Annotated in this window: 56 protein-coding genes and 1 riboswitch (2 of these 57 only partly in view); of the genes, 21 read left to right on the top strand and 35 right to left on the bottom strand. The window is 62.8% G+C overall.

Going from position 1 to position 55,632, the window contains the following annotated elements; translation table 11 throughout:
• From KTN04_RS08455 to KTN04_RS08445, 3 genes are all read right to left on the bottom strand, one after another.
• Positions 1–621 carry the 5' portion of a slipin family protein gene (locus tag KTN04_RS08455; protein ID WP_217334784.1) on the bottom strand. Its footprint begins 180 nt before the window's first position, so only the first 621 of its 801 coding nucleotides appear in the window; its start codon is at positions 619–621; its stop codon lies beyond the left edge, outside the window.
• 1 nt (position 622) lies between these two features.
• Positions 623–1,975, bottom strand: coding sequence for an NfeD family protein (locus tag KTN04_RS08450; RefSeq protein ID WP_217334783.1), 1,353 nt, complete (start codon positions 1,973–1,975; stop codon positions 623–625).
• A gap of 63 nt (positions 1,976–2,038) precedes the next feature.
• A complete protein-coding gene (locus KTN04_RS08445) occupies positions 2,039–2,953 on the bottom strand; it encodes a LysR substrate-binding domain-containing protein (RefSeq protein WP_217334782.1) in 915 nt (304 codons plus the stop codon).
• 420 nt (positions 2,954–3,373) lie between these two features.
• Between KTN04_RS08445 and KTN04_RS08440 the strand changes: the two genes are divergently transcribed.
• Complete coding sequence (locus KTN04_RS08440; RefSeq protein WP_217334781.1) at positions 3,374–4,987, top strand: BCCT family transporter; 1,614 nt, start codon at positions 3,374–3,376, stop codon at positions 4,985–4,987.
• Positions 4,988–5,017: 30 nt separating this feature from the next.
• Here the strand turns inward: KTN04_RS08440 and KTN04_RS08435 are convergent, their stop codons facing one another.
• From KTN04_RS08435 to btuB, 20 genes are all read right to left on the bottom strand, one after another.
• Positions 5,018–6,970, bottom strand: coding sequence for a sensor domain-containing diguanylate cyclase (locus KTN04_RS08435; RefSeq protein ID WP_217334780.1), 1,953 nt, complete (start codon positions 6,968–6,970; stop codon positions 5,018–5,020).
• A gap of 59 nt (positions 6,971–7,029) precedes the next feature.
• Complete coding sequence (gene cobS, locus KTN04_RS08430) at positions 7,030–7,764, bottom strand: adenosylcobinamide-GDP ribazoletransferase (RefSeq protein ID WP_217334779.1); 735 nt, start codon at positions 7,762–7,764, stop codon at positions 7,030–7,032.
• Positions 7,764–8,318: a histidine phosphatase family protein gene (locus KTN04_RS08425; protein WP_217334778.1), complete on the bottom strand. Its 555-nt coding sequence runs from the start codon at positions 8,316–8,318 to the stop codon at positions 7,764–7,766. Before KTN04_RS08425 ends, cobS begins: the two co-directional genes overlap by 1 nt.
• A complete protein-coding gene (gene cobT / locus KTN04_RS08420) occupies positions 8,315–9,352 on the bottom strand; it encodes a nicotinate-nucleotide--dimethylbenzimidazole phosphoribosyltransferase (RefSeq protein ID WP_217334777.1) in 1,038 nt (345 codons plus the stop codon). The genes KTN04_RS08425 and cobT overlap by 4 nt, the downstream gene beginning before the upstream one ends.
• Positions 9,349–9,876: a bifunctional adenosylcobinamide kinase/adenosylcobinamide-phosphate guanylyltransferase gene (cobU, locus tag KTN04_RS08415; protein ID WP_217334776.1), complete on the bottom strand. Its 528-nt coding sequence runs from the start codon at positions 9,874–9,876 to the stop codon at positions 9,349–9,351. Before cobU ends, cobT begins: the two co-directional genes overlap by 4 nt.
• Before the next feature lie 92 nt (positions 9,877–9,968).
• Entirely contained in the window at positions 9,969–13,151 is a 3,183-nt protein-coding gene (locus tag KTN04_RS08410) for a PAS domain-containing protein (RefSeq protein ID WP_217334775.1), read from the bottom strand.
• A gap of 8 nt (positions 13,152–13,159) precedes the next feature.
• Positions 13,160–14,740, bottom strand: coding sequence for a methyl-accepting chemotaxis protein (locus tag KTN04_RS08405; RefSeq protein ID WP_217334774.1), 1,581 nt, complete (start codon positions 14,738–14,740; stop codon positions 13,160–13,162).
• 121 nt (positions 14,741–14,861) lie between these two features.
• Positions 14,862–15,560 carry a response regulator transcription factor gene (locus KTN04_RS08400; protein ID WP_217334773.1) on the bottom strand — a complete coding sequence of 233 codons (699 nt, stop codon included), beginning with the start codon at positions 15,558–15,560 and terminating at the stop codon, positions 14,862–14,864.
• Positions 15,561–15,696: 136 nt separating this feature from the next.
• On the bottom strand, positions 15,697–16,260 hold the full coding sequence (locus tag KTN04_RS08395; protein WP_217334772.1) for an LOG family protein: 564 nt from the start codon (positions 16,258–16,260) through the stop codon (positions 15,697–15,699).
• A 13-nt stretch (positions 16,261–16,273) separates the two neighbouring features.
• Positions 16,274–16,933, bottom strand: coding sequence for a 5,6-dimethylbenzimidazole synthase (gene bluB, locus KTN04_RS08390; protein ID WP_217334771.1), 660 nt, complete (start codon positions 16,931–16,933; stop codon positions 16,274–16,276).
• Between the two features lie 55 nt (positions 16,934–16,988).
• Positions 16,989–17,720, bottom strand: a complete 732-nt coding sequence (locus KTN04_RS08385; RefSeq protein WP_217334770.1) for an ABC transporter ATP-binding protein — start codon at positions 17,718–17,720, stop codon at positions 16,989–16,991.
• Complete coding sequence (locus tag KTN04_RS08380; protein WP_217334769.1) at positions 17,711–18,685, bottom strand: FecCD family ABC transporter permease; 975 nt, start codon at positions 18,683–18,685, stop codon at positions 17,711–17,713. The genes KTN04_RS08385 and KTN04_RS08380 overlap by 10 nt, the downstream gene beginning before the upstream one ends.
• Entirely contained in the window at positions 18,682–19,611 is a 930-nt protein-coding gene (locus tag KTN04_RS08375) for a substrate-binding domain-containing protein (protein ID WP_217334768.1), read from the bottom strand. Before KTN04_RS08375 ends, KTN04_RS08380 begins: the two co-directional genes overlap by 4 nt.
• Positions 19,608–21,110, bottom strand: coding sequence for a cobyric acid synthase (locus KTN04_RS08370; RefSeq protein WP_217334767.1), 1,503 nt, complete (start codon positions 21,108–21,110; stop codon positions 19,608–19,610). The genes KTN04_RS08375 and KTN04_RS08370 overlap by 4 nt, the downstream gene beginning before the upstream one ends.
• On the bottom strand, positions 21,103–22,212 hold the full coding sequence (gene cobD, locus KTN04_RS08365) for a threonine-phosphate decarboxylase CobD (protein WP_254262450.1): 1,110 nt from the start codon (positions 22,210–22,212) through the stop codon (positions 21,103–21,105). The genes KTN04_RS08370 and cobD overlap by 8 nt, the downstream gene beginning before the upstream one ends.
• Positions 22,209–23,108: an adenosylcobinamide-phosphate synthase CbiB gene (gene cbiB / locus KTN04_RS08360; RefSeq protein ID WP_217334766.1), complete on the bottom strand. Its 900-nt coding sequence runs from the start codon at positions 23,106–23,108 to the stop codon at positions 22,209–22,211. The genes cobD and cbiB overlap by 4 nt, the downstream gene beginning before the upstream one ends.
• Before the next feature lie 7 nt (positions 23,109–23,115).
• Entirely contained in the window at positions 23,116–24,432 is a 1,317-nt protein-coding gene (locus KTN04_RS08355) for a cobyrinate a,c-diamide synthase (protein ID WP_328515975.1), read from the bottom strand.
• Positions 24,429–25,049: a cob(I)yrinic acid a,c-diamide adenosyltransferase gene (gene cobO, locus KTN04_RS08350; RefSeq protein WP_217334765.1), complete on the bottom strand. Its 621-nt coding sequence runs from the start codon at positions 25,047–25,049 to the stop codon at positions 24,429–24,431. Before cobO ends, KTN04_RS08355 begins: the two co-directional genes overlap by 4 nt.
• Complete coding sequence (locus tag KTN04_RS08345; protein WP_217334764.1) at positions 25,046–25,618, bottom strand: hypothetical protein; 573 nt, start codon at positions 25,616–25,618, stop codon at positions 25,046–25,048. Before KTN04_RS08345 ends, cobO begins: the two co-directional genes overlap by 4 nt.
• Positions 25,619–25,646: 28 nt before the next feature.
• A complete protein-coding gene (gene btuB, locus KTN04_RS08340) occupies positions 25,647–27,446 on the bottom strand; it encodes a TonB-dependent vitamin B12 receptor (RefSeq protein WP_217334763.1) in 1,800 nt (599 codons plus the stop codon).
• 131 nt (positions 27,447–27,577) lie between these two features.
• A riboswitch (cobalamin riboswitch) is annotated at positions 27,578–27,807 on the bottom strand.
• Between the two features lie 333 nt (positions 27,808–28,140).
• On the opposite strand from btuB, the gene bfr (KTN04_RS08335) reads away from it, so the two are divergent.
• Complete coding sequence (gene bfr, locus KTN04_RS08335) at positions 28,141–28,614, top strand: bacterioferritin (protein WP_217334762.1); 474 nt, start codon at positions 28,141–28,143, stop codon at positions 28,612–28,614.
• 3 nt (positions 28,615–28,617) lie between these two features.
• Entirely contained in the window at positions 28,618–29,085 is a 468-nt protein-coding gene (gene bfr / locus KTN04_RS08330) for a bacterioferritin (RefSeq protein WP_217334761.1), read from the top strand.
• A 44-nt stretch (positions 29,086–29,129) separates the two neighbouring features.
• Here bfr (KTN04_RS08330) and KTN04_RS08325 read toward each other — a convergent pair whose 3' ends face one another.
• Entirely contained in the window at positions 29,130–29,543 is a 414-nt protein-coding gene (locus KTN04_RS08325; protein WP_217334760.1) for a hypothetical protein, read from the bottom strand.
• Between the two features lie 104 nt (positions 29,544–29,647).
• Between KTN04_RS08325 and KTN04_RS08320 the strand changes: the two genes are divergently transcribed.
• A complete protein-coding gene (locus KTN04_RS08320) occupies positions 29,648–30,382 on the top strand; it encodes an SIR2 family NAD-dependent protein deacylase (RefSeq protein ID WP_217334759.1) in 735 nt (244 codons plus the stop codon).
• A 21-nt stretch (positions 30,383–30,403) separates the two neighbouring features.
• On the opposite strand, the gene KTN04_RS08315 is transcribed toward KTN04_RS08320, so the two are convergent.
• On the bottom strand, positions 30,404–31,207 hold the full coding sequence (locus KTN04_RS08315; RefSeq protein ID WP_217334758.1) for a DODA-type extradiol aromatic ring-opening family dioxygenase: 804 nt from the start codon (positions 31,205–31,207) through the stop codon (positions 30,404–30,406).
• A gap of 190 nt (positions 31,208–31,397) precedes the next feature.
• Between KTN04_RS08315 and KTN04_RS08310 the strand changes: the two genes are divergently transcribed.
• From KTN04_RS08310 to KTN04_RS08290, 5 genes are all read left to right on the top strand, one after another.
• Entirely contained in the window at positions 31,398–31,910 is a 513-nt protein-coding gene (locus KTN04_RS08310) for a lipocalin family protein (protein ID WP_217334757.1), read from the top strand.
• 181 nt (positions 31,911–32,091) lie between these two features.
• Entirely contained in the window at positions 32,092–33,417 is a 1,326-nt protein-coding gene (locus KTN04_RS08305) for an NAD(P)/FAD-dependent oxidoreductase (protein WP_217334756.1), read from the top strand.
• A 12-nt stretch (positions 33,418–33,429) separates the two neighbouring features.
• Positions 33,430–33,741 (top strand): hypothetical protein, encoded by a 312-nt coding sequence (locus tag KTN04_RS08300; protein WP_217334755.1) that lies wholly within the window; start codon positions 33,430–33,432, stop codon positions 33,739–33,741.
• A gap of 103 nt (positions 33,742–33,844) precedes the next feature.
• The gene (locus KTN04_RS08295) at positions 33,845–34,765 is read left to right on the top strand and encodes a LysR family transcriptional regulator (protein ID WP_217334754.1); all 921 of its coding nucleotides are present in this window, start codon (positions 33,845–33,847) and stop codon (positions 34,763–34,765) included.
• Complete coding sequence (locus tag KTN04_RS08290; RefSeq protein ID WP_217334753.1) at positions 34,752–35,582, top strand: NAD-dependent protein deacetylase; 831 nt, start codon at positions 34,752–34,754, stop codon at positions 35,580–35,582. Before KTN04_RS08295 ends, KTN04_RS08290 begins: the two co-directional genes overlap by 14 nt.
• Before the next feature lie 7 nt (positions 35,583–35,589).
• On the opposite strand, the gene KTN04_RS08285 is transcribed toward KTN04_RS08290, so the two are convergent.
• Complete coding sequence (locus KTN04_RS08285) at positions 35,590–35,727, bottom strand: hypothetical protein (protein WP_217334752.1); 138 nt, start codon at positions 35,725–35,727, stop codon at positions 35,590–35,592.
• 155 nt (positions 35,728–35,882) lie between these two features.
• Here KTN04_RS08285 and KTN04_RS08280 point away from each other — a divergent pair, with 155 nt between their 5' ends.
• Positions 35,883–36,452, top strand: coding sequence for a lysozyme family protein (locus tag KTN04_RS08280; RefSeq protein ID WP_217334751.1), 570 nt, complete (start codon positions 35,883–35,885; stop codon positions 36,450–36,452).
• A gap of 376 nt (positions 36,453–36,828) precedes the next feature.
• A complete protein-coding gene (locus tag KTN04_RS08275; RefSeq protein WP_217334750.1) occupies positions 36,829–37,599 on the top strand; it encodes an HNH endonuclease in 771 nt (256 codons plus the stop codon).
• A 63-nt stretch (positions 37,600–37,662) separates the two neighbouring features.
• Here KTN04_RS08275 and KTN04_RS08270 read toward each other — a convergent pair whose 3' ends face one another.
• Both KTN04_RS08270 and KTN04_RS08265 read right to left on the bottom strand, forming a co-directional pair.
• Positions 37,663–40,977: a DUF3427 domain-containing protein gene (locus KTN04_RS08270; protein ID WP_217334749.1), complete on the bottom strand. Its 3,315-nt coding sequence runs from the start codon at positions 40,975–40,977 to the stop codon at positions 37,663–37,665.
• Positions 40,974–41,591, bottom strand: coding sequence for a class I SAM-dependent methyltransferase (locus KTN04_RS08265; RefSeq protein ID WP_217334748.1), 618 nt, complete (start codon positions 41,589–41,591; stop codon positions 40,974–40,976). Before KTN04_RS08265 ends, KTN04_RS08270 begins: the two co-directional genes overlap by 4 nt.
• A gap of 250 nt (positions 41,592–41,841) precedes the next feature.
• On the opposite strand from KTN04_RS08265, the gene ahpC reads away from it, so the two are divergent.
• From ahpC to ahpF, 3 genes are all read left to right on the top strand, one after another.
• A complete protein-coding gene (ahpC, locus tag KTN04_RS08260) occupies positions 41,842–42,399 on the top strand; it encodes an alkyl hydroperoxide reductase subunit C (protein ID WP_456085649.1) in 558 nt (185 codons plus the stop codon).
• Between the two features lie 226 nt (positions 42,400–42,625).
• A complete protein-coding gene (locus tag KTN04_RS08255; protein ID WP_328515974.1) occupies positions 42,626–42,868 on the top strand; it encodes a DUF2798 domain-containing protein in 243 nt (80 codons plus the stop codon).
• Between the two features lie 168 nt (positions 42,869–43,036).
• Complete coding sequence (gene ahpF / locus KTN04_RS08250) at positions 43,037–44,575, top strand: alkyl hydroperoxide reductase subunit F (protein WP_217334746.1); 1,539 nt, start codon at positions 43,037–43,039, stop codon at positions 44,573–44,575.
• Positions 44,576–44,647: 72 nt separating this feature from the next.
• On the opposite strand, the gene KTN04_RS08245 is transcribed toward ahpF, so the two are convergent.
• Positions 44,648–45,547, bottom strand: a complete 900-nt coding sequence (locus tag KTN04_RS08245; protein WP_217334745.1) for a LysR family transcriptional regulator — start codon at positions 45,545–45,547, stop codon at positions 44,648–44,650.
• 136 nt (positions 45,548–45,683) lie between these two features.
• On the opposite strand from KTN04_RS08245, the gene KTN04_RS08240 reads away from it, so the two are divergent.
• Both KTN04_RS08240 and fghA read left to right on the top strand, forming a co-directional pair.
• Entirely contained in the window at positions 45,684–46,799 is a 1,116-nt protein-coding gene (locus tag KTN04_RS08240; protein ID WP_217334744.1) for an S-(hydroxymethyl)glutathione dehydrogenase/class III alcohol dehydrogenase, read from the top strand.
• A 444-nt stretch (positions 46,800–47,243) separates the two neighbouring features.
• On the top strand, positions 47,244–48,092 hold the full coding sequence (gene fghA / locus KTN04_RS08235) for an S-formylglutathione hydrolase (RefSeq protein ID WP_217334743.1): 849 nt from the start codon (positions 47,244–47,246) through the stop codon (positions 48,090–48,092).
• A gap of 69 nt (positions 48,093–48,161) precedes the next feature.
• Here the strand turns inward: fghA and KTN04_RS08230 are convergent, their stop codons facing one another.
• On the bottom strand, positions 48,162–48,638 hold the full coding sequence (locus KTN04_RS08230; protein ID WP_217334742.1) for a peroxiredoxin: 477 nt from the start codon (positions 48,636–48,638) through the stop codon (positions 48,162–48,164).
• 187 nt (positions 48,639–48,825) lie between these two features.
• Positions 48,826–49,176, bottom strand: coding sequence for a YacL family protein (locus tag KTN04_RS08225; protein ID WP_217334741.1), 351 nt, complete (start codon positions 49,174–49,176; stop codon positions 48,826–48,828).
• Between the two features lie 97 nt (positions 49,177–49,273).
• Between KTN04_RS08225 and KTN04_RS08220 the strand changes: the two genes are divergently transcribed.
• Positions 49,274–50,617, top strand: coding sequence for an ABC1 kinase family protein (locus KTN04_RS08220; RefSeq protein WP_217334740.1), 1,344 nt, complete (start codon positions 49,274–49,276; stop codon positions 50,615–50,617).
• A complete protein-coding gene (locus tag KTN04_RS08215) occupies positions 50,614–51,375 on the top strand; it encodes an SDR family NAD(P)-dependent oxidoreductase (RefSeq protein ID WP_217334739.1) in 762 nt (253 codons plus the stop codon). The genes KTN04_RS08220 and KTN04_RS08215 overlap by 4 nt, the downstream gene beginning before the upstream one ends.
• Here the strand turns inward: KTN04_RS08215 and KTN04_RS08210 are convergent, their stop codons facing one another.
• On the bottom strand, positions 51,376–51,780 hold the full coding sequence (locus KTN04_RS08210; RefSeq protein ID WP_254262449.1) for a 3D domain-containing protein: 405 nt from the start codon (positions 51,778–51,780) through the stop codon (positions 51,376–51,378).
• An 83-nt stretch (positions 51,781–51,863) separates the two neighbouring features.
• Between KTN04_RS08210 and KTN04_RS08205 the strand changes: the two genes are divergently transcribed.
• Complete coding sequence (locus KTN04_RS08205; RefSeq protein ID WP_217334738.1) at positions 51,864–52,526, top strand: 2OG-Fe(II) oxygenase; 663 nt, start codon at positions 51,864–51,866, stop codon at positions 52,524–52,526.
• A gap of 6 nt (positions 52,527–52,532) precedes the next feature.
• Here the strand turns inward: KTN04_RS08205 and KTN04_RS08200 are convergent, their stop codons facing one another.
• Positions 52,533–53,525, bottom strand: coding sequence for a serine/threonine protein kinase (locus KTN04_RS08200; RefSeq protein WP_217334737.1), 993 nt, complete (start codon positions 53,523–53,525; stop codon positions 52,533–52,535).
• Positions 53,526–53,659: 134 nt separating this feature from the next.
• On the opposite strand from KTN04_RS08200, the gene KTN04_RS08195 reads away from it, so the two are divergent.
• Positions 53,660–54,157, top strand: coding sequence for a YbjN domain-containing protein (locus tag KTN04_RS08195; RefSeq protein ID WP_217334736.1), 498 nt, complete (start codon positions 53,660–53,662; stop codon positions 54,155–54,157).
• A gap of 22 nt (positions 54,158–54,179) precedes the next feature.
• On the opposite strand, the gene gcvA is transcribed toward KTN04_RS08195, so the two are convergent.
• Positions 54,180–55,133 (bottom strand): transcriptional regulator GcvA, encoded by a 954-nt coding sequence (gcvA, locus tag KTN04_RS08190; RefSeq protein WP_254262448.1) that lies wholly within the window; start codon positions 55,131–55,133, stop codon positions 54,180–54,182.
• Positions 55,134–55,228: 95 nt separating this feature from the next.
• Here gcvA and KTN04_RS08185 point away from each other — a divergent pair, with 95 nt between their 5' ends.
• Positions 55,229–55,414 (top strand): RSP_7527 family protein, encoded by a 186-nt coding sequence (locus tag KTN04_RS08185; protein ID WP_217334735.1) that lies wholly within the window; start codon positions 55,229–55,231, stop codon positions 55,412–55,414.
• A 45-nt stretch (positions 55,415–55,459) separates the two neighbouring features.
• On the opposite strand, the gene KTN04_RS08180 is transcribed toward KTN04_RS08185, so the two are convergent.
• Positions 55,460–55,632, bottom strand: partial view of an HD-GYP domain-containing protein gene (locus tag KTN04_RS08180; protein WP_217334734.1) — the 3' end only. The gene runs 1,219 nt beyond the window's last position; the window shows 173 of its 1,392 coding nt (coding positions 1,220–1,392); its start codon lies off the right edge, out of view; it ends in the stop codon at positions 55,460–55,462.

Here is a 55,632-nt window from a genome sequence, read left to right as displayed (position 1 = left end):
AGTTTGTGCCGCTTTCAGCAACTGCTCTGAGGCTTCCTGCTCGCCCAGCGCATGAATCACCTTGGCACGGCGGGCACGCTCGGCCTCGGCCTGGCGGGCGATGGCGCGGATCATGCTTTCGTCCAGATCCACGTGCTTGATCTCCACGTTGGCCACCTTGATGCCCCAGGCGTCGGTCTGCTTGTCGAGGATTTTCTGGATATCCACGTTGAGCTGGTCACGCTCGGACAGCATCTCGTCCAGCTCGTGCTGGCCCAGCACCGAACGCAGGGTCGTTTGCGACAGCTGACTGGTGGCTTCCAGGTAGTTTTCCACATGAATCACCGCCCGTTCGGGATCGACCACGCGGAAGTAGATCACCGCGTTGACCCGCACCGAGACGTTGTCGCGCGAGATCACGTCCTGGGTCGGCACGTCCATCACCAGGGTACGCAGATCCACCCGCACCATCTGCTGGATCAGCGGTACGATGATGATCAGGCCAGGCCCTTTCACCTTGTAAAAGCGCCCCAGCAGAAACACCACGCCGCGCTCGTATTCGCGCAGAATGCGGAACATGGAGATCAGCAGCAGCACCACCAGTATCACGACGGTGGTCATGAAGTAGGGAAATCCGAACATGTTATGACTCCTCTTTGTCCACCAGCAGATGCAGGCCGGCACTGCCGGTGACCCGCACCCGATCACCGGGCTGCAGCGCCTGCGCGCAGCGTACCGGCCAGAGTTCGCTCTCGAAGCGCACCATCGCCTCGCCGTCTTGCAACGCGGCCACGGCCAGCGTCTGTCCCCTGGCCGCATCGACTCCGATGCTCTGCGGTCGGCTGCGCGCCCGCAGTGCCATGGAAACCACGCCGAAGACCACCATTACCGTGGTCAGGCCAACGGCGGCCACCACCGGCCAGGCCAGCTGATACGCGGGTAGCTCGGTATCCATCAGCATGATCGAGCCGACAATGAAAGCGATGGCGCCGCCCACGCCGAGAATACCGAAACTGGGGGCATAAGCCTCGGCGATAATCAGACCGATGCCCAGCAGCATCAGGCCCAGGCCGGCATAGCTGATCGGCAACACCTGGAAGGCGTACAGCGCCACCATCAGGCTAATCAGGCCCAGCACGCCGGGCACGCCGAAACCGGGGTTGGAAAATTCGAAGATCAGGCCATAGATGCCGATCAGCATCAGCAGGTAGGCCACATTGGGGTTGGTGATCACGGCCAGAAAATCGGTGCGCCAGTCGGGCTGGAATTCCACCCGCGGGGCGTTGCTCAGCTGCAGGCTCAGAGTGCGGCCATCCAGTTCAACATCGCGGCCCTCCAGCGCCGCCAGCAGCTGCTCCAGGTCGGGGGCGATCAGGTCAATCACCTGCTGCTCCAGCGCCTGCTCGGCACTGAGGCTACTGCCCTCGCGCACCGCCTGTTCGGCCCAGTCGGCGTTGCGGCCGCGCAACTCGGCCAGGCTGCGAATGTAGGCCACGGCATCATTGACAATCTTGCGCTCCAGGGCGCTGCCGCTGCGTTGGGGCGTGACCGGATCGTCATCGGGTTCAGGGTCAAAACTGGGCGTGCCGCCGCCCAGTGAAACCGGCGTGGCCGCGCCCAGATTGGTCGCCGGGGCCATGGCCGCTACATGGCAGCTGTAGAGCAGATAGGTCCCGGCACTGGCCGCACGGGCGCCACCGGGGGCAACGTAGCCGATCACGGGTACCGGCGAGGCCAGCACCGCCGAGATCATACTGCGCATGGACAGATCCAGCCCACCGGGTGTGTCGATGCGCAGAACGACCGCTCGGGCGTTGGCCCGGGCCGCCTGTTCCAGTCCCCGGACCAGATAGTCGCTGCTGGCCGGCCCGACAGCTCCCTTGAGGTTCAGAATCCAGACCGCGTCGGCCGGCGGTGGCGCGCTGTCGGCTGCCGCAACCGGTGCCAGCAGCAGACACAGCACCAGACTCGCCAGCCAGCGGGTTATGAATGGCATGAGATACCCCCGTTGCTGATCCCAGTATAGAAGAGGAATCCGGGGGCGGCGCCCGGCGTCGATTCAGGCCGAGGTGAAGCGGCGCAGGTACTGATAGAGTTCGAGCATGGTACGGGTCAGTGGCCGCGACTGGTTGAGGGCGATCCAGTAGTGGCGTCCGGACACCATGACAGTATCGCCTACCGGCACCAGTTCCCCCGTGGCCAGCTTGTCATCGAGCAGGTTGCGCGCGCCCAGCGCGATGCCCTGCCCGCGCTTGGCCGCATCGATCAGCATGATGTAGTTGTTGAACAGCCCCGCGACCTCGAGCCCGGCGCCATTCTCGCCCTGTGCCTGCAGCCAGGTGTCCCAGTCGATCCAGCTGGGCTCGATGCGCTCCACATCGAGCAGCTTGTGCGCTTTCAGATCCGCCACCGTCGCGCAGGCCTGCGGATGCGCCTCAAGATAGGCCGGGCTGGCCACCGGAATTAGCTCCTCAGCAAACAATTGCTCCATCTCCCAGCCGGCACGCGGCCCCGGCTCATAGGTAATGACAATGTGCACATCATCCGTGAACAGATCTTCGGTGGTGTCGGAAGTAATCACCCGGGTATTGAGCTCGCGGGCCGGGTGCGCCTGCCGGTACAGGCTCAAGACCCGGCCCAGCCAGTAGTGCGAGACGGCGGTATTGGCGGCAATGGTCACCGTATTCTGCTGCCGCGCGTCGCTCAACTCTTCCACCGCACCGGCCAGGTAGTTGAACGATGCGCTGACTTTCTGGTGTAACTGCCGCCCGGCAGCACTGAGCACCACCCGACGTCCGTGACGCTCAAAAAGCTCACACTGCAGGTAGTCTTCCAGGTACTTCATCTGCTTGCTGACCGCCGCCTGGGTGACATGCAGTTCACGGGCCGCCTGAGTGAAATTCAGCGTGCGGCCGGCGGCTTCAAACACCAGCAGACTGTAGGGGGTCGGCAGACGGTGGCGTAAACTCTTCATAACTTTAAGTTATCTAGTCTGATGAAAATTCAATGCATGTCGCAATATATCGCATCGCTATATAATTTTGTTCATTTTTTATCAGCTGCTGATTAGTGCAGTTCACCTACAGGGCCTGCGCACGTGCACCTGTGCTGCCCAGATTTCACACGGATACCGGCATTTGTCGATAACGCCCCGCTTTAAAGGGAGCAAGACCGGAGTCAGACCCGAAACCGGCCCCCTGCGGTGGCATGAGCGACAGGCGCCAGCCGAACATGATCGTTAGCGAGCCTGCCCCGCTAATTATTCGTCATGTCGTGGTATCCGAACCGATTAACCCGATAAAAAGGAGGCCGTTATTTTTAGTTTCGGTACAAAACCTCACCCCCTCTTTACAACCTGCATTCATGTTAGTTATCACATATCCGGAGGCCGGGCATGAGCTATTCCAACAGCATGCAGATTGACCTGTCCGAGAACGGCTTCTACGCCGGACTCAACCCCTTTGTCACGCTGTTCAGCAAGGCGATCATTGCACTGATCGTGGTCTATGCGGTTGTGTTTCCAGAAGCGGCCGTGACCACCCTCAGCGCCATCAACGGGCTGCTGCTGAAAACATTCAACAGCTACTACATCTACACCGCCAGCCTGTTCATGCTGTTCTGTCTCGCCCTGGCCCTGAGTCGCTTCGGCCGCATTCGCCTGGGTCGAGAAGACGAGCAGCCCGAGTTCGGCGTATTCTCCTGGTTTGCGATGATGTTCAGCGCCGGCATGGGCATCGGCTTGATGTTCTACTCCATCGGCGAGCCGCTGTATCACTTCCAGTCCAACCCGGCGCTGATGCAAAGTGCAGCCGAAGGCGGCACCGGCGCCGCCGTGCCCAGCGCCATGCGCTACAGCTTCCTTCACTGGGGCCTGCATGCCTGGGGCATCTATGTGTCGGCCGGCCTGTGCATGGCTTACTTTGCCTTCCGTAAGGGGCTGCCACTGACCATCCGTTCCACCCTGTATCCGCTGCTGGGCAACGCGCTGAACGGGCCGCTGGGGCACGCCATCGATGTGCTCGCCGTGGTGGCCACCAGCCTGGGCGTGGCCACCACCATGGGCACCGGGGTGACCCAGCTGGTGGCCGGTCTTGAATTCATCACCGGCACCGGATTGCTGATCAATACCCAGGGCGAACCGACCCTGTTGGCCCTGATCGTGACGCTGGTACTGATCATGCTGCTGTCCACCGTGTCGGCCCTGACCGGGGTCACCCGTGGCGTCAAATGGCTCAGCCAGGTGAACATCTACCTGTCCATCGGCCTGCTGGCGTTCTTCATGCTGCTGGGGTCCAGCCTGTACAGTTTGGCGCTGTTCGGTAGCAGCCTGGTGGATTACGCCACCAACCTGATGCCGATGTCCTTTGCCGTGGCCGAAACCAACACTGAGATCGGCGGCTGGCAGACCGGATGGACCATCTTCTACTGGGCCTGGTGGATCGCCTTTGCCCCCTTCGTCGGGCTGTTCCTGGCACGCATTTCCCGCGGCCGCACCATCCGCCAGTTCGTGGTCGGCTGCATGCTGGTGCCCAGCCTGATCTGCTTTGCCTGGATGACCTTCATGGGCGGGACCGGGCTGGATCTGGAGCTGAACGGGGCCGCCAACGGCGCCATCGCCCAGGCCGCCAGCGACAATATCGCCTCGGTGCTGTTCGTCACCATCGATCTGATCGATACCGGTCTGCTGGCAGAAATCGTGAAGATCGGCTCCATCGTGCTGATCGTCACCTATCTGGTGACCTCGGCCGATTCCGGGGTGCTGGTGCTGAACACCATCATGGCCGGTGGCAACAGCGAACCGCTGCGTCGTCACCGTCTGGTCTGGGGCATCATTCTGACGCTGGTGGTCGGCTCGCTGCTGATGGCCGGTGGCCTGGGGGCCATCAAGACCGCCATGATCATCGGCGCGCTGCCGTTCTCGCTGGTGATGGTGCTGATGTGTGTCTCGATGGTGAAGTCGCTGCTGCAGACCGAACCGCGCCACCATAGCGCCGTGCGGGCCGACTGACCCCGTCCGTCCCCGAAGCCTTGCCTGCCGTCAGTCGATGGCCGACAGGGCCGGGGCGTTGTCGGCGGCGACCACCCGGTTGCGGCCGCTGTCCTTGGCCCAGTACAGCGCTCTGTCGGCCCGTGCCAGCAACGCGCTGGTCGACTCGCCCGGCTGATGCATGGCCGTCCCAAAACTGGCGGTTACATGCAACCGTTGCGTGGATTCTGGCCCATCGATCGGACAGCAGCGGGTATCAAAGCGGTGGCGGATGCGCTCGGCCAGCTGCAGCAGGTCATCCGCCTGCAGGTGCTCGACCAGCACCAGAAACTCCTCACCGCCGATACGGCCGAAGGTATCCTGGCTGCGCAGCAGCTCACGCACTTCCTGGGTGTAGAAGGCCAGCACCCGATCGCCCACCGGATGGCCGTATTCATCGTTGATCTGCTTGAAGTAATCCAGGTCGATCATGATCACGCCAAAGGCCGTGCCGGTGTCGATCGACCGCTCCAGCTGCTGCAGGGTGGCACGCCGATTGAGACAGCCGGTCAGTTCATCCGTGGTAGCCTGACGTCGCAAATGATTTTCGGCCGCCAGGTGGTCTGTGTCATCACCGAAACTGATAACGGCGCCGCCGGTGTACGGCCCCTTGGGCATGGGGGTCACTGTGGCATGCACTGGCAGAATGTGGCCACCACGGGTGCGGAAGAAGTCGCGCTGGCCCTGCTGGCGCTGGCCGGTGCGCAGTGCCCGGTGTGTCGGGCATTCGTCCGGGTGCAGTACCTGGCCGTCCGGGCCGATGTGGATCATCTCGTGCAGGTTCTCACCCAGTAGCTCGGCTTCGCGCCAGCCCAGCAGGCGTTCGGCCTCGGGGTTTAGCCAGCGGGTATGACCATGGGCATCCACCATGATCAGGCCGTTACCGGCTTCATGCGTGATCAGACGCAACTGCTGTTCACTGTCGGCAATCTGCCGGTGCAACTTAAGCTGCCGTCGGCGCACCAGATGACGCGCCCCCAGCAGGGCCAGCCCCGCCAGTCCACCGGCCAGCAGGGTCCGATCGGTACGCATCTGATATTCGCGCTCCAGAGCATCACAGGTTTGACCGGGTTCGCGCAGGCCCAGCAGCCAGCGCGGTGCCTGTACCGGGCCCTCGCCGAAGCGGGTCCAGGCATACACCAGACAGTCGGTACCGGCACTCAGGTTGCCGCTGTCCGTAGCCTGCATCTGTGCCCACTGCTGCGGCAGTTCCACCGCCAGACCGGTGCGGTCGGTAAACATGAACTGCCAGTCCCGGTCCTGCCCGCCCAGCAGCCAGTGCCCCTGGTCGTTCAACAGCAGCGGAGAGAAGGGGGCCGGCAGCGCCTGCGCCAGGTTCTGCAGCAGCTCGGCCCCACGATAATTGATCACTATCAGGCCGCGCAGCTGCGCGGCCTGATACACCGGCATGACCATGCGCAGCATTGGCTTATAGGGAGTTTCAATTTGGCCCCGCTCGATGTTCAGATCCAGCGGTGACAGATAGCGGGTGCCAGCCGGCAACGCCAGGCCGGCCACGACATAGTAGCGATCGGCCTTATTCTGCAGCTGCGCCTCAGGCACGACATGACTGGTGCCGGAAGCCAGCTGATTGATACGAATGCGTTCTTGCCCCTGCGCATCCAGCAGGCGAATCTGGTCATAGGAGGGCCGCAGGCGTGCCAGTGCCAGATAACTCTGTTCCAGCAGCTCCAGCGTATCCGCGTCCTGACGACGCAGGTACCGCTGCAGCAGGGGCGAGGTCGCCAGGCGGCTGACATCGAGCTGTACCGCTGCCAGCGTGTGCTGCAGCTGCTGCTCCAGCCGGGACAGGTAATAGTCATGCTGCTGCAGACGCAGTTGTCGGGCCTGCTGCCAGGAACGCTCCAGTCCCAGTTCCGCCAACAGCAGCAACAGGGCCAACACCAGCAGACCGCTCAACCAGAACAGCACGCCCCCCCAGCGGGGCGAAAGGTCAATTTTCATGGGCATCCTGCCTGATTCGGACCCAACATTTGTTTATCATATTAATGATATGCCGAACCTTACATGACCACCATCAAGGCAGCCAGCAGAAACAGGCTTTCGATCAGCTCTATCAAGGCCCCGGCGGTATCACCGGTATAGCCCTGCAGGCGGCGCAGCATCAGCCACCGCAGCGCCCAGCCCCCCGCCGCCAGTACCAGCGGCAGCAACGGCTGTTGCCAGGCCAGCAACAGGGCCAGTGTGGCCGCCGTCAGGTGCACCGGCAGCGCCGGCGGCGAGGCCACGCCACTGGCAAGGCCGCCCGGCCGCGCGTAGGGCGTCAGCAGCAGCAAATACTGTGCGGCACAGCGTCCCGCCACGGGGGCCAGCAGCAGCGGCCAGAACGCATCCAGCGCCAGCAGCGCCTGCAGCAGGCTCCACTTGAGCAGCAGCTGCAGCATCAGCGCCAGCGCCCCGCTGGCGCCGACATGCGGGTCCTTCATGATCGCCAGCGTACGCTCACGATCCCCCAAGCCGCCCATCCAGCCATCGGCGCTGTCCGCCAGCCCGTCCAGATGTAGCCCGCCGGTCAGTGCACACCAGAGCACCAACACCAGCGCCGCCTGCACCGCAACCGCCAGTCCCGGTGTCAGCAGCACCGGCACCAGCAGCACCAGACCCAGCAACAACCCGACCAGCGGGTAGTACAGCAACGTCCGCTGCTGCGTGGGGGCATCCAGCATGCCCGGCAGGCGCACCGGAATCAGGGTCAGAAACTGCAGAGCGCCGAGAAAGGCCAGCCAGTGCGTGCGCATCAGCGTTGGTCCCGAAAGTGGTGCAGGCTGCCGTGGGTCGCCGCATAATTGAACATTTCGCTCACCGGCAGGCCGTGCAGAATGCAGTGCAGCGCCCGGATGACACCGCCGTGACAGATCAGCAGCACCCTGCCCCGGTGATGCTGCTGCAGGCTGTCGATGCAGGCCTCCAGACGGGCGAAGAAGTCCGGCAGCGCTTCGCCACCCGGCGGGCAGTGATGCCAGGGGTCCTGCCAGAAGCGCCCCAGGCCTTCCGGGTCTTGGACGTGCACGTCGGCGGCCGTCAGGCCGTCCCAGTCGCCGAAATCGTATTCGCGCAACCGCGCATCCAGCTGGACAGTGGTGGCCGCGCCGGCCCAGTGGCGGGCAAAGGCAGCACAGCGCTGCAGCGGCGATGCGTAGATGGCGTCATAGTCCTCGGGCTTCAGCCCGGCCAGCCCCTGCTGCATCTGCTGCCAGCCCTCAGCGGTCAGCGCCGCATCGGTGCGCCCCAAAAAGCAGCTGCCACGCTCAGTGATACCGTGCCGCAAGAGATCGATGGTCAGTGTTGTCATGTGCTTGACTCCGAGACCCGGGCTTCGGCAAAGGTCGCCATTTCGGCGTGCAATGCGCAGGCCATGCGCAACAGGGGCACAGCCACGGCCGCGCCGCTGCCTTCGCCCAGCCGCAGCCCCAGGTCCAGCAGCGGCGCGGACGGCAGCGCCGCACGCACCAGACGATAGCCGGGTTCGGCCGAGTGGTGTGCGAACAGCAGCCAATCGGCCACTCCCGGCTGCAGACGACAGGCCAGCAGGGCCGCCAGGGTACAGATGAAGCCGTCCACCAGCGCCGGAATCCCCAGCTGGGCACAGCTCAGGTAGGCGCCGGTCAGGGCGGCTATCTCGAAGCCGCCCAGTGACGCCAGCAGCGCCAGCGGCTCGCGCGCATCGCCGTGCCGGGCCAGCGCCTGCTCGATCACCCGACACTTGTGCGCCACGCCGTCGGCATCCAGCCCGGTGCCCGGGCCGACCAGCGCCGACACCGGCTGTTGCAGCAGGGCCGCGGCCAGCGCCGTGGCCGGCGTGGTGTTGCCGATGCCCATTTCACCGCCGATGAACAGCTCGGCCGGGGCCTGCAGCACCGCCTCGCGGCCGGTATCCAGCGCCTGCTGCAGCTGTTCTGCGGTCATCGCCGGCTGCCGCGCCAGATTGGCACTCTGCGGGGCGATGATCCGGCTGTGTACCCCCGGCAGGGGCTCCAACGCCACCACGGTGCCCAGATTCCAGACGCTCAACTCGGCATCCAGCTGGCGCGCCGCCACGCTGATGGCCGCGCCGCCACGGGCAAAGTTGCGGATCATCTCGGCGGTCACGGCCTGCGGATACGCGGAGACACCTTCAGCGGCCACTCCCTGGTCGGCGGCAAAGATGGCGATGCGCACCCGTTCCAGCCGCGGACATTCACGTCCCTGCATGCCCGCCAGCCGAATGGCCAGGGATTCCAGCGTCCCCAGTGCCCCGGCCGGTTTGGTCAGCTGCTGCTGACGCGCGCGTGCCGCCGCTTCCGCCGCCAGATCCAGCGACTTGACCGCCTGTTGCCACCCGCTCATACGCCCGGCTCCAGCGGCGGCCCCTTGATCACCAGAGGGATGCCGGCCACGGTCAGCACCACCTGATCGGCCAGCGCCGCCACGGCCTGATTGAGCCAGCCGGCTTCATCACTGAAGCGACGGCTCAGTTCGCCCATGGGGACCACGCCCATGCCGGTCTCATTGCTGACCAGCAGGATTTCGCCCCGGGCATTCTGCAGCGCGGCACAAAGCGCCTCGCGCTCGGCAGCCATATCGGCGCCCGCCAGCAGCTGATTGGTGGTCCACAGCGTCAGGCAATCGATCAGCAGGCAGTGCTCGGGCGCCTGCCGTGCCAGAAGCGTGGCCGCCAGCGCCAGGGGTTCTTCCAGGGTCTGCCAGTGTGCCGGTCGCTCGTCGCGATGGCGCTGGATACGGGCCTGCATTTCGTCATCATGGGCCTGGGCAGTGGCGATATAGGTAACCTCACGCCCGGACGCGCGCGCCAGCTGTTCCGCCAGGCGGCTTTTGCCGGAACGGGCACCGCCGAGTATCAATCGAATCACGGGAACCTCGACCTTTGAGTGTGCGGATTGGGGATCATGACCGCATTGTACCCGGATTGAATGCCCCGGTCGTGGCACCGGGGCATGTCGGGCTAGAGCGCCAGCCGCTGCTGCAGCATGGTCATGAAGGCGGGTATATCCAGCGGCTTGGTCAGGTAATCGCTGAAGCCGGCCCGACGACCGTGCTCGACATCACGCGGCATGGCATTGGCGGTCAGCGCCACCACCGGCGTGTCGGCAAAGGCCGGGTTGCGGCGGATGATCTCCAGTACCTGGTAGCCGTTCAGCCCTGGCATGTTGATATCCAGCAGGATCAGGTCCGGCAGGTGGCGCTTGGCCAGCTCCAGACCGAGTTCCGGGGTATGGGCATCCAGCAGGCGCACTCCGGGCAGCCGCGCAATCAGATTGCGCACCAGCTTGAGATTGGCCGGGTTGTCGTCGATATACAGCACCTGCTTGTGGCCCTGTTCCGGTTCGGACATGTCCCAGGCTGCGGCCTGCGCCGACGGCTCAACCGCACCGGTATCCAGCGTGTCCGACGGCAGTTCGATCCAGAAGGTGCTGCCCACGCCCGGCTGGCTGTGGACACCGATGTCGCCCTCCATCAGGTGGATCATCTTCTGCGTCAGGGTCAAACCAATCCCGGTACCCTCGATGCAGGTCTGATCCGCATCCAAACGGTTGAACGGCTGGAACAGCTGCTCCAGCCCCGCCGGCGAAATGCCCACGCCGGTATCGGCAAAGGCCAGCCGGATCCGCTCCGGCTGCGGCGCCGACAAGCTGATGTGCAGCCGTCCCTGCGGCCGGTTGTACTTCACGCCGTTCGACATCAGGTTGATGATGACCTGCTTCAGGCGAGTGCGATCGGCCCGTGCGCTGATGCCGGCCAGGTCGTCATACTGCAGGCTCACCTGAACCTTGGCAGCCAAGGGGGCGATCAGGCTGACACATTCGGCCATCAGACTGCCCAGATCCACCGGTTCCAGTGACAGCTCCATCTTGCCCGATTCGACCCGTGCCAGATCAAGTACATCGTTGATCAGATCCAGCAGGTGACGGCCGGCCTTGAGAATCTCATGCACGCTTTCCTGGTGCTCGCGCGGCAGCTGGCTGTCGAACTCCATCAGCTGGCCAAAGCCGAGAATGGCGTTCATCGGCGTGCGCAGCTCGTGGCTCATGCCGGACAGAAATTCCGACTTGGCCCGGCTGGCACGTTCAGCCTCGTTGCGGGCACCGATCAACGCCTCTTCCGTCGCCTTGGTGCGGCTGATATCGCTGTTGATACCGATCATGCGCAGCGGCGCACCGCTGTCGTCACGCTCCACCACCTGTCCCCGGCACAGCACCCACTTCCAGCTGTTGTCCCGACAGCGCAGCCGCATCTGTACCTCGTAACGGTCGGTCTTGCCTTCAAGGTAACGGGTCACCCGGGCCCGGGCCGGGCGCAGGTCATCCGGGTGGATGTTGTCCGACCAGTGGTCCATGTACGCGGCCCGATCCTCGGCACGAAAGCCCAGCATCTCCATGTACAGCGGCGAACAGCTGACCTCGCCCGAGCGCAGGTCCCAGTCCCAGACGCCATCACCGGCGCCCTCGACGGCAAAGGCAAAGCGCTCTTCGGTTTCCCGCAGCCGCGCATAGGCCTCGACGCGGTCGGTGATGTCCTGCACCGTACCGGCCATGCCGATCAGCTGCCCCTGCTCGTCCAGCACCGGCTCGCCCAGTTCATGCACATGGCGAACGCTGCCGTCCGGACGCCGAATGCGGTGAATCAGATCGTAACGCCCGACCGCCGCTGACGCCTGCTCACGGGCCAGCAGACCCTCCAGATCCTCCGTGTGCACCTGGGCACGAAAGGCCTCCAGCGACGGCGCAAAGGTGTCCGGGCTGTGCCCGAAGATGCGATACACCTCCGCCGACCAGTTCAGCGCGCCGCTGCGATAATCCACGCTCCAGTTGCCGATATGCGCCAGCTGCTGCGCCTGGCGCAGCTCCCGCTCGCTCTGCTCCAGGCGGATGCGCGCCTTCTTCTTTTCGTCGATGTCCTGGACCACCCCGATCATGCGCTGTGCCATGCCGCGTTCGTTGCGCACCACGGCCCCCCGCTCCAGCAGCCAGCGCTCGCGGCCATCCGGCAGCAGCACCCGGTGCTCGATCTCATAGGGTTCGTCCGTGGTCAGGCTGTCCCGTATCGCAGCCTCGACATGCGGCACATCCTCGGGATGTACCCGGTCGATAAAGGCCTGGTAGCTGGCGCTGATGGCCTGCCCTTCCGGATAGCCGAACAGGGTGACCACCTTTTCCGACCAGTACACCTCGTCGGTCATCAGGTTCCACTCCCAGGTGCCGATATTGGCGTACATCTGGCCACAGCGCAGGCGCTCCTTGAACCTCACCAGCTCGCGATGCACCGCCGAGCGGCGCAGCACGTTGGACAGCATGTCGGCAAACAGGTCCAGCAATCCCTGCAACTCCTGCCAGCGCGCCTGGACGGCGGGCAACACCAGCACCAGGCTCAGCGGGGCATTGCCCTCCAGCTGCACCTCGGAGGCCAGCAGACGGCACTGCTCGCCCAGGTGATGCTGCAGCCGCTCCAGGCTCAACGCCAGAGTATGGGCACTGCAGTGCTGCAGCACCTCGGTGTCGCACCCGGGTCTGATCAGGCCCGGTGGCTCATGCTGCCAGTGGGCATGACACTCAAGCCCGCTCACAGGTTCAAACCCCATCACCGCACAGCTTTGCGCCTCGAATGCCGGACCAATACAGGCCAGGGCCTGTTCGATCGCGCCCCAGATACCTTCTTCCTGCACCGCCAGCAGTACCCGGGCCTGCTCCGCCAGGCAGGCCTGCAGCCGCGACTGCTGCTCGATCCACTGCTGTGCGGCCCGCAGGTGGGTGATGTCCGTGCGGATGGACACGAACTGGTAGGGCCGGCCATCGGGGTCCATGAAGGGGGTGATGGTCGATTCCACCCAGTACAGACTGCCGTCCTTGCGCCGGTTGCACACCACCCCCTTCCAGACGTCACCGGCAAGGATCGTGCGCCACATGTCACGGAAGAACGCGGGCGGGTGCTGGTCCGATTTCACCACGCGGTGGTTCTGACCCAGCAGCTCCTCGCGGCTATAGCCGCTGATGTCGCAGAAGCGGTCATTAATGTAAATGATGTCGCCATCGGCGTCGGCAACGCTGACGATGGCGTGATGATTGAGCGCCGTAAACTGGCGCTCCCATTCATAGGCGATACGATCGCTGGTCGTGTTTACGGGGGACATCGGCGCCCTCAAGCCTCAATACGCTGGCGTGCCCAAAACTGGGCCGTCAGGCTACTGAATCCGGTTGCCACCTGGTGCAACTGGTCACTGTCGTTGGCCGTCATGGTCGCGGCGGCCAGGTTCTGTTCGGACATGTCGCGGATGGTCACCACGCTGCGGCTGATCTCTTCGGCCACATCGCTTTGCTGATCGACGGCCATGGCGATCTGCGCGCTCATGTCGTTGATCTGCTCGATCGCATGCCAGATCTGCTCCAGTGAGGTGCTGGCACTGTCGCCCTGCGCCACGCAGCGGGCCGTTTGCGCCTGACCGGCCTGCATCGCCGCCACGGCCTGGGTTGAACTGTCCAGCAGCGTGGTGATCATGCTGCGAATCTCGTCCGTCGACGCGGCCGTACGGGTCGCCAGCGAACGCACTTCGTCCGCCACCACGGCAAAACCGCGCCCGGCCTCACCGGCCCGGGCGGCTTCGATGGCGGCATTGAGGGCCAACAGGTTGGTCTGCTCAGCAATGGCATTGATCACGTCCAGGACGCCGGAGATGCGTTCACTGCTCGCGTTGACCTGTCCGATCACGGCGGCGGCCCGGCTGATCTCCTGCTCCAGTGCCTCGATGGTGGCAACCGTGTCGCTGACGATCTGCTTGCCCTGATCCACCTCGCGCTTGCCGGCTTCAGCCGCCGCTGAGGTGCTCATGGCGTTACCGGCCACATCCTGAATGCTGGCCGACATCTGGTTCACGGCGGCGGCCACCTGGTCGGTTTCGGCAAACTGCTGCTCGACACCGCTACGTGACTGCTCGACCGCCGCCCCCAGCGAGTGGCTGCTGGCCGTCATGGCATGAGTCGAGTCGGAAACACGCCCGATCAGGCCGGCGGTCTCCGCTTCCAGCGCCTTGAAGGCCAGCAGCACATCGCCCACCTCGTCGCGGCGCCCGGTATACACGTGCCGCGCCAGCGGGTCGTTCACCACCGCACGGGCACGTCCTGTCAGCAGTTTCAGCGGCTGCAGCCACCACCATTGCAGACCGGCCCCCAGCCCCAGAGCCGCCAGCAGCAGTCCCCACTGCAACGGCCCCGACGCCAGCTGCAGCCCAACCACCAGCGCCAACACCGGCAGCAGCCAACACACCAGCAGACGCAGGCTCAACGGCAGTCGATTTCTCAGTTCGGGCAACGACTTGCCGGCCTGGATGCGGGCATACAGCCGCTCGGCCCGGTCCACGGTACGCCGCTCCGGCTTTCGCCGTACCGACTGGTATTCACGCGTTGCTCCATCCTCGGTGATCGGGGTCGCATAGGCATCCACCCAGTAATGGTTGCCGTTCTTGCAGCGATTCTTGACGATGCCCATCCACGACTGCCCGGCCTTGAGCGTGTCCCACAGCTGGGCAAAGGCCTCTTCCGGCATGTCCGGGTGACGAATCATGTTGTGATTCTGGCCCAGCAGTTCCTCGCGGCTGTAGCCACTGACCTGAATAAAATCCTGGTTAATGTAGCGAATGGACCCCTTGAGGTCGGTGGTCGACAGGATATTGGCAGAGGCCGGGAAGGACTCCTCCACCTGGGTTACGGGCAGATTTTTGCGCATCTAGATCCCCCTCCGTATGCAGCAACCGGCAAACATGTGTATGGCCGGGATTATACGGCGGGGCGTTACGCGAGCAGATGTAATCTGTATCAGGACTGTATCATTTTACGAACAGCAGGTTTCAGTGCCAGTTGAAGCGCTCGCGCATGCGCACCAGACTTTCCAGCACATAGCCCTGTCCGTAGCGACTGGACAGACGAAAGGGCAAGGGCTGTAGGGCTTCGAACTTGCGCCGCAGGCGGCTGATTTTTAGATCCAGTGCCCGCCCTTCGCTGCGGCTTTCATCCCCCCAAAGGCTATCCGCCAGTTCTGCCCGACTCAACAGCGCGCCGCGGTTCTGTAGCAGCAGTCCCAGCAGGCGGCTTTCATCCGCCGTCAGGCTGACCACCTGATCTGCCACTCGAAGGATGCCGTCCCGGTAGCTGAACACCAGCTCGGGCAGGGGCTCGTGGCGGGCACTGCGGCGTCGCATGACGGCTTCGATGCGGGCCTGCAGGATCGCCTCGCGCGCCGGCTTGATGATGTAGTCGTCGGCGCCGGCATTCAATGCATCGACCTGACAGGCCTCTTCATCATGGGAGGTCAGCAGAATGCAGGCCAGTGGCGCCTCCTGCCCGGACAGCCGCTGTACCAGTTCAATGCCGCTGATGCCGGGCAGTTCCCAGTCAATCAGCAGCAGATCGAACCCGGCCTCCGGCCAGCCCTCAAGCAGGTGCTCGGCGCTGACATACAACACCGGCTGATACCCGGCCCCCTGCAGCCAATGCGCCAGTAGGCGCGCCTGTATCAGTTCATCTTCAACGACAGCAATACGGTACATCCAACATCATCCCATCTGTCTGCGTATACTTCTCACGACAAACGACGAGGGTGCGGGATTGGGCGCACAAATGCCAGTGACCAATATCAAGGGCCGGTCGGTTAGAACAGCGGCATCGGTGCTCCCCCTGTCCGCATCAGGATGACCACTTCAGGGCGGGTGCCCGGTAGTTCTGCACCGCCTGCAGCAAGGCCTGAGGGGTTGTTACCACCTGCAGCATTTCGACATGCTCCGGCTTGAGGAAGCCCTGGGTTTTCATCTGCTGCACAAAGGTCAGCAGCGCATCGTAGAAGCCATCGACGTTATACAAAACCACTGGCTTGGCATGGTGGCCCAGCTGGCCCCAGGTCCAGACCTCGAACAGCTCTTCCAGGGTGCCGATCCCGCCAGGCAGGGCGACGAAGGCATCGGCCAGCTCGGCCATCCGCGCCTTGCGCGCATGCATGTCCGGCACCACTTCCAGCGCCGTCAGCCCCGAATGCGCCAGCTCCTTCAACTGCAGGTACTCCGGGATCACGCCATGGGCACGGCCACCGGCCTCCAGCACCGCATCGGCGATGGTGCCCATCAGGCCCACATGCCCGCCGCCAAACACCAGCTCGATCTCCTGCTCGGCAAAAAACCGCCCCAGTTCGATGGCGGCCTGTTGATAGATTGGATCGGCGCCGTTGCGGGCACCGCAGAAAACGGTGATTTTCATCCAGATACTCCTCTCAGCTATCCTGTTGCGGCCAGCAATTTTCCGCCAGCAGCGCTTCCAGTGGCTGGGCCTCGGCCCAGCCTTCCTGTTCCAGCATGGGGCGCGCGTAAAACCGGTCCACCGGGCCGATACAGAGCACGGCAATCGCCTTGCTGCCCTGGGGCATCTGCAGCAGGTCGCCCAGCGCCTCGGGGTCGAACAGGGAGACCCAGCCGACGCCGACGCCTTCGGCGCGGGCGGCGAGCCAGAGATTCTGGATAGCGCAGGACACCGAGGCCAGGTCCATCTCCGGCAGGGTACGGCGGCCGAAGATGTGCTTTTCGCGCTGGTCCATCAGCGCCACCACCAGCACCTCGGCACACTTGTCCATGCCTTCCACCTTGAGGCGCAGGAACTCGGCTTCGCGTTCGCTCAGGGCATCAGCGGTGGCCTGACGCTCCTGTTCCACCAGGCCGCGAATGCGGTCGCGCAGATCGGCATCGGTGATGCGGATAAAGCGCCAGGGCTGCATCAGGCCCACGCTGGGTGCCTGATGGGCGGCCTGTAGCAGGCGCCTGAGTACCTCGGGATCCAGCGGCTCGCCACTGAAATGGCGCATGTCGCGGCGTTCGCGGATGGCCCGGTAGACGGCCTCGCGGTCGGATTCACTGAACTGCCAGGGGTTTTGACTCATAAGCATTCTCCTGTTGGCACCGGTCCGGGCACGATTCCCTGCGGCGGATCCCTGCCTACCTTAACACCCGGATCAGCGGCCGCTCACCACTGAAATCGACTTCGGCTTCAACCTGATAGACCTGACGAATCGCCTCCGGTGTCAGCACCTCCTGCGGCGTGCCCAGGGCATGCACGCGGCCGCTGTCGAGCAGCAGCAGGCGGTCGCACCAGCCGGCGGCCAGGTTCAGATCATGGATCGACAGGATAACACTGCGCGGCCCCTGCGCATGCTGGCGCAGCAACTCCAGCACCCGTTGCTGATAGTGCAGATCAAGGCTGGCCAGGGGCTCATCCGCGAGGATGATCTCGGGCTCGCCGGCCAGCACCCGCGCCAGCCAGACCCGCGCCTGTTCGCCACCGGAAAGATGATCCACGCGCGCCTCCAGCCATTCGGCCACGCCGGTCTGCCGCGCCGCCCGGTCAATCACCGCCGCGTCCTCATCACCCCAGGGCAGGCGTCCCAACGCGATCACGTCAGCGACTTTCAAGGCCCAGGCACTCTGGCAGCGCTGCGGCAACAGCGCGATGCGCCGTGCCCGCTTGAGGCCCTGCAGTCGGGCGATATCCTCACCGTCCAGAGCAATGCGGCCGCCGTAGGCCTGCAACCCGGCGAGGCACTCCAGCAGCGACGACTTGCCCGCGCCGTTGGGACCGATCACGCCGAGCAGCTCGCCCGGTTGCAGGGTCAGATTGATGCCCGCCAGACGGCTGTCCAGCTGCAGCTGTTCGATCGCGATCAGAGCCATTTCTTGCGCTCCTGCCAGACCAGCCAGATGAACAGGGGCGCGCCGATCAGCGAGGTCAGCACCCCCAGCTTGAGTTCACGCCCCGGCGGCAACCCGCGCACGACGATATCCGCCAGGCACACCAGAATCGCCCCGGCCAGGGCCGCCGGGATCAGCAGCCGATCCGGGCGGTTGCGCACCAGCGGCCGCACCAGATGGGGCACCAGCAAACCGACGAAGCCGATGGCGCCAGCCACCGCCACCGAGGCACCGACCAGCAGCGCGGCACCGAAAATGATCAGCCGACTGCCCCGGGTGTAGGACAGCCCCATGCTTTGCGCCACCTGCTCGCCCAGGCTCAGACCCAGCAGCAGCCGGCGCTGGCTCCAGATCAGTCCACCGCCGATCAGCAGCGCTGGCAGCAGAATACCGAGATGGTCCAGCCCCCGTTCGGACACCGAACCGAGCAGCCAGAACACCAGCTCCGACAACGCAAAGGGGTTGGGGGCAAAGTTGAGCACCGCCGCCAGCAGCGAACCGGTCAGGGTGGAGATCGCCAGCCCGGCCATGATCACCATCGCCTGGCGTGAAGGCCCGGCCAGCAGCAGCATCAGCGACATGGCGATTCCGGCACCGATCAGTCCGGCCAAGGCTGGTGCCGCCGCGCCCGCCGCCGGGAAGAGGCCGAAATAGAACACGCTGGCCGCGCCCAGCGCCGCGCCCTGGCTGGCCCCGGTCAGACCCGGGTCCGCCAGCGGGTTGCGCAACAGGCCCTGTAGCGCCGCACCGCTGAGGCCCAGGGCGGCCCCCACGGTCAGTGCCAAAAGCGTGCGCGGCAGGCGGATCTCGCCAATGACGATGGCCGCCGCGCTGTCGGTACCGTTGAGCCACTGCCAGAGCCCGTCGAACACGGCAATATCGGTGGAGCCCACATGCAGCGACACCAGCGCGGTCAGCAGCATCAGCAGGGTCAATGCGGGGGTCATGGTGTCCTCACGTTGGGTGAAAGAGTGTGTGACAAGGGGTGTGAAGGGCCCGCCAAGGGGGGCTGCACATGTCGCTGCCGCTGCTGGCGCAACTGGTCGATCAGCTCCCAGGTCCAGGGGCCGGGGCATTGCCAGCGCCAGTTCTCCTTGGGCAGCCAATGCTCCGGCGTCAGGCTGTGGCGCAGCGCCGGATGGTCGGCAAAGCGGGTGGCCAGCGCCTGGGCATCCGGGCTGTGCCATAAAATGGCGTCCGGCGGGTCAGTAACCACTCGCTCCAGGTCCAGCCGCTCGTAACGCACCCCGGTGAGATAATTGCGCCAGCCCGCCTGGCGGATAACCTCATCTTCAAAGGTGTTCGGGCCGGTGCCGATGCCGTTGGGCCCCAGCAGCAGCAGGCGCGGTGCATCAGCGGCCGGTGTGCGTGGCGCGGGCGCTGGATGGGCATCGTCGGGATCGCGCCCGATCAGACGCAGCACCCGGCGCTCGTAGGCTTCGATGTCGTTCAGGGTACGCGGCAAGGTTACCAGCTCCACCGGCTGCTGCAGGGTTTGCAAGCGCTTACGCAGCATCAGTGCATTGTGCTGGCCGACCAGGATCAGGTCCGGCTTGAGGCTGAACACCTGCTCCAGCGAACCGTCATGGTCCGGCCAGCCTTCCAGCGGCCAGGGCAGCGGAAACCGCCGGTGCATCGGTGACAGCGCCGCGACCTGGGCGCGGTCGGCATGCAGCGCCAGCATCCGGTCCATGCACAGATCCAGCGACACCACGCGCTGCGGCGATGACTGGGCCTTTACCGAAGGAGGCTGAGCTGACGGCGCCGATGTGGACGCGGCCAATGCAGACGGGGCCTGCACGGCCAGGGCCAAGGCCGACAGCACCAGCAGGCCGATCAGCAGCCGGATGCCAGGGCGCAGCCGGGACCTCATGCGCCCGCCTGCTCCCGCGGCAGATCCAGCAGCGCCAGCACCGCGTCCAGGTCCAGGTGCTGCTCCAGGGTATCGGCCAGGCGGTCGATGCCGTCCTCGCGCAAGCGGTGATAATCCAGCGCTTCAGCGCCTTCCAACCCGGCCCAGCGCAGCACCAGCCGGGTGACCGCCAGGGTTTCGAACAGGCCGTGCAAGTAAGTGCCTACTATCTGTTCGTCGTCCGAACAGGCGCCATCCGGCATGACGTGATGGCCGTGTTCCAGCTGCACCAGCGCGGGACAGCCGTCCGCCACCTCGGTAATCCCAGAGTGAATCTCGTAACCGCTGACCGGCACCGTCTCGCCCGCCAGCGTCAGCCGGCCGGTGACGTTGCGCAACGCCTTTTCACCTTCAAGCCGGGTACGGGTGGGCAGATAGCCCAGTCCCGCACTCTCCCCCGCCTCGCCTTCCAGCCCCAGCGGATCCGCGAGGCGCTCACCCAGCATCTGGTAGCCGCCGCAGATGCCCAGCAGCTTGCCGCCGTAGCGCAGGTGGCGCTGCAGGTAGCCTTCCCAGCCCTGCGACCTGAGCCAGGCCAGGTCCGGCCGGACCGCCTTGGAGCCGGGCAGGATCACCAGATCGGCAGGCGGCTTGGGTTGATCCGGGCCGACAAAGTGCAGCCGTACCTGCGGGTGCAGGCGCAGCGGATCGAAATCGGTATGGTTGCTGATATGCGGCAGCACCGGCACGACGATATCCAGCACCCGGTCGGCGCGCTCGATATCCGGCTCTTCGCTGATGGCGTCCTCGGCTTCCAGGTGCAGACCGTGCAGATAGGGCAGCACGCCCAGCACCGGCTTGCCGATATAGTCTTCCAGCCAGTCCAGCCCCGACTGCAGCAAGGCGATATCGCCACGGAAACGGTTGATGACGAAGCCCTTGATCCGTGCCTGCTCGGTCTCGCTGAGCAGCGCCAGGGTGCCGACCAGATGGGCGAACACCCCGCCCTTGTCGATATCGGCGATCAGGATCACCGGGCAGTCCACCCGCTCGGCAAAGCCCATGTTGGCGATATCACGGTCGCGCAGGTTGATCTCGGCGGGCGAGCCCGCTCCCTCCACCAACACCGCTTCATACTGGTCGCAGAGACGCTGGTGCGACTCGGCCACCGCCTGCCAGGCGATGGTCTTGTAGTCGTGGTAACGCTTGGCTTCCATGTTATCCACCGCTCGGCCGTGGATGATCACCTGGGCGCCGGTATCGCTGCAGGGCTTGAGCAGCACCGGATTCATATCCACATGGGGACGTAATCCACAGGCCTGGGCCTGCACCGCCTGGGCGCGACCGATCTCGCCCCCCTCGGCGGTGACGGCACTGTTCAGCGCCATGTTCTGCGGCTTGAACGGCGCCACCGCGATGCCACGGCGCTGCAGCACCCGGCACAGCCCGGCCACCAGGGTGCTCTTGCCGGCATCGGAGGTGGTGCCCTGCACCATCAGGGTTTTCTGTCGATCAGTCATGTCGAATCTCGTTGAGTACTCTTTCCAGCCGCTGCCATGCATCCTCGTCCTCGGGTAACCCGAAGCGCAGCGCCGCCGGCTGTTCAAACCGCCTGACCAGGATACCCGCCCGGGCACAGCGTTGCGCGATCCGGGCAGCCTGTTCGGTCACGACGGTCGCAAACAGCGCCGTGCTGCTGACCACGACACCCCGCTCGCCCAGCATCGCGCTCAGCAGCGTCTGCAATCGCGCCTGCTGCCGCGCCAGTCGCGCCCGCATGCTCTGCTGCCAGGCCGTATCCGCCAGCGCCTGCCGCGCCAGCCAGCGCGACGGATGGCTGATCGCCCAGGGACCTATTTGATGCGCCAGCGCAGCGCGCACCTCGGCCTCGGCACAGACCGCACCGACGCGCAGCCCGGCCAGACCGAAAAACTTGCCCAGGGAGCGCAGGATAATCAACCCGGCGGGCATGGGATCACGAATCAGGCTCTGCTCGGGGGTGGCATCGATGAAGGCTTCATCCACCAGCAGCCAGCCACCGCGCGGCGCCAGGCGCGCCTGCCAGTCCTGCAGCTGCCGCTGCGAAAACTCCTGAGCGCTGGGGTTGCAGGGATTGATCAGCACCAGCACATCCAGGCTATCCAGCCGGGCCTCGATCTGCTCGGCCTGCAACAGGCTGACCGCATGCCCCGCCTGCTGCCAGCGAAAGGCGTGCTCGGCATAGCCGGGATAGAGCACCCCGACCTCGGCCCGGCCCGAGCGGGACAGGCGCAGCGCGGGCAACGCCTGAATCGCCGCCTGGGAACCCGGCACCAGCAACAGCTCCCGGCTGCCGTAATATGCACAGGCCACGGATTGCAGGCCGTCGTCCTCTTCCGGCAGGCGATTGAACACCGTTGCCGGGATCGGCGGCACCGGCCAGCCCTCGGGGTTGATGCCGGTGGACAGATCCAGCCACTGCTCGCGCGGGATGCCGTGCTGCGCCACCGCCGCGTTCAGGCGGCCACCATGCACCGGCGCTGGGGATAAGTTTTCGGCATCCACAGGCACCCCCTGATCGATGTTATCAACAGCGGTGCCCTGTGCGCCGCTGTGCATATCTTTTCGAGGCCAGTTGTTCATAACAGCGCCCCTGCCACCGACAGCAACACAATCACGCTTATCCACAACCCCAGTGCCCGATCCACCAGGTGCAGGGCACGGGGCAGGTCACGCGGCTGCGCCTTCGCCCCGGCCCCCAGTAACGGCTTGTCGGCCCAGACACCGCGGTAACAGGTCGGCCCGCCCAGCGTCACGCCCAGGGCACCGGCCCCGGCGGCCATCACCGGCCCGGCGTTGGGGCTGTCATGCAAGGGGGCCTGGGTGCGCCAGCAGTGCAGCGCCCGGCGGGTATGACCGCAGAGCGCGTAGCTCAGCGCCGTCAGCCGGGCCGGCACCAGGCCGACCAGATCATCCAGCCGCGCGGCCGCCCAGCCGAAGCACACAAAGCGTTCGCTGCGATAGCCCCACATGGCATCCAGCGTATTGATCAGGCGAAACGCCAGCGCGCCCGGCGCACCGGCAATGCAAAACCAGAAAATGGCGCCGAAGACCGCATCACTGCCGTTCTCCAGTACCGACTCCACCGCGGTGCGCTCTACCTCCAGCTCGGCGGCATCGCGGCTGCAGATCCAGGAGGTCCGCCGCCGGGCCTCGCTCATGTCGCCTCTTAGTAGCGCCTGCAGGATCGGCTGGATATGCCGCTTCAGGCTTTCCAGCCCCAGCGCAAACCAGAGCACCAGCACGGCGATCAGCTCGCCAAACACCGGGATCCGGGTCAGCACCGTGGTCAGCAACACCGGCGGCAGCACCAGCAGCACGACCAGCAGCAGGCCTTTCAGGCGGCGCGACTCACCGCGGTTGCAGCGCGCTTCCAGCCAGTTGGCACAGCGGCCGAACCCCACCAGCGGGTGCCAGCGGGCCGGTTCGCCCAGCCAGCGGTCGATCAGCACGGCGGCGATCAGTTGCAGTGCCAGCATGGCCGCTTCAGGGCCGGAACAGCTGGGCCACAGCCGCCGGATTGGAAGGGAAATAAAGATGGATGTAGGACGCGGTCAGGCGCTTGAGCCGATACACCGGCTCCGCCGCGCGACGGCCGTTGGGGCATTCGCCACGGGCAATGGGTTCCAACGCGGTCTCGGTCACCGAGTGGTGGAAGGTGTGGCCGCGCAGCACCTCGCCATCCAGCTGCAGCCGCTGCAGTCCCAGCGCGGCAAAGCGCTGTTGCATCTGTGCCTTGGCGGGCAGCAGGCCACAGAGACGGGCCGAAGCGCCGTCCAGCGCTGTCAGCTCCTCACCCAGCCAGAGCATGCCGCCGCACTCGGCCAGGATCGGCTTGCCGGCCTGATGATGCGCTTTGATCGCGGCCATCAGCGCCGTGTTGGCCGCCAGCGCTTCCAGGTGCAGTTCCGGGTAACCACCGGGCAACCAGAGGGCATCTACCGCGGGCAGATGCGCATCCTCGAGGGGCGAGAAGAACAGCAGCTGGGCCCCCAGCTGCTCCAGCGTCCGCAAATTGGCCGGGTAGATGAACGAAAAGCCCGCATCACGGGCGATACCGATGCGTACGCCCTGCAGCAGCGGCGTGATGGCCTCGACCTCCTGGGGTTCAAAGGCGATGGCCGACGGCAGCTCGGTACCCGCGCTCTGCGCCAGCGCCCGGGCGGCGGTGTCGATGCGTTGCTCCAGATCGTCGATCTCGTCGCCCTGTACCAGCCCCAGATGGCGACTGGGCAGGCTGACCGCCTCGTCACGCGGCAGGGCACCGTACCAGTGCAGATGAGCAGGCAGGGCTTCGGCCAGCATCTGGCCATGGCCGACACTGCCGACCCGGTTGCCCAGCACGCCGCTGAACGGCAGGCCGGGGCGGAAACTGGCCAGCCCGTGCGCCAGGGCGGCAAAGGTCTGCGCCATGCCGCCGGCATCGATCACCGCCAGCACCGGAATGCCGAACAGCTCGGCCAGATCGGCGCTGGACGGGTTGCCGTCGAACAGCCCCATGACGCCTTCGATCAGGATCAGGTCGGCGTCACCGGCGGCCTGCCACAGCTGCTGCTTGCACAGCTGCGGCGAACCCATGAACAGATCCAGCTGCTCCACGTCACAACCGGCGGCCTGGCTCAGGATCATCGGATCAAGGAAGTCGGGGCCGGTCTTGAACACGCGGACCCGGCGACCCTGATCACGGTGCAGCCGCGCCAGCGCCGCCGTCACCGTGGTCTTGCCCTGGCCCGAGGCCGGGGCGGAAATCAACAGCGCCGGGCAGTGGCGGGTCGCGGACGCTGTCGACAGGGTATTGTTCACAGTTCCACGCCCTTTTGCGCGCGGATGCCATCCTTGAAGGCGTGCTTGACCACCTGCATCTCGGTCACCGTGTCGGCGGCCTCGATCAGCGCCTGGGGCGCACCACGGCCGGTCACGACGACGTGCTGCATCGCGGGACGGTCGCGCAGCGCCGCCAGCAGCTCGTCCAGATCAACATACTGGTACTTGAGCGCAATATTGAGCTCGTCCAGCACCACCAGCGACACCTCGGGGTCGGCCAGCAGCGCTTTTGCCTGCTCCCAGGCGGCCGCCGCGGCCTTGAGGTCGCGCTCACGGTCCTGGGTTTCCCAGGTGAAACCCTCGCCCATGACGTGATAGCGCACCTCGGGGAAGCGGCGGAAAAAGGCCTCTTCTCCGGTGCTGAAGCTGCCCTTGATGAACTGCACCACGCCCACCTGCATGCCGTGGCCCAGCGCCCGCGCCAGCATGCCGAAGGCGGAGCTGCTTTTGCCCTTGCCGTTGCCGGTCAGCACCAGCAGCACGCCCTGATCGCGGTCGGCGCGGGCAATCGCCTGATCGACCACTTCCTTCTTGCGTTCCATGCGCGCCTTGTGGCGCGCGTCGCGACTGTCGTTGCGGGCCTGATCATCACTCATGTGCGGGTCAACTCCTGATAGGTTTTGTACTGACGGGACAGGGTATACAGCATGGCCGCCAGGCCGGTATAGCCCAGCAAAGCCGGCAGTTTACCCGGGAAGTACTGCTCGATGCGCCCCCAAAGGCCGGCCAGGCTGGTGGTCTCGAAGTTGCCCGAGAAGAAATAGTAGCCGCCGCTGGAGAACAGGTTGCTGACAAACGCACCGACCAGCAGTGTCAGCAGCAGCGGCGCCAGCGTGGACAGGCGATCCTGATGCAGGCGCGCGTAGGTACGACCGGCATACCAGAGCGTGGCGTAGGCCGGCACCAGCAGCGCGTAGGCCGGGGTGATGCAGTGTGCAGCGGCGGCGCTCCAGCCGTAGTAGCTCACATCCAGCAGTACCGCTTCCAGAAACAGCAGCGGAAAACTCCACAGCGGACGCAGGAACACACCGGCCAGGAAAAACACCGCCCAGGACGCGCTGGGCAGGTGTTCAACCGAGGCAAAGTGATGTCCCCGCGTCAGCGCCAGCAGCAGAATCAGGCCGAGGCCGCTTATCAGCTGGGCGCGTGACGACAGGTTGATCATGATCGTTATCCTTTATCTTGGCAGGCGGTTAAGGCGCGTAATGCAACGACAGCCAGTAGGTGCGGTCCGGCTGGTTGTAGCCGCGCGCCGTCTGGTAGTCCTCGTCGAGCAGGTTTTCGACCTTGGCTTTCAGCGACCAGTCGTTGCCCAGCGCATAGCTGCCGCGCAGATCGACGGTGGTGTAGCCGGACAGGCGCTCGCGGCCGTCGTTGCGCTTGCCGACCGCCTGCAGGCTGCCGCCCAGGGCGTAGGCACCGAAGTCACGGTCGGCCGAGAGGTTGAACACCTTGCGGGCACGACGGTTGAGCAGCTCGTCGGTGTTGCGATCCTTGGGGTCCATCAGGTCGAGGCTGGTGCTCAGATCCCAGTCGGCCAGACGCGTGGCCGCCGCCAGTTCCAGGCCACGGATACGGGCGGCGTCAACATTCATCGGCGTCCAGTTGCCGCTGGCATTCGGTGCCCAGGCGATCAGGTTGTCGATGTCGTTCTGGTACAGGTTGGCGGACCACTGCACGCCCGCATGATCACCGGACAGGCCCAGCTCAAAGGCGTCGGATTCTTCCGGCTCCAGATCCGGGTTGCCGGAGCCCGGCCAGTACAGGTCGTTGAAGGTCGGCGCATTGAAGGCGGTACCGTAGCTGGCGGTCAGACGGAAATTGCGCGGCAGTTCCACGCCCCAGGCAACCGAGCCGGTGGTTTCGACGCCAAACTGCTCGTTGTCGTCACGGCGCAGGCTGAACGCCAGGTCGTGTTGCCCCAGAAACAGCTGATACAGGCCGAACACGCCGACGTTGTCGCGCTCGTTCATGCTGTAGGCCTGGCTGCTGATGACCTCGTCGTTCTGGTAGTCGACACCCCAGGTCAGCTGGCTGCGGGCAAAGGTATGTTCGCTCTGCAGGCTGGCCAGGTCACGCTGAGTCTCGATGTGGCTCTGATAGGCGCCGTCGCCGTACTCGGTGGCCTTGTCACGGCTCTGGCCCATTTTCAGGTTCAGGTTCCAGCTGTCGGTCGGCTTGAGGTTCAGCGCCGCCCCCAGGGTCTGCAGGCGGGCTTCGTTGCTGTAGTCGTCGAAGGCATTGCCGCCGTCGTATTCATTGTCGCCCCGGTTCTGCGACCAGTTCAGCTGCGCTTCCACCCGGTCGCTGAAACGGTAGCCGCCGCTGAGGGCGTAGGAGCGGTTGTCGTAGCCGTCATCATCCGGGTGATAGCCATAGGCATCCGGGGTCTTGGCATTGAAGCCGTCGGTGCGGTAGTCGCTGATGTCGATGTTGTACCAGCCCTGGCCATTGCCGCCGGACGCGCCCAGAGTGATTTCACGGGCATCGTCGCTGCCGGCGCCCAGGCTGAAGCGCGGCGCAAAACCGTCCATGCCCTTGCGGGTGAAAATCTGGATCACGCCGCCGATCGCCTCGGAGCCGTACAGCGACGAGCGCGGGCCACGTACCACCTCGATGCGCTCGATCTGATCCAGCGCCAGGTGTTCGAATGACATGCTGCCCAGCGTAGCGGAGCCGGCCTTGATGCCGTCGATCAACACCAGGACATGCTTGGAGGTGGTGCCGCGCAGGGACAGGGACGTGGATTTGCCGCGGCCGCCGTTGTTGACCACCGTCACGCCCGGCGTCTGCGCCAGCAGTTCGGTGACGGTTTGCGCCTGCTTGCGTTCGATCTCTTCACGTTCGATCACGGTCACGGCCGCCAGCGCCTGGTCGGCGGTCTGCGCGGTACGGGTCGCGGTCACCAGCAGGGTATCGGGGTTGGTCTGGGCCTGAGCGGCCATCACGGAGCTGCCCAGCAGCAGTGCGGCCGGGATAGAAAACTGTTTCATAACGTGTCTGTAGAATTCCTGTGCGCGCCCACCCGCACGCAGTTGGGGGTAAACGGCCGGGGGAGCAACAACACACGGACAGACACTGGCCCTGGAGGATGGCCCTGTCAGTGCTGATCGCCCACCGCGATGCCGACTGCTTGCTTCGGGCCGGTCTCCGGGCTCAGGCGGCAGGCTGTTCAGCCAGGAGGAACGACACCTTCCCATATCCGCGGATACAGTGGCCTTTCGTCGTCGCCTCACGCCTCTACCGTTGCGGGGGCAGCGTCGGCATTGCATCGATTCGTTGGCATCGACACGCACCGACTTCCCGATTAAGTCCTGAACAGCTGTTCAGCACACCGGAAGCAGGCGCGGATAATAGGCAGTCACAGGGATGAGGTCAAACAGAGACTGTTCATGTCAACTTGACCGACGCTGATAAAAAAATGCCACCCTCCCGGGGAGAGGGGAGGATGGCGCCAATCACCTTGGGCCTACCTGGCAAGAACAGCCTGTCAGACCTGCTTGCCGTGCCGTTTAGTGAGTCAGACCTGTCAATGAACGGGATTAACTGTAAAGCGAATCATTCTTATTTGCAACAGCGTGCTGCGATTTTTTCTCGACGTGCATGCCCATGCCGCAACCACTACACTGGGAACGATTAAACATGCATACGCTCAGGCACATCGACCGCCTGCCAAGGGGGACCCGGATGAAACACGATCAGGCACTGGTGCAGCAGCTGAACAGGGTGCTGACCCTGGAACTCACCTCCATCAACCAGTATTTCCTGCACGCCCGCATCTTCAAGAACTGGGGACTGGAAAAGCTCAATCACAAGGCCTACAAGAAATCGATCCTGGACATGAAACAGGCCGACCGGCTGATCGAGCGCATCCTGTTTCTGGAAGGCCTGCCCAACCTGCAACAGCTCGACCGCCTGCGCATCGGTGAAGATACCGAAGAGATGCTGCAGGGTGACATGAGCCTGGAATTGGAACAGCTCAGCCTGCTGCGTGATGTCATTGCCCAGTGCGAAGCCGGCCAGGACTATGTCAGCCGCGCCCTGCTGGTGGACATTCTGGAACAGGAAGAGGCACACCTGGACTGGATCGAAACCCAACAGCACCTGATTCAGGAAATCGGCATCCAGCACTACCTGCAGTCAGCCATCGAAGAGGATTGAACCATGCACGGCAACCCGAAAGTCATCGACGCCCTCAACAAGCTGCTGGCCGGTGAGCTGGCCGCCATGGACCAGTACTTCATCCACGCCGAGATGTACGCCGACTGGGGTCTGAACAAGCTGCATGAGCGCATCGCCCACGAATTTGACGATGAAAAGGCGCATGCCAAGCTGATGATCGAGCGCATTCTGTTTCTCGGCGGCACCCCGGACATGACCCAACGCGATCCCATTCATGTGGGCAAGGACGTACCGGACATGCTGCAGAACGATCTCAACACCGAGTACCAGGTGGCGCACAATCTCAAGCAGGTGATCGCCCTGTGTGAACAGGAGCAGGATTACCAGACCCGCGCCATGCTGCGCCAGCAGCTGGAAGACACCGAGGAAGATCATGCCTACTGGCTGGAAAAGCAGCTGGGGCTGATCAACCGTGTGGGATTGCAAAACTATCTGCAGTCGCAGATGTAATCCGTTCGTCGCCCGGGGCGGGTATCCGCCCACCGGCTCCGGGGTCAGACGAGATAGTCGCTGAACACCAGGTCGCGGGTGTCGCTCAAGCGCAGGGCGATGAGGACACGCTGATACCGACCGCCCAGCACGGCCGCCAGGTGCGCTTCAAAGGCCGCCTCTGCATCAGACACCGCCCGGTATTCGAGCCCTCGTGCCGTTGCCAGGACATGCCAGTGGCGGGCCTCGTCCGCCGCGACACCGGCATCGACCATCAGCGTGCGCATCTCCCCGCTTACCTCTCCGGCCTCATCCAGCCGCTGCTGCAACGCCGCCGGTGACAGGCGACAAAAGGCAAAGTGATGCTCCAGACGCGAATACTGCAACACCTGCCGCTGCATCACCGCCATGCCGCCCAGCATTTCCAGCTGATCGATCAGGTTATCGGCGGTCAACGGCTCCGGGGTCAGTGACAACATATGCCCTCCTCCTCAAGTCATCACCACAGTATACCAGCCCGAGCTGACGCGCTGCGTCGCCGCCGCTACACTGTGGCCAGTGATTGAATACCCTTGGATGACACATGAACAAGCGCCTGATTATCTTTACCGGAGCCGGCATCTCGGCCGAGTCCGGTGTCCCCACCTTTCGTACCGGGCCGGACGGCCTCTGGCACAACCATCGCATCGAGGATGTGTGCAACATCGACACCTTCGAGCAGAACTACGACCTGGTGCATGAGTTTTACAATGCCCGCCGCACAGCGCTGCAGGGGGTGGAGCCCAACGCCGCGCACCGCGCCATTGCCCGGCTGCAGCGGCACCACGGCGAGCGTGTGCGGCTGATGACCACCAACGTGGATGATCTGCACGAGCGTGCCGGCAGTCCGGCGGTGGAGCACATCCACGGCAACCTACTGGAGCTGGTCAACCTGGCCGAGGACCGCATCGAGCCCATCGGCTACGACGCCTTCGACCACGCCGCCCACCCGCCCCATTTCAAACCCAACGTGGTGTTCTTCGGCGAGGTGGCGCCGGTGTATCAGGATCTGTTCGAGCTGATGAACTCGCTCAGCCGCCATGATCTGGTGCTGGTGATCGGCAGCAGCGAATCGGTGGTGCAGTTCTGCCTGCAGGCCTATCAGGGCAGCGAAGGTGAAGCCAGGATCCTCTACGTGGACCCCTCCGATACCTGCCCCTATGAGCGCCTGCTGGGCCGCGGCCTCAAACCCTACACCGAGCACGTCCGCATGGGCGCGGTGGAGGCGCTGAGCGCGGGCTCGCCGGTACTGGCATGGATCGAGGAGTGGCTGGGCTGAATCACCGCCCCGGCTGAACGCTTAGCCGAACTGATACCCCGACAGAGTAATGCCGTTGATCCGCTCCCGGTAGGTCTGGCGTCCGCGATCCTGCCCGGCCGCGCCGGCAGCCACCATCAATGGCAGCAGGTGCTCCTCGGCGCGGGGCGGATGGCACAGGCGCGCATGAGGGGCCTGTTCCCACGTCTTCAGCGCCACCCGGCACTGTTCCGGCTCGGCGCCCACCGCTGCATTGAGCCAGTTGTCAAAGTCTTCGGCGATCGGGACAAAGCGCGGATCACCCCCGGCCCGCATGTTGTGAAAGCTCATGCCGCTGCCGATGATCAGCACGCCCTGCTCGCGCAGCGCCGCCAGCGCTGCACCGGCCTGCAGATGGGCAGCCGGGTCCAGATCCCGGCGCAGCGACATCTGCACCACCGGAATCTCGGCGTCGGGGAACATCAGCATCAGCGGAATGAAGGTACCGTGGTCGAAACCGCGTTCGGCATCCGCCACCGCGTCCAGCCCCGCGGCCTGCAGCCGCTCCACCACCTGTTGCGCCAGCACCGGCTCGCCCGGTGCGGGGTAGCTCAGCTCATAGGTATGGGCCGGGAAACCGTAGTAGTCGAACACCAGCTCCGGCTGCGCCGCCGTGGACACGCGAAAGGCCGCATCCTGCCAGTGCGAAGTCACCACCAGCAGGGCCCTGGGGCGCTCGGGCAGGGTCGCGGCAATGCCGCGCAGATAGGCCTCCATGGCATCCCAAGTTCCAGCCGGTGGCCAGTCCATAAAGAAGCAGGGGCCAGCGCCGTGGGGAATGAACAGCGTGGGTTGAGTGGCAGGCATCAGCGGTCTCCGGTGCAATCAGTCGTGAACGTTCAACCATGTTCATACAGCCCGTGCCCGGCTTCAATCCTGCCGGGACGATCCTTTTGATCAGAAATTCTGCTATGTGCCCGGGCCGCTGCTCCGTTTCGCCGCCAGTGCGTATCCGTTGCTATGCTAAAACCTTCCGCCTGATTCAAGGAGATACCCCATGCGCACCCTTTTGCTTGGTCTGATGCTGCTGACCCTGAGTGCCTGTACCAGCCTGCCCGACCGGGTGGAGCCGGTGCAGAACTTCGAACTCGACCGCTACCTGGGCACCTGGTACGAGATTGCCCGGCTGGACCACGCCTTCGAGCGTGGCCTGAGCCAGGTCCAGGCGCAGTACAGCCTGAGAGAGGATGGCGGGGTGAAGGTGATCAACCGGGGCTACGACGCCGCCAAGGGCGAATGGCGCGAGGCTGAGGGCAAGGCGTATTTCGTTGAGGAGAGTGATACCGGTTACCTGAAGGTGTCCTTCTTCGGTCCCTTCTACGGCGCCTACGTGGTCATGGCGCTGGACCACGAGGACTACCAGTACTCACTGGTCAGCGGCCCGGACCGAGACTACCTGTGGATCCTGTCCCGCACACCTGAACTGGAACAGGAAACGCTGGATACACTGATTGCCCAGGCCCGTGACGCCGGGTATCCGGTGGATGAGCTGATTTTTATGGAACACTGAACACTCAGTCAGGGCGTCCACCTGGACGGTGGACGCGCCCAGCGGCTCCAATTGCTCCCTGCTAACCAAACGTCTGCAACCCGCCCATCAACTGCTCTGCGTCAATCTGCCACACCTGTCTCCCGGTTACTTTAGGCTACAATTAATTAAAAATTTCTAATATAGGCACCGGAGACGCCCCATGTCGCATTTCCCTGATTCCGTCAGCCTGTCACGCCGCCGTCTGCTCAAGCTGGGTGCCGGTGCCGGCATGTTGTCGGCGCTGCCCGTAAGCCGGGCACTGGCTCGTCAATCCACCAACGCCCGCATTCTGATCATCGGCGGTGGCGCGGCCGGTCTGGCCATTGCCAGTCGGTTGCAGCATTCACTGCAGGGGGCGCGTATTACTCTGGCAGGCCAGCGTCCGCGGCATCTATATCAGCCGGGCCTGACGTTGGTGGCGTCCGGATTGTGGTCGATGGATCAGGTGATCACACCCACATCCGACTGGATCCCGTCCGATGTCCGCTGGATCGAAGCAGATGCCACCGCGTTCGACCCGGATAACCGCAAGGTCAGTCTCAGCGATGGCAGCACCCAGGAGTACGACCTGCTGGTGATCGCCACCGGCTGTCAGCTCAACTATCAGGAGATCGACGGCATGACGCCGGAGCTGATCGGCCGACAGGGGATTGGCAGCGTCTACGCCGGACCGGAAGCCGCACGTGCCACCAACACCGCCATCGAAGCGCTGATCGCCAAGGGTGAAGGACGAGCCCTGTTTACCCTGCCGCACACGCCGCTCAAGTGCGCCGGTGCCCCGCTGAAGATGACCTTCACTACCCTGAGCCGTCTGGAAAACAGCAGGCAGCGCGATCGCTTCCAGGTGGACTTCTTCACACCGTTCAAGAACAAGGTGTTCTCGGTGCCGGTCTACAACGACTTTGTGCTCAAGCGTTGGCAGGAACAGCAGGTCGGCCTGCAAGACGAACGCCGCCTGGTGGGTATCGATGCCGAAGCGCGCACCGCGCTGTTCAGCCACGCCAGCGGTGAAACCGAACGCGAAGACTATGACTTTATCCATGTGGTACCGCCCATGAGCGCGCCGGATGTGGTGCGCCACAGCGAGCTGGCCTGGCAGGAAGGCGGCATGGCGCAGCAGTGGCTGGAGGTCGATCAGTACAGCCTGCAACATCGCCGTTACCCCGAGGTGTTCGGCATCGGCGATGTGATCGGCACGCCCTTCGGCAAAACCGCCGCCAGCGTGAAAAAGCAGGCGCCGGTGCTGGAGGAGAACATCCTCGCCTACCTGGCCGGACAGCCGCTGCAGGCGCGCTACAACGGCTATACCTCCTGCCCGTTGATCACCAGCATCGGCCGCGCCGTGCTGGCCGAGTTCGGCTATGAAGGCAAGCTCATGCCCTCCTTCCCGTTCATCAGCCCCACGGAAGAGTCATGGGCGGTGTGGGTGATGAAGGAAAAAATGCTGCAACCGGCGTACTACGCCATGCTCAACGGCCGGGTATAAGGAGACCGACTCATGTCCATCGAACAGATTCTTGTCGTCATGTTCTATACCCTCAAGCCCTACCTGATGCTGATCATCATGGCCCTGATCCTGCTGGCGGCAGCCTGGATGATCGGCCGGGGCCGCCGGGGCGAACGCTCCTCTCTGCTCCTGCCACTGAGCCTGATCGCCGGTATCGCTGCCGCCCTGGCCGCTCCCGTACTCACCGGTTCGCAACTGGCCTATGTCGTCACGACCACCGACTGGACCGCACTGGCCGGTATCGGCATCGGCGTGGCACTTTATGTCTGGCTGCTGCTGGCCCCGGTCTGGCGCAGTCGCTAAAACACTACTTCCAAGGCCCCTCATCAACGGGGCCTTCTCGCTGTCAAAGCAGCGGGCAATGCGCCAGAATTAGGCCACGCCCCCTGCTTGACGGATTGTTTCGATGCTCGACCGCCACCACCTGATGATTCTGCGCGCCGTGAACCAGCAAGGTTCACTGACCGCCGCCGCCGATACCCTCTGCCTCACCCAGTCCGCCCTGAGCCACTCCATCCGCAAACTGGAGCAGCAACTGGGCACCCCGGTATGGCAAAAGGAAGGTCGCCGTCTGCGCCTGACGCAGGCCGGCGAGTACCTGCTGCGCCTGGCCGAACGGCTGCTGCCCCAATTTGAGCATGCCGAGGCCCTGATGCAGCAGTTTGCCAGCGGTCAGCGCGGTACCCTGCGCATCGGTATGGAGTGCCACCCCTGCTATCAGTGGCTTCTGAAGGTAGTGAACCCTTACTTGCAGCAGTGGCCAGATGTGGACGTGGACGTGCGCCAGAAGTTCCAGTTCGGCGGCATGGGCGCGCTCTACGGCCACGAGATCGACCTGTTGGTCACCCCGGACCCTCTGCTGCGCAGCGGTCTGATCTTTGAGCCGGTGTTCGACTATGAACAGGTGCTGGTGGTCGGCCCCGAACACCCCCTGCAGGGCCAGCTGCAGGTCGAGCCGGATCAACTCAGCCAGGACACCCTGATCACCTATCCGGTGGAACCGGACCGGCTGGATATCTTCAACCGCTTCCTCACCCCCGCCGGCTGCAGCCCGCGTCGTCACAAGCAGATCGAGACCACCGACATCATGCTGCAGATGGTGGCCGCGGGCCGAGGTGTCGCGGCATTGCCGGGCTGGCTGGTCAGTGAGTACCAACAACGCTTGCCGCTGCACCCGTTGCGACTCGGCCCCAAGGGGGTCGATAAACAGATTTTTCTCGGCCTGCGTAAAGACGATATCAACACGGATTACCTGCACGCCTTTGTCGAGCTGGCCCGTACCCACAACACCCTGACACCGCGACCGGATCACCATGCTGCCGACTGACCCCGCCCACGCCTTGCACGCCTTCATCCACCAACACCCGCGCCTGCTGGTGCTGACCGGCGCCGGTATCAGCACCGATTCGGGTATCCCCGACTACCGCGATGCCAATGGTGACTGGAAACGCAAGCAGCCGGTGCAGCACCCCGACTTCATGCGCTGCGAACATACCCGCAAGCGTTACTGGGGGCGCAGCCTGGTGGGCTGGCCGGTGATGCGCGACGCCCGTCCCAACCCGGCCCACGCAGCCCTGGCCCGGCTGGAAGCACAGGGCCACATCGACCTGCTGGTGACACAAAACGTGGATGGCCTGCACCAGCGTGCGGGCAACACCCGCGTCATCGACCTGCACGGCCGCTCCGACCGCGTCATCTGCATGCACTGCGACTTTTACTGCAGCCGCGATGAAGTACATCAGCGCAGCGCCGAACTAAACCCCGACTTCACCCGTTATCGCGCCACCACCGCCCCGGACGGCGACGCCGACCTGGAAGTGGACTTCAGCAGCTTTCACATCCCCGACTGCCCCCACTGTGGTGGCATCCTGAAACCGGATGTCGTCTTCTTTGGCGATAACGTCCCCAAACAGCGGGTACTGAATGCCCTCGATGCCCTGCAACAGGCCGACGGCCTGCTGGTGATCGGCTCGTCATTAATGGTGTATTCGGGCTTTCGCTTCTGCCGCCGCGCCCACGAATGGCACAAGCCCATCGCCGCCCTGACCCTGGGCAAGACCCGCGCCGACGAGCTGCTGAGCCTCAAGCTCGACGCTCCCATCGGCCCGGTCCTCACCGACACGCTCACGCAGCTGGCACGCTGAACGGGTTTCAGCGCCGTTGCGGACAGCACACCTGATCGCCGTAGTAGTTGTTGCTGTAGTTGCACTGCGGGCAGTCGGCAGCGGCGGTCTGTACCGGACGGGAAGCGGCGGCTGAATCGACGATATAACGGGCAACATGTGTCATGATGAATCTTCCTTACTATCTGTCCTGTTAACGATGGAATCAGCTTAACCAGCACAGATTGTTTGTTGAAATTTATCTTTTAACTCAATCTGATTGATTTAAACAATCAAGGCCGACACGGAATCCGTCCGCCGCACTTGAAAAGGAGCCTTCACATGCACCCGCCCCTGCCCTTCATTGACCAACTGCTGCTCCAGCTGGAACAGCAGGAAGGCCGCATTGCCCACATGTACCGCGATACCCGTGGTTTTATCACCATTGGCGTCGGCCACCTGCTGACCAGCGAACACGACGCCCTGGCACTGCCCCTTGTCCACCGCGACAGCGGCCTGCCTGCCAGCGCCGACACCATCCGTGCGGAGTACCGCAAGCTCGCCACCCGCCCCTACGGCCAACGCTACGGCGCCTCCAGTTTTGCCGCCCACACCCGCCTCGACCTGCCCGACCCCGAGATCGACAACCTGACCCAACGCCATATCGCCGGCTTTCATCAGGAACTGGGCGGCCTCTATGGCCGTGCCCATTTCAGCGCCATGCCGGAGCGTGTTCAGCTGGCCCTGTTCGACATGATTTTCAACCTGGGCCTGCCCAAGCTGCAACATGGCTTTCCCCGCTTCAACCGACACATTCGCAACGGCGACTGGCCCGCCGCCGCCCGCGAAAGCCACCGCCGCGGCATCAGCGAAGCCCGTAATCAGCATGTACAGGATTTGCTCAGTGGATAAATTAATCACAGGAATTCACACAGGTAGCCACATGGATACCCACAACTCTAAACCTGTGCATAAAAGATATAAACAGCATCAGCGCCTGACGTTATTCAGGGGATCGAACAATAAGTAACCAGTTTTTAAAGCCCCAGCCTGCAAGGGCCCCAAGCATACCTATGGACGAGTTGCCCGAAGCTTTTCCACAGAAGTATTCAAGGGTTCTGGGGATAGTTTTTCACAGGCTGGGGATCTATAAAAAATTCAACTTGGCGACAATATAAAAGATATGCACAGCTCTGGCTAAAATTGCAGCTGTGCATAACTACCGTACCGCATGACAGATCCCGCCCCAACCGCTAGAGTCACACCCATAGCATAAGGACGCATGCCCATGAGCCAGCCCATACCTCGCACACCCTGGACCGCCGAAGACGTAAAACTGGCATTTCATCTGTACTGCCAACTCCCCTTCGGTCGCCTGCACCGGAACAACCCGGACATCATTGCACTGGCCCAACTGATGGGGCGCAGCGCCAACTCCGTCGCCATGAAACTATGCAATCTGGCCAGCCTCGACCCGGCCATTACCGCCTCAGGCCGGACCGGCTTAAGTGGCGCCTCCAAGCTGGATCGCGCAATTTGGGATGAATTTCATGCCGACTGGGAAGGACTGGTGCTGGAAAGCGAACGCATCCGCGCCACGCTGGGCGGCCAGCCACCGGTACCACCCACAACCCAGCCAGCGGAAGGGGATTTCAGCGGCAATACTCGTAGCCAGGTGGTACAGCAACGGATCAAACAAGCCTTTTTCCGCCGCGCCGTTTTATCGAGTTATCAACAGCGCTGCTGCATCACCGGTCTAGCCGAACCCAAACTGCTGATCGCCAGCCACATCGTTCCCTGGAGCCAAGACACAGCCAACCGTCTCAATCCCAGCAATGGTCTCTGCCTTTCAGCACTCCACGACCGCGCCTTTGATCAGGGCCTGATCACTCTGGATGAAGACTGGCGCGTGGTGCTATCACAACCGCTGAAACAGCCTTCGGAAGCGATGCAGCACCTTTTTCAAAATGTGGAAGGCCGCCCAATAGAATTGCCGGAAAAGTTCCGCCCCGATCCACTACTGATGCAACGACACAGGGAAAAGGTGTTTTTGGGCTAGGTGTGTTGATTGAATATGGTGGGGCACGAAAAGCGGCTTTGGGCCAATCTCCGCCCTAGTCACTCACTTCCCAACAGGCCGATCCAACTGCCACACCACACTCATCGGCTTGCTGTTTTCATGACACACATACTTCACCTCACCGTAAAATAGAAACGGCGCCGCTTTGCCGTTACTCAATTTATGCTCGCGCACAAATAGGTAAACGCGGCTGCCAAGCTGTTGGTGTTGAATGATTTCACGGCCGCGTTTGCTGTCGGGGCTGGTACTGTTTTGTGATTGCCAATGGAAATGTTCGGCATCCATGAAATAGTCATGGTACTGCTGGTTACTGGCTTTACCCTGTTTATTCAGGGTCACCAGCAAAATCTGCACATGTGGATCTTTTAATACCACATGGCCGGATTGCCAGTTCCCAGGATTGAACGTAGCGCCAAACAACGGCGGAATCTCTTCACGCATGAAATGCTGACCCACCATCAGCGCCAGCGGATCCACTTTTCCCTTAAACCGCGCAAACGTCACCATGCTCTCGTCAGCGATCAGGTCTTCGTAATCCGGGTTGTTGGCCCTCAGTGTGTAGCTGCCATCTTTGTTTTTTAGCACCCTACGCAGCAAATACTGGTTATCACCGGCGGCGTCCTGGCGTTCGATCGCCATGGTTTGGCCACTGATGCTGCCGGCGCTATTGGGTGTGACCTGTTCCAGCAGCAGGTAGTCGCCATCGTGAATCGGGGTTTTGCCGCCGTTCATCGAGTTGCCGGAAGCACGGGCGATAAAGTGACGCTCAGGGGATAGCTGGCCAAAGCCAGCGGGTGCCGGCAATTGTTCTTCCACATCGGCGTGGCCGGTTTTGAAGTGGCCACAAGCAATTTTGATATTGGGAAAGAACGGCAGCAGGGTAACCGCTTCGGTTGCCGCGATTGGCGGGATAGCGTGCACTGCAGGTTGTTGGCCAGACAGTTTGCTCTGTGCGTAATGATCCAGTCGCCACGCCAGTATCTCGTCAGTCATGGCATTGAAGCTGGGCAGGTCAGCGGCAATAGGCATGTGCCGGTAGTGGAAATTCAGGTCGTCTTGGGCAAACCACTTGATGTTCGAGCCCTGTTCCGGGGTACACCAGTGATGAATCGGCATTTTGCGCCAGTGGCTCAGCCATTGATTGTCACTGACCTGATCCAACGGCTGCAGACTCTGTGGCAAATCAGCCTGCCAGTGCGGATGTTGCATGAACCAGTCTTTGGCCCAGCGGGAAAGCTGCTGCAACGTGACGGAACGGCTGATCGCCTGTTGCTCCAGCAGGGTCTGCAGCAGCACCAGCTTGTAGGATTTGGAGGTTTTGGTGAGGCTCAGGTCACGGAACCACTGGGCATGTTGTTCCAGTACCCGCAGTTCATCGGCACTCGCATCGCCCTGCTCGTCAACAAACTCCCACCAGCAGCCGTAGTTGCGGCGCAGTTTGTTCAGGTTGGCGCCGCTGTGCCAGAACTCGGTCAGCGTAGGTCGGCGTTTGAGGCTTTGTTTCAGCTTGGCGTACTGGGCATCCAGCTGATCCCCCACCAGGCTATCCAGAAAGTCGATAAAGCCCAGGTCGTAGTTGACATAGCAACCCTCCGGCAGCAGGTCGTCAGGCTGCTTGGCGGTGGCGATCAATTGTTGGCGTGTGGGCTTGTGCTCAAAGGCCGCGCCAAACAGCATCTCGGGACGATTCAGGAAGCTGTGATGGTTGCCGACAAAATCCAGCACCACCAATCGTTCCTTGTCGGGACTCAGGCGCAGGCCGCGGCCCAATTGCTGCAGGAACAGAATTTTCGATTCGGTGGGGCGCAGCATCATCACGGTATCGATGTGTGGCAGGTCAACGCCTTCATTGAACAGGTCGACCGAGAACAGGATCTGCACCTGGCCTTGTTCCAGCTGCTCCAGTGCTTCGGAGCGAGTCAGGTCAGATTCGGTGTGAATACTGGCAGCCCGGACACCGGCCTTGATGAAGGCGGTTGCCATATAATCGGCGTGCTTACGGGACGCACAAAAGGCCAGAGTGCGCGTCTGTGCCCTGTCTTGCCACTCTTTCAGCGCATGGCGGGCACGGCCCCGGGTAGCCAGTTGTGTGGATAACTTGTCCGGGTCAAAGCGGCCATTGCGCCAGGGGATATGGGTGTAATCCACTTCGCTGTCGAAGATGCCGTAATAGCTGAAGGGACACAGCTGCTGATCATTGATACCGTCAAACAGATCGCGGCGGTACACCAGGTTGTGGTCACACAGACGCAGAATGTCGGAGCCATCGGTGCGGTCGGGCGTCGCCGTCAGGCCGAGCAGGAAACGGGGCTGAAAGTACTCCAGCAGACGTTGATAGCTGCCGGCGGCGGCATGATGAAATTCATCCACCACGATGTAATCGAAACTGTCGCGGTTGAAACGTTCCAGATGTGCGCTGCGTCCCAGTGTCTGCACCGAAGCGAACAGCAGGTCACAGGCGTCATCCTTCTGTTTGCCGGTGTAACGCCCGACCCGCTTGTGCGGCAAAATGGCCAGAAAGCTGGCCTCGGCCTGTAACAGAATCTCTTCACGGTGCGCCACGAACAACACCCGCGAGGCCTCACACTGAGCCGCATCGAAGGCGGCCAGATAGGTTTTGCCCATGCCGGTGGCCAACACCACAACGCCCTTGCGAAAGCCTCGTTCGCGGGTGCTGGCCAGGGCCGTCAAGGCTGCCTGCTGATGCGGTTTGGGTGTGGGAATCTCCGGCTCCGGTTCCTGAGCATCCACTTGGGCGGTGTGAATGGACACGACCTTGCGCGCCTGTTGATAACGCTGCTGGTAGGCATCGATCCAATCATGCGACAGCGGTTGCACCTGGGGTTGCTGCAACAACTGCTGAAACTGTTGCCGCACTTCGGCCAGCCGTTGCCCCGCCAGAGAATCCGCTTCGTTGGGATAGTCGAGGTGGTAGTTCCACTCCAGTCCATCGGTGAGCGCCTTGGCGCTGATATTGCTGGAACCGACAAAAGCATCGGCGCTCATCATCTCGCCCTGCTGAGAACGCACGAAGATATAGGCCTTGAGATGAAAACTGTCGCCCGGCCCGGTCTCGAAGACGCGAATATCAGCGCCCCGTTCGGCTAACAGCATCAATTTTTTCAATGCCTGGGGGTCGGTGATGCACAGGTAGTCACTGGTCAATAGCGTCAGACGCACCTGCCGACTGTCGGACAGCAGCGCCGCCTCCAGATCACCGAAGATTAGCTCCAGCCCCGTGGAGCGGATAAATGAGACGGCAATCTCGATCTCGGTGGCATGAGTCAGTGCCCGGCGCAGCGCCGGTAACAGTTGTCGGTTGTCACCGCCGGTGAGCAAGTGAGGCCTGGCACTCATCGAGCGGCACTCCGGTGCCGGATGCAGACGGTCTGCCAGTGAATATCCGTTCGTTGCAACTGGTCTGCGGTGTCGGCGTCGTCCACCAGGGTTGCGACCAACCCCTGCTGGGCTGCCAGCTGTGACAGTTCCAGGGTACTGACCGGGTATATGGGGCGTTCGGGGTCGGATGGTCCGAACCGAAGGGTAATGACCATCAGGCCCTTCGGGGCCAAATATTCAGCCAGGCATCGCATGGCGCGGGGGCGCTGGACGGCAGGCAGGTGCATCCACACGGCTGACAACAGAATGAGATCGAAGGGCGTCTCCTGATCCAGCACGCCGTCCAGCGCCGGCAGTTGCGCCTCGATCCAATGGACGGTATCGCCGGTCATGCGCTGACCATGTTCACGCAACGCCCGGGCCGGTTCTATCGCCGTCACCTGCCAGCCCTGTTGCGCCAGCCAGGCGGCATCACGGCCACTGCCGGCCCCCACGTCCAGCGCTCGGCCCGCAGGATGTTCAGCCAGCCATTCGGCCCAGCCGGCGTGAACGGAGGCGGCCGCAATCGAGTCGTACTGATCCGAGTAGCGCGCGGCATGAAGGTGGTAATGTGCGATGGTTTGCGTCAGCATATCAATCCTTGCCGGTGTCACATCCTGTCAATCTGCATCGAGTATACCTGAGTGCATGCCCATGCCCATGCGTCCATGGCCGCAGACCGGTACCGTGCAGAGCGCGACGACGGGGTGGCAGGGCTTTCAATAGTCAAAGGCTATCGGCATAATCGCAATGATCAATTTAACGCATGAAACCTTCATGTGTATGATGGCTCACAGATTCGCAAGCAACGACACCAACTTTCAGGAGATTCCACACATGGGTATCGTTAACACCGAGATCAAACCGTTCCAGGCAACTGCGTTCAAAAACGGCGAGTTCGTTGAAATCACCGAAGAAACCGTAAAGGGCAAGTGGGCCGTATTCTTCTTCTACCCGGCTGACTTCACTTTCGTATGCCCGACCGAGCTGGGCGACGTGGCTGACAAGTACGAAGAACTGCAGCAGCTGGGCGTTGAAGTGTTCTCCGTGTCTACTGACACTCACTTCACTCACAAGGCATGGCACGATGCGTCTGAAACCATCGCTAAGATCAAGTACTACATGGTTGGCGACCAGACCGGCAACATCACCAACAACTTCGGTGTGATGCGTGAAGGCCAGGGCCTGGCAGACCGTGCAACCTTCCTGATCGACCCGCAGGGTGTGATCCAGGCCGTTGAAATCACCGCTGAAGGCATCGGCCGTGACGCTGACGACCTGCTGCGCAAGGTGAAGGCTGCTCAGTACGTAGCGGCTCACCCGGGTGAAGTTTGCCCGGCGAAGTGGAAAGAAGGCGAAGCCACTCTGGCACCGTCTCTGGATCTGGTTGGCAAGATCTAAACCGTTCCGATTTCCCGCTGGCGGGCACTGGCCAGCGGGATTATTTGCGCAGCCCTGTACGTTGGGGCTGCGTAACCTCCCTTTGTTGTTCCCTCTGCTTCCCCCGTTCCCGATTATTGCCTTGGCTGCCGCCATCGGAATCCACTGATGCCGTTTTCGGGTATTAAAGGGTGCTCGAGGCCTGGCCTCGCGTATTTCATGGTCTGTTTCTATTCGGGAGTCTGATGTGCTGCCACAACGCTACACGCGTCTGGTGACGACGCTGCTGATGTCGATCTGTATGGTCACGGCGATGACCGGGGTCATTACCGCGATCAACACTGGGCTGGATAATGGCTTTCTGGCCCGCTGGGGCAAGGCCTTTATCATTGCCTGGCCCATCGCCTTCAGCCTGATTTTTATACTTGCCGTACGGGTACAGCGGCTGGCCAGCCGTATCTGCAGCCGCACGTCGTCGGCTTCGCAATAAATAGCAAAATACTATGAGGCTATTAATTACGATTAATTTCACGAATTAGTTGTGCCTCGCTAAGATAGCCCCATATTCGAGATGAACATGACCGCCACAACAGGAGATCCACGGGCGGTGCGTGATTCGAGCAATTGACTGATTTTTGGCATTGAGGGAAACCACATCATGTTGGACGCAAACCTGAAACAGCAGCTCAACGCTTACCTGCAGAACATTGTCAGCCCGATCGAGCTGACGCTGACCACCAACGACAGCGCCAAATCCAAGGAACTGGCGGATCTGACCCACGAGATCGCCGAGCTGTCCGCCAAGATCAGCGTGAAGGACGGCAACGATCGCCGCGCCCCGAGCATGGCCGTGGGCGCCGCCGGTGAAGCACCGCGCATCAACTTTGCCGGTATTCCCATGGGTCACGAGTTTACCTCGCTGGTACTGGCGCTGTTGCAGGCCGGTGGCCACCCGTCCAAGGCCGATGCCGAGCTGCAGGAACAGATCCGCAACCTGAAGGGCGAGTTCCACTTCGAAACCTACATCTCGCTGTCGTGCCAGAACTGCCCGGACGTGGTGCAGGCGCTGAACCTGATGGCGATCCTGAACCCGAACATCAGCCACACCATGATCGATGGTGCCCTGTTCCAGCAGGAAGTGGATGAGCGTCAGATCATGGCCGTGCCGTCCGTGTACCTGAACGGCGAGCACTTCGGTCAGGGCCGCATGACACTGGCCGAGATCGTCAACAAGATTGATACCGGCGCCGCCGAGAAGAAGGCCGCCGAGCTGAACGAGCGCGAACCCTACGAAGTGCTGGTGGTGGGCGGTGGCCCGGCCGGTGCCTCCGCCGCGATCTACGCCGCGCGCAAGGGCATCCGTACCGGTGTCGTGGCCGAGCGCTTCGGCGGCCAGGTGATGGATACCGTCGGCATCGAGAACTTCATTTCCGTGCCCTACACCGAAGGCCCCAAACTGGTGGCCAGCCTGGAGCAGCACGTCAAGGAGTACGAGGTTGACGTAGTCACTGAACAGGCCGCGACCAAGCTGAAAAAAGGCGAGCTGATCGAAGTGGAACTGGCCAGCGGTGCGACCCTGAAAAGCCGCAGCGTGATTCTGGCGACCGGTGCCCGCTGGCGTGAAATGAACGTGCCGGGTGAACAGGAATACCGCGGCAAGGGCGTGGCCTACTGCCCGCACTGCGACGGCCCGCTGTTCAAGGGCAAGAGCGTGGCGGTGATCGGTGGCGGCAACTCCGGCATCGAAGCGGCGATCGACCTGGCCGGACTCGTCAAAGATGTGACCGTACTGGAGTTCTCCGACACGCTGCGCGCCGATGATGTGCTGGTGAAGAAGGCGGAATCCCTGCCCAACGTCACCATCATCAAGCAGGCGATGACCACCGAGGTACTGGGTGACGGCAACAAGGTGATCGGTCTGAAATACAAGGACCGCCGCACCGATGAAACCCACGTGGTAGACGTGGCCGGTATCTTCGTCCAGATCGGTCTGGTGCCGAACAGCGAATGGCTGAAGGATACGCTTGAACTGACCGAGCGCGGCGAGATCGTCATCGACGGCCACGGCGCCACCTCCATGCCGGGTGTGTTTGCCGCGGGTGACGTGACCAACACCCCGTACAAGCAGATCATCATTTCCATGGGCTCCGGCGCCACCGCCGCCTTGGGCGCCTTCGACCACCTGATCCGTAACTGATCAGGCCGTCTCTATCTCTCTTCAGCGACTAGCTGACCTTGCCGCCCTCCGGGGCGGCTTTTTTGTGCGCGTTCACCGGGCCTGCATTTGCCAAGGCAGCCCTGTCTTGAACCGCTCGATCAGAAAATCACACAACAGCTGCAACCGCGGCGAGCGTTGGCGGGTCTGTGGATAAACCAGCCAGACACCACTGAACGGGTAGCGATACTGCTCCAGCATGGCGACCAGCTCGCCTCGCGCCAGCGCCGGCTCCACGTAGTAATCCGGCAGCTGGGCGATCCCCAGCCCCTTGCTGACGGCGTCCAGCAGCGCCGGGCCGGAGTTGGAGCGCCAATGGCCGCCCACCTTGAGCTCCCGGCGCTGACCGTTGTCACTGAACAGCCAGTAGGGGTTGGAGCCCAGCAGACAGTTGTGTCGACTCAGCTCGGCGAGGGTATGGGGCATGGGATGGCGCTGCAGATAGTCGGGGCTGGCACAGAGGTATTCACGCCGATCACACAAGCGCCGCGCCAGCAGCGAGGAGTCCTTCAGCGTGCCCATGCGCACGGCCAGATCGTAGCCCTCACTGATCAGATCGGTCTGGCGGTTGGTCAGGTGCAGATCGAGGCTGATTTTCGGATATTGCAGCAGAAAGTCGTTCAGCTGCGGTGCCAGAAAGCGCTCGCCGAAGGTGGTGGCACAGGTGACGCGCAGGGTGCCCGAAGGTTCGGCCTGAAAACCGGCCAGCTCCTCTTCGGCGGCGGCAAAGCCCTGCAGCAGGTCGCGGCAGTGCTGAAAATAATGCTCACCCGCCTCGCTGAGGCGAAACTTGCGCGTAGTACGGTACAACAGCGGCGTGCTCAGCTCCGCCTCCAGCCGCGCCACCAGACGACTGACGTGCGAGGGTGAAACACCCAATTTCTGCGCCGCCGCTGAAAAGCTCCCCTGCTGCACCACTTCCACGAAGGCTTCTACCGCTTCCCAATTCCGCATGCTGTCGACTCCCCTGGCTGTCGAAATCTGTATGCCAGAATTATTGCTGTTGAGCAAAAATACTTTTCGATTGGTGCCATTATCATCCGGTCAACCAGCGACTAAACTGCAGCCATCAACGAAACAGGAGAACACCATGAAATCTCGCGCTGCGGTTGCCTGGGAAGCCGGCAAACCCCTCACCATTGAAGAAGTGGACGTACAGGGCCCGAAGGCGGGCGAGGTGCTGGTGCGCATCGTCGCCACCGGCGTCTGCCACACCGATGCCTTCACCCTGTCCGGTGCCGATCCTGAAGGCATCTTCCCGTCGATCCTGGGTCATGAAGGTGCCGGTGTCGTGGAGGAAGTCGGCCCCGGCGTCACCACGCTGAAGCCGGGTGATCACGTCATTCCGCTGTACACCGCCGAGTGCGGCAAGTGCAAGTTCTGCCTGTCCGGCAAGACCAACCTGTGCCAGGCGGTGCGCGCCACCCAGGGCCAGGGCCTGATGCCGGACGGTACCAGCCGTTTCTCCATCGGCGGCAAAACGCTGTACCACTACATGGGCACGTCCACCTTCTCCGAGTACACCGTGGTCCCGGAGATCTCTCTGGCCAAGATCCAGATCGACGCGCCGCTGGAGAAAGTCTGCCTGCTGGGTTGCGGCATTACCACCGGTATCGGTGCGGTGCTGAACACGGCCAAGGTTGAGCCGGGCTCCACTGTGGCGATCTTCGGCCTGGGCGGCATCGGCCTGTCCTGCATCCAGGGTGCCCGCATGGCCGGTGCCGAGCGCATCATCGCCATCGACATCAACGAAGACAAGTTCGAGATGGCGCGCCAGTTCGGTGCCACCGACTGCGTCAACCCGAAGGACTACTCCGATCCGATCCAGCAGGTGATCGTGGACATGACCGACGGCGGCGTGGACTACTCCTTCGAGTGCATCGGCAACGTACAGGTGATGCGCTCGGCGCTGGAGTGCTGTCACAAGGGCTGGGGCGAATCCATCATCATCGGTGTGGCCGGTGCCGGTGAAGAGATCTCCACCCGTCCGTTCCAGCTGGTGACCGGACGCGTCTGGAAAGGCTCCGCCTTCGGTGGCGTAAAAGGCCGCAGCCAGCTGCCGGGCTACGTCGAGGACTACATGAACGGCAAGATCGAGATCGATCCGTTCATCACCCACACCATGGGTCTGGAGGATATCAACAAGGCGTTCGACCTGATGCACGAAGGCAAGAGCATCCGCTCGGTGATTCTGTTCGATCAGTAATCCGAGGTTGGTTCTGAGGGTGCCTTCGGCCGTGGTCGCCGCTTCCGCCTGACGCGCCGTGAACCCATCCATGGGGGCTCCCTGCCGCTATCCGACCGCCATGGATGGCGGGAGTGTCGATAATGCAGGAGCATTTATCGATCCTGGCGGCAGAGGGTCAGTCATAAGCGGCAACCCCGTCCATGGACAGTCTGTGCCGCCGCGAAAACAACCACTGCACGGCGATAGATCGTGTGTACAAGGTTGAAATAACGGCTATACGTCTGGCACCCAAACGTGCCAGCGTGGAGATGACAGGGTTGATCGACCGTATGGCGCCATGGATGGCGCCATCGAGCCCCCAGGGAAGGGTTTATGGCGTGTCGAGCTACCCTGTCATCTCCAAAGCACGGCCCCCATCCGCTCCATCCGCCTCTGCCACATAAAAAGCCCAAGGAGAACAGCATGTCTCAAACAGCCCCCGAGCTGATCGCCAGCAACAAGTGCTTCGATGGCTGGCTCAAGCGCTACAAGCACCGCTCAACGGCGACCGGCACGGAGATGATCTTTGCCATCTACCTGCCGCCGCAGGCACAAACACAACCGGTGCCGGTACTCTACTGGCTGTCCGGCCTGACCTGCACCGATGAGAACTTCATGCAGAAGGCCGGTGCCCAGCGCATCGCCGCCGAGCTGGGCATCGCCATCGTCGCGCCGGATACCAGCCCGCGCGGCACCGACCTGCCCGGCGAGCATGACAGCTATGATTTCGGCTCCGGCGCCGGGTTCTACGTCAACGCCACTCAGGCACCCTGGGCCGCGCATTACCAGATGTACGACTACGTGACGGCTGAACTGCCCGCGCTGATCGAGCAGCACTTCCCGGTCACCGACAAGCGTGCCATCAGCGGTCACTCCATGGGTGGTCACGGTGCATTGATGTGTGCGCTGAAGAATCCGGGCCGTTACGCCTCGGTGTCCGCCTTCGCACCGATCAGCAACCCGAGCCATTGCCCCTGGGGCGAAAAAGCCCTGAGCGGTTATCTGGGTGAGGATAGAGACAGCTGGAAAGCATGGGACAGTTGCGAACTGATCGCCAGCGCTACAGAGAAGCTGCCGATTCTGGTGGATCAGGGCGAGGCCGATGATTTTCTGGCCGAACAGCTCAAGCCCGAAGCGCTGCAGGCCGCCTGTGACGCCGCGGGTCACCCGCTGGAACTGCGCCTGCAGCCAGGGTACGACCACAGCTACTTCTTCATCGCCAGCTTCATCGAAGACCACCTGCGCCATCACGCCAGGGCGCTGAAGGCCTGAAGCCCGCCACAAAAAAACGCCGATCAGCACCACACTGATCGGCGTTTTTCGTCTGCGGAAAGCGAAGGCTTAGAGCGCGGCCAGAATGGTCTCGGCGCTGCTCTTGTCGATGCCTTTTTCGTCGATGTTCAGCAGTTCGACCTTGCCGTCGTTGACGATCATGGCATAACGCTGGCTGCGCTTGCCGAACTGGATGCCGGACAGGTCCTGATCCAGGCCCATGGCGGCGGCAAATTCACCGATGCCGTCCGCCAGCATGGTGATCGCTTCGGCGTTCTGCGCCTTGCCCCAAGCGTCCATCACGAACACATCGTTCACAGACGTGCAGATGATGCTGTCCACGCCCTTGGCCTTGATCTCGTCGGCCTTGACCACGAAGCCCGGCAGGTGGGTCATGGAGCAGCCCGGCGTGAAGGCACCCGGTACGGCAAACAGCACTACTTTCTTGCCGGCAAAGAGGTCGGCCGTATTGACCGCTTCCGGGCCTTCAGCGCCCATGACGCGCAGCTCTACATTGGGAATGGAATCACCGATCTGAATGCTCATGCTTATTCTCCACTGGCTATAGTTGACTGAACTACTCGGGATTGTAGCAGGGCACTATCCGCCCTGCCTATCACTCGGCACCCGGTGTTAGAAATACAGGTTCTGAAAATACAGGTTCTAGCCATTCGGGTCTAAAAATACGGGTACTGAAAAGGGTGCCCGGCCAATCGTGTCAGGCCCGGAGTGTTCAACCAATATAGTCGATCCAGCCCTGCAGCAAACCAATGAAATCTTCCAGCCCTGCCTCGCAGGCCTCGTCGGCCAGGCCATAACCGTCCTCCAGTTCATCGGTATTGCCCTCGGACTGCGGCCAGACCCGGGCGCTTTCGCTGTCCAGCTGCAGGCTCAGCTCATGGCCGTGCCAGTCGAACTGGCCCCGGCGCTCGCTCAGCCGCTGTTCGGCCTGCTGCAGAATGCGTAGCGCCTCGCTGCGGTTGCTGCCCAGCTCCTCGCTCAGCCAGCGCCCAAAGAGCGCCTGCTCCATCTCCACCACCGCCTCGGGCTCATCGTAGAGATCGCGTCTGAAGTCATATTCCATCTCGGTGTGTCTCCGCTCATGCATCTATTCGCGCGCCACGCGCGTAAACTCGACATAATACAACAGCCTGATCAGGGCCGGACGCCCAGGAGATGCCATGAGCACCACCAACTCCAAACCCCGTCGCGCGGCGGCCGTGCCCAGCAGCCGCCTGTCCCGCATGGCCAGTCTGACCGGACTGGCCGGTCGCGTGGCCGGTAATCTGGTGACTGAAAGCGGCAAGCACTGGCTGCGCGGCGAACGCCCGGTGATGTCCGAGCTGCTGCTCAGCCGCAAGAATCTGGAGCAGGTGGCCGACAAGCTGGCGCGGATGCGCGGCGCGGCGATGAAGTTGGGTCAGCTGATCTCGATGGACTCCGGCGCCCTGCTGCCACCGGAGCTGGCCGCGGTGCTGGAGCGCCTGCGCGATGACGCCGTGATCATGCCCGCCGCCCAGCTGGTCGGCGTGCTGGAGGCCAACTGGGGCGAGGACTGGGATCAACGCCTGGCCCAGTTCAGTTTCGAACCGGTGGCCGCTGCCTCCATCGGTCAGGTGCACAAGGGCCGCACCCATGCCGGGCGCGCGCTGGCGATCAAGATCCAATACCCCGGCGTGCGCCGCAGCATCGACAGCGATATCGACAACGTGGTCTCCCTGCTGCGCCTGAGTGGCCTGCTGCCTCGTGAACTAGAGATCGATGCGCTGGTCGAGGAAGCCAAGCACCAGCTTCGACTGGAAACCGATTATCTGCACGAGCAGCAGCAACTGCTGGGCTATGCCGAGGCATTGGTCGCCTTCCGGCACCGTGACGCCCTGGCCCTGCCCGGCGTGGACACCGAACTGTCTACCGAACAGATGCTGTGCATGGATTTCATCGACGGCGTCAGCCTGGAGCATGCAGCCGAGCGCCAACCAGACCTGCAGCACCATATTCCGGCGCTGCTGCTGGAGCTGTTTTTCTGTGAACTGTTCCAGCTGCGTTGCGTGCAGACCGACCCCAACCCGGCCAATTACCAGTACAACTTGGAACAGGACCGGCTGGTGCTGCTGGATTTCGGTGCGGTGCGCCACTTCTCGACCGACTTCGTGCACCACTACGGCCGTGCCATCTGCGCCGCGACCGACCGCAACGCTGACGAGTTGGCCGCCGCACTGGAAACCCTGGGATTCTTCAGCCAGCGCCATGATGCCGCCAACCGTCAAGTGGTGCTGGAGATCTTCATGGAAGCCACCGAGCCGCTGCGCACGCCCGGCCCCTATGACTTCGGCCAGTCCGACCTGGCCCAGCGCATCCACGAACGCGGCATGGCGATCAGCAGCGACCCCGAAGCCTGGCACACCCCCCCGGCGGATGTGCTCTTTCTGCATCGCAAGATGGGCGGACTGTTCATGCTGGCGGCACGGCTGGGCGCCCGAGTGGATGTGCATGCCATTTTCAACCATTACCGGGAGCAATTATGACTCTGCTGACGTCGTTTGATACTCCAATCACGGCTGTACTGGTGGGCGCCAGCGGCGGCATCGGCCGTGCTCTGCTGGAAGCTCTGCTGGCCGATGAGCGCGTGGCGCGAGTACATGCCCTGTCCCGCTCGGCACCGGCGGACGCCGAAGCGCTGCAGGCACAACAGGGTGACCGGCTAACGCTGGAGAGCATCGATCTGACCGATGAGTCCAGCATGGCCGCGGCCGCCGAGCAGCTCAAAGACACCGCGCCACAGCTGGTGCTGGTCGCCACTGGGCTGCTGCACACAGACGGCCACCCGCCGGAGAAAAGCTGGCGGGCACTGAATGCGGACTACTTTCATCAGCAGATGCAGATCAACGCCCTGGCGCCGGCGCTGCTGGCCAAGCACCTGATTCCACTGTTGCCCAGGAATCAACGTGCAGTGTTTGCCGCACTGTCGGCGCGGGTCGGCAGTATTGGCGATAATCACCTGGGCGGTTGGTACAGTTACCGCGCCAGCAAGGCGGCGCTGAACATGCTGCTGCGCTGTACCGCTATCGAAGCCAAGCGGCGCTGGCCGCAGCTGGTGGTGGCGGGGCTGCATCCGGGCACCGTGGACACGCCGCTGTCGCAGCCGTTTCAGGCGCGGGTGCCCGAGGGCAAGCTGTTCACCCCGGCCTTTGCCGCCGAATCGCTGCTGCAGGTGGTGGATGGCCTCAGTCCGGAGCAGAGTGGCCAGGTGTTTGCTTGGGATGGCCAGCGTATCACGCCCTGATCACATGTCGCTTTCAACCGGCGTCCAGCGGATCTCGACTTCACGCACGCCCCAGTTACGGGCCGCATCCACATCTTTGCCCATGTAAATATCGATCTTGCGGGTCCAGCGCTTGTTCATCTTGTCGAGCACCCGGTACTGACCTGGCAAGCCCTCGATTTCGATCAGGGTGTTGTGGGTCAGCCCTTCCTTGATCAGATCCCGCGATACCGCCACCGCCTTCATGCCCGGTTTCAGAGTATCGCCCCAGGCCGCCAAGGTCGGGTTGGCATTGGTCTGCGCCACCAGTGAATTGTAGGCACTGGCCTTGACGGTCAGGGCGCGCCCCTCCGGGGGCTTTTCCACACAGCCGACTAATAGCACCGATGCTGCCAGAGACAGACACTTTAACGAAGAAGCCTTCATTTACCTTCCTTTTGTAAAATTTTGCTGACAGATTAACGATTCGGCAGTATAAAAGACAATTCTCTGTTGCGGAGGATGCCCACGTGTATTCACCCCCTGAACTGCCCATTGATCTGCGTGAGTCCCTGTTCGACCGTATCGCCGATACGCTGGTCGACAAGGGTTATATCATCCTGCCGTCCGCGCTGCCGGAAACACTGGGCCGAGCCTTGTATGAGCATCTGGACAGCTTCTCGCCGCGACAGATGCAGCAGGCCGGTATCGGCCGTGAGCAAGACCATCAGCTGAAGGCTGATATACGCCGTGACCAGATTCGCTGGCTGGGGCGCCAACACCCGGCGGAGGCCGACTATCTGGACTGGATGAGCGATCTGCGCGAGGGGCTGAACCGGCGTCTGTTCATGGGCCTGTTCGACTATGAGGCACACTTTGCACACTACCGCGCCGGGGCCTTCTACAAGCGTCACCTGGACGCCTTCCGCGGTCAGACCAACCGGGTGCTGACCACTGTGCTTTACCTCAACCCGGACTGGGACGAACACGCCGGTGGCGAACTGCTGATCTGGCCTGAACCGGACAGTGAAACCCCAATCGAGCGGGTGGTGCCGCGCATGGGCACGCTGGTGATCTTCCTCAGCGAGCAGTTCCCGCACGAGGTTCTGCCCGCCGCTACCGACCGCTACAGCATTGCCGGCTGGTTCCGCGTCAATGCCAGCATCAACAACCAGATCGACCCGCCACGCTGAGCGGCCCTACAGCAGCTTCAACGGCGGCTGACGCAGGGCCGATAGCTGCTCACGCAGCTGCAGAATGTGCTCACCCCAGTAGCGCTCGGTATTGAACCAGGTAAAGCTGCGCGGAAACGCCGGGTCTTCCCAGCGCCGCGCCAGCCAGGCGCTGTAGTTGAGCATGCGCAGGGTGCGCAACGCCTCCACCAGGTGCAACTCACGCGGGTCGAAATCGGCAAACTCGTTGTAGCCCTCGATCACCTCGGCCAGCTGCAGCTGCTGTTGCTGGCGATCGTCACCGGTCAGCAGCATCCACAGATCCTGCACCGCCGGCGCCATGCGCGCATCGTCGAAGTCGACGAAGTTGGGGGTATCGTCCCGCCAGAGGATATTGCCGCCATGGCAATCGCCATGCACGCGGATATTGCGCACCTCACCCGCCACGGCATAACAGGCTTCAATGCCCTGCAACAGGTCATCCGCCAGGCTGGTATAGGCTTCCCGCAGCGAGGCCGGAATGAAATCCCGGGCAATCAGTTCGATGCTGTCACGGCCATAGTTCTGGATATCCAGCGCCGGGCGGGCCACAAAGGGACGTGCGGCGCCCACCAGATGAATCCGCCCCAGAGTCTGCCCCAGCTGATACAGATGATCGGCGTCGCCCAGTTCCGGGGCACGGCCGCCACGACGCGGATAGAGGGCAAAGCGATAATCACGGAAGTGAAACAGGCTGTCGCCATTATCCAGCTGCAACGGGGCCACCACCGGCAGCTCCTGTTCGGCCAGTTCGAAACAGAATGCATGTTCTTCCATGATCTGGGCATCACTCCAGCGCCCCGGCCGGTAGAACTTGGCAATCAGCGGTTCGGCTTCGTCCAGCCCGACCTGGTAGACCCGGTTTTCATAGCTGTTCAACGCCAGTATGCGCCCATCGCTCAGGTAGCCCATGGACTCCACGGCATCAATCACGGTGTCGGGAATAAGCTGATAAAAAGGCTGGGAAACATTCGCGGACATGAGACACCTGCAGCTGTAAATGAAGTGCCATTCTAGCGCCATCCGGCGCACGGAAGACAGCCGTTGCTGCAACCGTTGAGTTCCACCGGAAAATCGTTAACAGTAGGCGCCTTCATCCACACAAAGAGCATGTGATGCGTAAACCGGTTTCATTCCTGCTGGCCCTGGCCACCACCTCCCTGCTGGTGGCCCCCGTCAGTGCCGATTCTCTCGTTTCCGCCACAACACCGGAGCGTATTGTCGATGTGGCGCGTGGCTTCGGCTCCGCCAGCCTGAGCACCGATAATTACGGCGACCCACTGATTACCGGCCGCATTGAAGGCATTAAGTACGGTATCTTTTTTTACTCCTGCACCGACAATGCCGATTGCAAGGATGTGCAGTTTTCAGCGGTCTGGAGCGATATCAATGTCAGCCTGAGCCGTCTTAACGAATGGAACCGCGAGATGCGCTTTGGCAAGGCCTATCTGGATGCCGACGGTGACCCCACGCTGGAGATGGCCGTCAACCTGCGCCACGGCGTCAGCCAGAACAACCTGGACGACACCATCGACTGGTGGCGCGTGGCCAGCACTGACTTCGAAAAATTCATCAATGAGGCCGAAGACACCGGCTCGCTGATCACCAACTGATTCGGTACCGACCTGTGCCGGGTCAGCTCGTCGCACCCGGCAGCAGGTCTTGATGCATCTCCGCCAGTATCCAGTCCCGAAAGGCCTCCATGCCATAGGTCAGCTGCCGCTTCTCCTGATACACCAGGTAGAACCCCTTGGGCTTGTCCAGGGTAATGTCGAACGGCACCACCAACTGACCTGAATCCAATTCACGCTGTACCAGTGCCCGATCCGCCAACGCCACGCCGATGCCCTCAATGGCGGCCGATACCGCCAGCGCCGTGCTTGAAAACGACATGGTACGGGTCAGCCCGGTGGCCCGGACCCCCAGCTGACGCAGAATCTGCGGCCATTCCTGCCGCCGTCCGGTAACGTGAATCAGTGTCTTGTCCAGCAGGTCTCGTGGCTCCTGCAGGCCCTTGCCCGCCGCCATCAGCGCCGGGCTGCACACCGGCGTCGACACCAGATGACGCAGAAAATGGATATCCACCCCCTGCCAGCTGCCCTCGCCGTAATAGACCGCCATGTCGGTATCCGAGTGTTCGAAATCCACATAGCCGGTAGTGGCGCTGAACCGCAGCTCCACATCCGGGTACTGCTCCTGAAAGCGTGAGATGCGAGGCACCAGCCAGCGACTGAGAAACGCCGGTGCCACGCTGATGTTCACGGCACTGAGGTTGGGCGAGGTCATCAACCGGCGGGTGGCACTTTCCACCTCATCCAGCGCCAGCTGGATCGACGGCAGATAGCGCTCGCCGGCCGCCGTCAAGCTGACCTGGCGACGCTCACGTCGAAACAGCTTCACGCCCAGGAATTGCTCGAGTGACTTGATTTGATGGCTGATGGCCGACGGGGTGACACAGAGCTCTTCAGCAGCCTCGTTGAAGCTTTGCAGGCGGGCGGCGGACTCAAAACTGCGCAGGGCATTGAGGGGGGGCAGACGGCGAATGGCGATTCTCCTCGAAGGGCTGGGCGACTGTTTAGTTTTTTTCAACTATAGCCTGAAAATCTATCCTTTGTCGCCTGCCTTTTTAGACCTTAGTATAAGCCCTGTAAATTAACTGACTCATTAAGGAGCTCTACTCTCAAATGTCCGACTTCAACCGCATGGTAATGACACAGAATGGTCTGGTAGACGTGGATTACTATGTTGAACAGGCGCGCCGTGAGCGTTCCGCTTTCATCATGAACGGCATCAAATCACTGGTTCGCGGCATTGTTCGCATGGTCAAGCCCCGTCGCCCGCTGGCTGGCGCTTCCGCTCTGGTGAACTGAGTAGACGCGGGGTGGAGCCTCACTCTCCACCCCCTCCGTCTTCCTTCACTCTGCCACCGGCAGCCCGCTTTCCCTCTCATCCGCCTCCACCTCTGACAATGCCTGCACCAGCGCATCGAAACAACGCTTGTCGATGGCCGTATGCAGACTCTCGCGCATCATCTCCAGTGCCTGCCGCACCGGAATCGCTCCTCGGTAGGGACGTTCGGCCGTAATCG

It is taken from the genome of Marinobacterium weihaiense, assembly GCF_019061305.1.
Taxonomy (GTDB): domain Bacteria; phylum Pseudomonadota; class Gammaproteobacteria; order Pseudomonadales; family Balneatricaceae; genus Marinobacterium; species Marinobacterium weihaiense.
This window is presented reverse-complemented; position numbering and strand designations above follow the sequence as displayed.

What these genes read in the sequence shown, in the direction of transcription:
- KTN04_RS08380 (WP_217334769.1), bottom strand. Translation starts at nt 18,685, where the DNA reads ATGACCCCCGCATTGACCCTGCTGATGCTGCTGACCGCGCTGGTGTCG.
- KTN04_RS08270 (WP_217334749.1), bottom strand. Translation starts at nt 40,977, where the DNA reads ATGAGTGCCAGGCCTCACTTGCTCACCGGCGGTGACAACCGACAACTG.
- KTN04_RS08400 (WP_217334773.1), bottom strand. Translation starts at nt 15,560, where the DNA reads ATGTACCGTATTGCTGTCGTTGAAGATGAACTGATACAGGCGCGCCTA.
- KTN04_RS08310 (WP_217334757.1), top strand. Translation starts at nt 31,398, where the DNA reads ATGCGCACCCTTTTGCTTGGTCTGATGCTGCTGACCCTGAGTGCCTGT.
- KTN04_RS08410 (WP_217334775.1), bottom strand. Translation starts at nt 13,151, where the DNA reads ATGTCCCCCGTAAACACGACCAGCGATCGTATCGCCTATGAATGGGAG.
- KTN04_RS08210 (WP_254262449.1), bottom strand. Translation starts at nt 51,780, where the DNA reads ATGAAGGCTTCTTCGTTAAAGTGTCTGTCTCTGGCAGCATCGGTGCTA.
- KTN04_RS08425 (WP_217334778.1), bottom strand. Translation starts at nt 8,318, where the DNA reads ATGACAACACTGACCATCGATCTCTTGCGGCACGGTATCACTGAGCGT.
- KTN04_RS08325 (WP_217334760.1), bottom strand. Translation starts at nt 29,543, where the DNA reads ATGTTGTCACTGACCCCGGAGCCGTTGACCGCCGATAACCTGATCGAT.
- KTN04_RS08195 (WP_217334736.1), top strand. Translation starts at nt 53,660, where the DNA reads ATGCGTAAACCGGTTTCATTCCTGCTGGCCCTGGCCACCACCTCCCTG.
- KTN04_RS08305 (WP_217334756.1), top strand. Translation starts at nt 32,092, where the DNA reads ATGTCGCATTTCCCTGATTCCGTCAGCCTGTCACGCCGCCGTCTGCTC.
- KTN04_RS08220 (WP_217334740.1), top strand. Translation starts at nt 49,274, where the DNA reads ATGAGCACCACCAACTCCAAACCCCGTCGCGCGGCGGCCGTGCCCAGC.
- KTN04_RS08215 (WP_217334739.1), top strand. Translation starts at nt 50,614, where the DNA reads ATGACTCTGCTGACGTCGTTTGATACTCCAATCACGGCTGTACTGGTG.
- KTN04_RS08225 (WP_217334741.1), bottom strand. Translation starts at nt 49,176, where the DNA reads ATGGAATATGACTTCAGACGCGATCTCTACGATGAGCCCGAGGCGGTG.
- KTN04_RS08315 (WP_217334758.1), bottom strand. Translation starts at nt 31,207, where the DNA reads ATGCCTGCCACTCAACCCACGCTGTTCATTCCCCACGGCGCTGGCCCC.
- KTN04_RS08435 (WP_217334780.1), bottom strand. Translation starts at nt 6,970, where the DNA reads ATGAAAATTGACCTTTCGCCCCGCTGGGGGGGCGTGCTGTTCTGGTTG.
- KTN04_RS08290 (WP_217334753.1), top strand. Translation starts at nt 34,752, where the DNA reads ATGCTGCCGACTGACCCCGCCCACGCCTTGCACGCCTTCATCCACCAA.
- cbiB (WP_217334766.1), bottom strand. Translation starts at nt 23,108, where the DNA reads ATGCTGGCACTGCAACTGATCGCCGCCGTGCTGATCGACCGCTGGCTG.
- KTN04_RS08385 (WP_217334770.1), bottom strand. Translation starts at nt 17,720, where the DNA reads ATGGCTCTGATCGCGATCGAACAGCTGCAGCTGGACAGCCGTCTGGCG.
- cobO (WP_217334765.1), bottom strand. Translation starts at nt 25,049, where the DNA reads ATGAGTGATGATCAGGCCCGCAACGACAGTCGCGACGCGCGCCACAAG.
- KTN04_RS08320 (WP_217334759.1), top strand. Translation starts at nt 29,648, where the DNA reads ATGAACAAGCGCCTGATTATCTTTACCGGAGCCGGCATCTCGGCCGAG.
- KTN04_RS08370 (WP_217334767.1), bottom strand. Translation starts at nt 21,110, where the DNA reads ATGACTGATCGACAGAAAACCCTGATGGTGCAGGGCACCACCTCCGAT.
- KTN04_RS08405 (WP_217334774.1), bottom strand. Translation starts at nt 14,740, where the DNA reads ATGCGCAAAAATCTGCCCGTAACCCAGGTGGAGGAGTCCTTCCCGGCC.
- KTN04_RS08395 (WP_217334772.1), bottom strand. Translation starts at nt 16,260, where the DNA reads ATGAAAATCACCGTTTTCTGCGGTGCCCGCAACGGCGCCGATCCAATC.
- KTN04_RS08200 (WP_217334737.1), bottom strand. Translation starts at nt 53,525, where the DNA reads ATGTCCGCGAATGTTTCCCAGCCTTTTTATCAGCTTATTCCCGACACC.
- bluB (WP_217334771.1), bottom strand. Translation starts at nt 16,933, where the DNA reads ATGAGTCAAAACCCCTGGCAGTTCAGTGAATCCGACCGCGAGGCCGTC.
- KTN04_RS08245 (WP_217334745.1), bottom strand. Translation starts at nt 45,547, where the DNA reads ATGCGGAATTGGGAAGCGGTAGAAGCCTTCGTGGAAGTGGTGCAGCAG.
- KTN04_RS08440 (WP_217334781.1), top strand. Translation starts at nt 3,374, where the DNA reads ATGAGCTATTCCAACAGCATGCAGATTGACCTGTCCGAGAACGGCTTC.
- bfr (WP_217334762.1), top strand. Translation starts at nt 28,141, where the DNA reads ATGAAACACGATCAGGCACTGGTGCAGCAGCTGAACAGGGTGCTGACC.
- KTN04_RS08450 (WP_217334783.1), bottom strand. Translation starts at nt 1,975, where the DNA reads ATGCCATTCATAACCCGCTGGCTGGCGAGTCTGGTGCTGTGTCTGCTG.
- cobS (WP_217334779.1), bottom strand. Translation starts at nt 7,764, where the DNA reads ATGCGCACGCACTGGCTGGCCTTTCTCGGCGCTCTGCAGTTTCTGACC.
- KTN04_RS08285 (WP_217334752.1), bottom strand. Translation starts at nt 35,727, where the DNA reads ATGACACATGTTGCCCGTTATATCGTCGATTCAGCCGCCGCTTCCCGT.
- btuB (WP_217334763.1), bottom strand. Translation starts at nt 27,446, where the DNA reads ATGAAACAGTTTTCTATCCCGGCCGCACTGCTGCTGGGCAGCTCCGTG.
- KTN04_RS08185 (WP_217334735.1), top strand. Translation starts at nt 55,229, where the DNA reads ATGTCCGACTTCAACCGCATGGTAATGACACAGAATGGTCTGGTAGAC.
- KTN04_RS08345 (WP_217334764.1), bottom strand. Translation starts at nt 25,618, where the DNA reads ATGATCAACCTGTCGTCACGCGCCCAGCTGATAAGCGGCCTCGGCCTG.
- KTN04_RS08230 (WP_217334742.1), bottom strand. Translation starts at nt 48,638, where the DNA reads ATGAGCATTCAGATCGGTGATTCCATTCCCAATGTAGAGCTGCGCGTC.
- KTN04_RS08300 (WP_217334755.1), top strand. Translation starts at nt 33,430, where the DNA reads ATGTCCATCGAACAGATTCTTGTCGTCATGTTCTATACCCTCAAGCCC.
- KTN04_RS08375 (WP_217334768.1), bottom strand. Translation starts at nt 19,611, where the DNA reads ATGAGGTCCCGGCTGCGCCCTGGCATCCGGCTGCTGATCGGCCTGCTG.
- KTN04_RS08445 (WP_217334782.1), bottom strand. Translation starts at nt 2,953, where the DNA reads ATGAAGAGTTTACGCCACCGTCTGCCGACCCCCTACAGTCTGCTGGTG.
- KTN04_RS08295 (WP_217334754.1), top strand. Translation starts at nt 33,845, where the DNA reads ATGCTCGACCGCCACCACCTGATGATTCTGCGCGCCGTGAACCAGCAA.
- cobD (WP_254262450.1), bottom strand. Translation starts at nt 22,212, where the DNA reads ATGAACAACTGGCCTCGAAAAGATATGCACAGCGGCGCACAGGGCACC.
- KTN04_RS08280 (WP_217334751.1), top strand. Translation starts at nt 35,883, where the DNA reads ATGCACCCGCCCCTGCCCTTCATTGACCAACTGCTGCTCCAGCTGGAA.
- KTN04_RS08275 (WP_217334750.1), top strand. Translation starts at nt 36,829, where the DNA reads ATGAGCCAGCCCATACCTCGCACACCCTGGACCGCCGAAGACGTAAAA.
- bfr (WP_217334761.1), top strand. Translation starts at nt 28,618, where the DNA reads ATGCACGGCAACCCGAAAGTCATCGACGCCCTCAACAAGCTGCTGGCC.
- fghA (WP_217334743.1), top strand. Translation starts at nt 47,244, where the DNA reads ATGTCTCAAACAGCCCCCGAGCTGATCGCCAGCAACAAGTGCTTCGAT.
- KTN04_RS08265 (WP_217334748.1), bottom strand. Translation starts at nt 41,591, where the DNA reads ATGCTGACGCAAACCATCGCACATTACCACCTTCATGCCGCGCGCTAC.
- cobT (WP_217334777.1), bottom strand. Translation starts at nt 9,352, where the DNA reads ATGAGCGGGTGGCAACAGGCGGTCAAGTCGCTGGATCTGGCGGCGGAA.
- ahpF (WP_217334746.1), top strand. Translation starts at nt 43,037, where the DNA reads ATGTTGGACGCAAACCTGAAACAGCAGCTCAACGCTTACCTGCAGAAC.
- KTN04_RS08240 (WP_217334744.1), top strand. Translation starts at nt 45,684, where the DNA reads ATGAAATCTCGCGCTGCGGTTGCCTGGGAAGCCGGCAAACCCCTCACC.